54 protein-coding genes, 1 tRNA gene and 1 pseudogene are annotated in these 56,181 nt (G+C 56.7%); 25 read left to right on the top strand and 31 right to left on the bottom strand.

Going from position 1 to position 56,181, the window contains the following annotated elements; all coding sequences use genetic code 11:
• The 4 genes and pseudogenes from GYRE_RS10580 to GYRE_RS10595 form a co-directional block, all read left to right on the top strand.
• Positions 1 to 620 (top strand): annotated as a pseudogene (locus tag GYRE_RS10580) (FUSC family protein); the annotation flags it as partial.
• Positions 621 to 623: 3 nt separating this feature from the next.
• The gene (locus GYRE_RS10585) at positions 624 to 2,087 is read left to right on the top strand and encodes an MdtP family multidrug efflux transporter outer membrane subunit (RefSeq protein ID WP_038255200.1); all 1,464 of its coding nucleotides are present in this window, start codon (positions 624 to 626) and stop codon (positions 2,085 to 2,087) included.
• Between the two features lie 75 nt (positions 2,088 to 2,162).
• Positions 2,163 to 2,399, top strand: coding sequence for a 4Fe-4S mono-cluster protein YjdI (gene yjdI, locus GYRE_RS10590; RefSeq protein WP_006817351.1), 237 nt, complete (start codon positions 2,163 to 2,165; stop codon positions 2,397 to 2,399).
• Positions 2,400 to 2,410: 11 nt separating this feature from the next.
• On the top strand, positions 2,411 to 2,683 hold the full coding sequence (locus tag GYRE_RS10595) for a GNAT family N-acetyltransferase (protein WP_006817350.1): 273 nt from the start codon (positions 2,411 to 2,413) through the stop codon (positions 2,681 to 2,683).
• A gap of 83 nt (positions 2,684 to 2,766) precedes the next feature.
• Here the strand turns inward: GYRE_RS10595 and GYRE_RS10600 are convergent, their stop codons facing one another.
• The 4 genes from GYRE_RS10600 to GYRE_RS10615 are packed head-to-tail and all read right to left on the bottom strand — an operon-like array spanning position 2,767 to position 7,142.
• A complete protein-coding gene (locus GYRE_RS10600) occupies positions 2,767 to 4,269 on the bottom strand; it encodes an MFS transporter (RefSeq protein WP_006817349.1) in 1,503 nt (500 codons plus the stop codon).
• Between the two features lie 9 nt (positions 4,270 to 4,278).
• On the bottom strand, positions 4,279 to 5,496 hold the full coding sequence (locus GYRE_RS10605) for a cytochrome P450 (protein WP_038255157.1): 1,218 nt from the start codon (positions 5,494 to 5,496) through the stop codon (positions 4,279 to 4,281).
• A complete protein-coding gene (locus tag GYRE_RS10610) occupies positions 5,493 to 6,149 on the bottom strand; it encodes an HAD family hydrolase (RefSeq protein ID WP_038255158.1) in 657 nt (218 codons plus the stop codon). The genes GYRE_RS10605 and GYRE_RS10610 overlap by 4 nt, the downstream gene beginning before the upstream one ends.
• Before the next feature lie 3 nt (positions 6,150 to 6,152).
• The gene (locus GYRE_RS10615) at positions 6,153 to 7,142 is read right to left on the bottom strand and encodes an AfsA-related hotdog domain-containing protein (RefSeq protein WP_006817346.1); all 990 of its coding nucleotides are present in this window, start codon (positions 7,140 to 7,142) and stop codon (positions 6,153 to 6,155) included.
• A 203-nt stretch (positions 7,143 to 7,345) separates the two neighbouring features.
• Here GYRE_RS10615 and GYRE_RS10620 point away from each other — a divergent pair, with 203 nt between their 5' ends.
• Positions 7,346 to 7,657, top strand: a complete 312-nt coding sequence (locus tag GYRE_RS10620) for an ArsR/SmtB family transcription factor (protein ID WP_006817345.1) — start codon at positions 7,346 to 7,348, stop codon at positions 7,655 to 7,657.
• Between the two features lie 233 nt (positions 7,658 to 7,890).
• Positions 7,891 to 8,523, top strand: a complete 633-nt coding sequence (locus GYRE_RS10625; protein WP_006817344.1) for a LysE family transporter — start codon at positions 7,891 to 7,893, stop codon at positions 8,521 to 8,523.
• Between the two features lie 27 nt (positions 8,524 to 8,550).
• On the opposite strand, the gene iolB is transcribed toward GYRE_RS10625, so the two are convergent.
• The 10 genes from iolB to GYRE_RS10675 all read right to left on the bottom strand — a co-directional run bounded on the left by iolB (position 8,551) and on the right by GYRE_RS10675 (position 21,615).
• Positions 8,551 to 9,363, bottom strand: a complete 813-nt coding sequence (gene iolB / locus GYRE_RS10630; RefSeq protein ID WP_038255160.1) for a 5-deoxy-glucuronate isomerase — start codon at positions 9,361 to 9,363, stop codon at positions 8,551 to 8,553.
• A 9-nt stretch (positions 9,364 to 9,372) separates the two neighbouring features.
• Positions 9,373 to 10,263, bottom strand: coding sequence for a myo-inosose-2 dehydratase (iolE, locus tag GYRE_RS10635; protein WP_038255161.1), 891 nt, complete (start codon positions 10,261 to 10,263; stop codon positions 9,373 to 9,375).
• 14 nt (positions 10,264 to 10,277) lie between these two features.
• Positions 10,278 to 12,182 carry a bifunctional 5-dehydro-2-deoxygluconokinase/5-dehydro-2-deoxyphosphogluconate aldolase gene (locus tag GYRE_RS10640; protein WP_038255163.1) on the bottom strand — a complete coding sequence of 635 codons (1,905 nt, stop codon included), beginning with the start codon at positions 12,180 to 12,182 and terminating at the stop codon, positions 10,278 to 10,280.
• 12 nt (positions 12,183 to 12,194) lie between these two features.
• Positions 12,195 to 13,328, bottom strand: coding sequence for a Gfo/Idh/MocA family protein (locus GYRE_RS10645; protein WP_006817340.1), 1,134 nt, complete (start codon positions 13,326 to 13,328; stop codon positions 12,195 to 12,197).
• An 11-nt stretch (positions 13,329 to 13,339) separates the two neighbouring features.
• Positions 13,340 to 14,368: an ABC transporter permease gene (locus tag GYRE_RS10650; protein ID WP_006817339.1), complete on the bottom strand. Its 1,029-nt coding sequence runs from the start codon at positions 14,366 to 14,368 to the stop codon at positions 13,340 to 13,342.
• An 11-nt stretch (positions 14,369 to 14,379) separates the two neighbouring features.
• On the bottom strand, positions 14,380 to 15,927 hold the full coding sequence (locus GYRE_RS10655) for a sugar ABC transporter ATP-binding protein (protein WP_038255165.1): 1,548 nt from the start codon (positions 15,925 to 15,927) through the stop codon (positions 14,380 to 14,382).
• A 54-nt stretch (positions 15,928 to 15,981) separates the two neighbouring features.
• Positions 15,982 to 16,911: a substrate-binding domain-containing protein gene (locus GYRE_RS10660; RefSeq protein ID WP_006817337.1), complete on the bottom strand. Its 930-nt coding sequence runs from the start codon at positions 16,909 to 16,911 to the stop codon at positions 15,982 to 15,984.
• A 41-nt stretch (positions 16,912 to 16,952) separates the two neighbouring features.
• The gene (gene iolG, locus GYRE_RS10665) at positions 16,953 to 17,939 is read right to left on the bottom strand and encodes an inositol 2-dehydrogenase (RefSeq protein ID WP_006817336.1); all 987 of its coding nucleotides are present in this window, start codon (positions 17,937 to 17,939) and stop codon (positions 16,953 to 16,955) included.
• A 233-nt stretch (positions 17,940 to 18,172) separates the two neighbouring features.
• Positions 18,173 to 20,098 carry a 3D-(3,5/4)-trihydroxycyclohexane-1,2-dione acylhydrolase (decyclizing) gene (gene iolD / locus GYRE_RS10670; RefSeq protein WP_038255166.1) on the bottom strand — a complete coding sequence of 642 codons (1,926 nt, stop codon included), beginning with the start codon at positions 20,096 to 20,098 and terminating at the stop codon, positions 18,173 to 18,175.
• Positions 20,099 to 20,109: 11 nt separating this feature from the next.
• Positions 20,110 to 21,615: a CoA-acylating methylmalonate-semialdehyde dehydrogenase gene (locus tag GYRE_RS10675; protein ID WP_006817334.1), complete on the bottom strand. Its 1,506-nt coding sequence runs from the start codon at positions 21,613 to 21,615 to the stop codon at positions 20,110 to 20,112.
• Positions 21,616 to 21,770: 155 nt separating this feature from the next.
• Here GYRE_RS10675 and GYRE_RS10680 point away from each other — a divergent pair, with 155 nt between their 5' ends.
• Both GYRE_RS10680 and tcp read left to right on the top strand, forming a co-directional pair.
• Positions 21,771 to 22,616 carry a MurR/RpiR family transcriptional regulator gene (locus tag GYRE_RS10680; RefSeq protein ID WP_006817333.1) on the top strand — a complete coding sequence of 282 codons (846 nt, stop codon included), beginning with the start codon at positions 21,771 to 21,773 and terminating at the stop codon, positions 22,614 to 22,616.
• A gap of 70 nt (positions 22,617 to 22,686) precedes the next feature.
• Positions 22,687 to 24,261 (top strand): methyl-accepting chemotaxis citrate transducer, encoded by a 1,575-nt coding sequence (gene tcp, locus GYRE_RS10685; RefSeq protein WP_006817332.1) that lies wholly within the window; start codon positions 22,687 to 22,689, stop codon positions 24,259 to 24,261.
• Between the two features lie 19 nt (positions 24,262 to 24,280).
• Here tcp and GYRE_RS10690 read toward each other — a convergent pair whose 3' ends face one another.
• The 7 genes from GYRE_RS10690 to GYRE_RS10720 form a co-directional block, all read right to left on the bottom strand.
• Positions 24,281 to 25,663 (bottom strand): amidohydrolase family protein, encoded by a 1,383-nt coding sequence (locus GYRE_RS10690; protein WP_006817331.1) that lies wholly within the window; start codon positions 25,661 to 25,663, stop codon positions 24,281 to 24,283.
• 23 nt (positions 25,664 to 25,686) lie between these two features.
• On the bottom strand, positions 25,687 to 26,637 hold the full coding sequence (locus tag GYRE_RS10695) for a carbamate kinase family protein (RefSeq protein ID WP_038255168.1): 951 nt from the start codon (positions 26,635 to 26,637) through the stop codon (positions 25,687 to 25,689).
• Positions 26,638 to 26,709: 72 nt separating this feature from the next.
• On the bottom strand, positions 26,710 to 28,257 hold the full coding sequence (locus GYRE_RS10700) for a hypothetical protein (protein ID WP_038255170.1): 1,548 nt from the start codon (positions 28,255 to 28,257) through the stop codon (positions 26,710 to 26,712).
• Positions 28,258 to 28,268: 11 nt separating this feature from the next.
• Positions 28,269 to 29,687, bottom strand: a complete 1,419-nt coding sequence (locus GYRE_RS10705; protein ID WP_006817328.1) for a YlbE family protein — start codon at positions 29,685 to 29,687, stop codon at positions 28,269 to 28,271.
• Positions 29,687 to 31,234, bottom strand: coding sequence for an acyl-CoA synthetase FdrA (gene fdrA, locus GYRE_RS10710; RefSeq protein WP_038255172.1), 1,548 nt, complete (start codon positions 31,232 to 31,234; stop codon positions 29,687 to 29,689). Before fdrA ends, GYRE_RS10705 begins: the two co-directional genes overlap by 1 nt.
• On the bottom strand, positions 31,212 to 32,114 hold the full coding sequence (locus tag GYRE_RS10715) for an oxamate carbamoyltransferase subunit AllH family protein (RefSeq protein ID WP_112471503.1): 903 nt from the start codon (positions 32,112 to 32,114) through the stop codon (positions 31,212 to 31,214). The genes fdrA and GYRE_RS10715 overlap by 23 nt, the downstream gene beginning before the upstream one ends.
• A 13-nt stretch (positions 32,115 to 32,127) precedes the next feature.
• Positions 32,128 to 32,733 carry an ankyrin repeat domain-containing protein gene (locus GYRE_RS10720; RefSeq protein WP_006817325.1) on the bottom strand — a complete coding sequence of 202 codons (606 nt, stop codon included), beginning with the start codon at positions 32,731 to 32,733 and terminating at the stop codon, positions 32,128 to 32,130.
• Between the two features lie 381 nt (positions 32,734 to 33,114).
• Here GYRE_RS10720 and GYRE_RS10725 point away from each other — a divergent pair, with 381 nt between their 5' ends.
• A complete protein-coding gene (locus GYRE_RS10725; RefSeq protein ID WP_038255174.1) occupies positions 33,115 to 34,053 on the top strand; it encodes a LysR substrate-binding domain-containing protein in 939 nt (312 codons plus the stop codon).
• 6 nt (positions 34,054 to 34,059) lie between these two features.
• Here GYRE_RS10725 and GYRE_RS23725 read toward each other — a convergent pair whose 3' ends face one another.
• On the bottom strand, positions 34,060 to 34,218 hold the full coding sequence (locus tag GYRE_RS23725) for a YqaE/Pmp3 family membrane protein (protein WP_006817323.1): 159 nt from the start codon (positions 34,216 to 34,218) through the stop codon (positions 34,060 to 34,062).
• A gap of 161 nt (positions 34,219 to 34,379) precedes the next feature.
• Here GYRE_RS23725 and GYRE_RS10735 point away from each other — a divergent pair, with 161 nt between their 5' ends.
• Positions 34,380 to 34,679, top strand: a complete 300-nt coding sequence (locus tag GYRE_RS10735; RefSeq protein WP_038255176.1) for an ArsR/SmtB family transcription factor — start codon at positions 34,380 to 34,382, stop codon at positions 34,677 to 34,679.
• Between the two features lie 10 nt (positions 34,680 to 34,689).
• Positions 34,690 to 35,211 carry a rhodanese family protein gene (locus GYRE_RS10740; protein ID WP_038255178.1) on the top strand — a complete coding sequence of 174 codons (522 nt, stop codon included), beginning with the start codon at positions 34,690 to 34,692 and terminating at the stop codon, positions 35,209 to 35,211.
• Positions 35,212 to 35,244: 33 nt separating this feature from the next.
• Here GYRE_RS10740 and stpA read toward each other — a convergent pair whose 3' ends face one another.
• Positions 35,245 to 35,646 (bottom strand): DNA-binding protein StpA, encoded by a 402-nt coding sequence (gene stpA, locus GYRE_RS10745; RefSeq protein WP_038255179.1) that lies wholly within the window; start codon positions 35,644 to 35,646, stop codon positions 35,245 to 35,247.
• 727 nt (positions 35,647 to 36,373) lie between these two features.
• On the opposite strand from stpA, the gene alaE reads away from it, so the two are divergent.
• Positions 36,374 to 36,823 (top strand): L-alanine exporter AlaE, encoded by a 450-nt coding sequence (alaE, locus tag GYRE_RS10750; protein ID WP_038255180.1) that lies wholly within the window; start codon positions 36,374 to 36,376, stop codon positions 36,821 to 36,823.
• A 33-nt stretch (positions 36,824 to 36,856) separates the two neighbouring features.
• Here alaE and GYRE_RS10755 read toward each other — a convergent pair whose 3' ends face one another.
• On the bottom strand, positions 36,857 to 37,204 hold the full coding sequence (locus GYRE_RS10755) for a DUF2002 family protein (protein WP_006817317.1): 348 nt from the start codon (positions 37,202 to 37,204) through the stop codon (positions 36,857 to 36,859).
• A 159-nt stretch (positions 37,205 to 37,363) separates the two neighbouring features.
• Between GYRE_RS10755 and GYRE_RS10760 the strand changes: the two genes are divergently transcribed.
• The gene (locus GYRE_RS10760; RefSeq protein WP_006817315.1) at positions 37,364 to 37,690 is read left to right on the top strand and encodes a DUF883 family protein; all 327 of its coding nucleotides are present in this window, start codon (positions 37,364 to 37,366) and stop codon (positions 37,688 to 37,690) included.
• 65 nt (positions 37,691 to 37,755) lie between these two features.
• On the opposite strand, the gene pdxR is transcribed toward GYRE_RS10760, so the two are convergent.
• On the bottom strand, positions 37,756 to 39,105 hold the full coding sequence (pdxR, locus tag GYRE_RS10765) for a MocR-like pyridoxine biosynthesis transcription factor PdxR (RefSeq protein ID WP_038255206.1): 1,350 nt from the start codon (positions 39,103 to 39,105) through the stop codon (positions 37,756 to 37,758).
• An 88-nt stretch (positions 39,106 to 39,193) separates the two neighbouring features.
• Between pdxR and GYRE_RS10770 the strand changes: the two genes are divergently transcribed.
• From GYRE_RS10770 to emrB, 12 genes are all read left to right on the top strand, one after another.
• On the top strand, positions 39,194 to 39,625 hold the full coding sequence (locus tag GYRE_RS10770) for a carboxymuconolactone decarboxylase family protein (protein ID WP_038255182.1): 432 nt from the start codon (positions 39,194 to 39,196) through the stop codon (positions 39,623 to 39,625).
• A gap of 167 nt (positions 39,626 to 39,792) precedes the next feature.
• On the top strand, positions 39,793 to 40,053 hold the full coding sequence (nrdH, locus tag GYRE_RS10775) for a glutaredoxin-like protein NrdH (protein WP_006817312.1): 261 nt from the start codon (positions 39,793 to 39,795) through the stop codon (positions 40,051 to 40,053).
• Complete coding sequence (gene nrdI / locus GYRE_RS10780) at positions 40,050 to 40,460, top strand: class Ib ribonucleoside-diphosphate reductase assembly flavoprotein NrdI (protein ID WP_006817311.1); 411 nt, start codon at positions 40,050 to 40,052, stop codon at positions 40,458 to 40,460. The genes nrdH and nrdI overlap by 4 nt, the downstream gene beginning before the upstream one ends.
• Entirely contained in the window at positions 40,433 to 42,577 is a 2,145-nt protein-coding gene (gene nrdE, locus GYRE_RS10785) for a class 1b ribonucleoside-diphosphate reductase subunit alpha (RefSeq protein WP_038255185.1), read from the top strand. The genes nrdI and nrdE overlap by 28 nt, the downstream gene beginning before the upstream one ends.
• Positions 42,578 to 42,587: 10 nt before the next feature.
• Positions 42,588 to 43,550 carry a class 1b ribonucleoside-diphosphate reductase subunit beta gene (gene nrdF, locus GYRE_RS10790; RefSeq protein ID WP_006817309.1) on the top strand — a complete coding sequence of 321 codons (963 nt, stop codon included), beginning with the start codon at positions 42,588 to 42,590 and terminating at the stop codon, positions 43,548 to 43,550.
• A gap of 353 nt (positions 43,551 to 43,903) precedes the next feature.
• Positions 43,904 to 45,106 (top strand): glycine betaine/L-proline ABC transporter ATP-binding protein ProV, encoded by a 1,203-nt coding sequence (gene proV / locus GYRE_RS10795; RefSeq protein ID WP_038255187.1) that lies wholly within the window; start codon positions 43,904 to 43,906, stop codon positions 45,104 to 45,106.
• A complete protein-coding gene (gene proW, locus GYRE_RS10800; protein ID WP_006817307.1) occupies positions 45,099 to 46,163 on the top strand; it encodes a glycine betaine/L-proline ABC transporter permease ProW in 1,065 nt (354 codons plus the stop codon). The genes proV and proW overlap by 8 nt, the downstream gene beginning before the upstream one ends.
• 16 nt (positions 46,164 to 46,179) lie before the next feature.
• Positions 46,180 to 47,175, top strand: coding sequence for a glycine betaine/L-proline ABC transporter substrate-binding protein ProX (gene proX / locus GYRE_RS10805; RefSeq protein WP_006817306.1), 996 nt, complete (start codon positions 46,180 to 46,182; stop codon positions 47,173 to 47,175).
• A gap of 154 nt (positions 47,176 to 47,329) precedes the next feature.
• Positions 47,330 to 48,514 carry an MFS transporter gene (locus tag GYRE_RS10810; protein ID WP_038255189.1) on the top strand — a complete coding sequence of 395 codons (1,185 nt, stop codon included), beginning with the start codon at positions 47,330 to 47,332 and terminating at the stop codon, positions 48,512 to 48,514.
• Between the two features lie 125 nt (positions 48,515 to 48,639).
• Positions 48,640 to 49,170: a transcriptional repressor MprA gene (gene mprA / locus GYRE_RS10815; protein ID WP_006817304.1), complete on the top strand. Its 531-nt coding sequence runs from the start codon at positions 48,640 to 48,642 to the stop codon at positions 49,168 to 49,170.
• 126 nt (positions 49,171 to 49,296) lie between these two features.
• Positions 49,297 to 50,469 carry a multidrug efflux MFS transporter periplasmic adaptor subunit EmrA gene (gene emrA / locus GYRE_RS10820; protein ID WP_038255191.1) on the top strand — a complete coding sequence of 391 codons (1,173 nt, stop codon included), beginning with the start codon at positions 49,297 to 49,299 and terminating at the stop codon, positions 50,467 to 50,469.
• Positions 50,470 to 50,484: 15 nt separating this feature from the next.
• A complete protein-coding gene (gene emrB, locus GYRE_RS10825) occupies positions 50,485 to 52,023 on the top strand; it encodes a multidrug efflux MFS transporter permease subunit EmrB (protein ID WP_006817302.1) in 1,539 nt (512 codons plus the stop codon).
• 55 nt (positions 52,024 to 52,078) lie between these two features.
• Here the strand turns inward: emrB and luxS are convergent, their stop codons facing one another.
• From luxS to GYRE_RS10855, 6 genes are all read right to left on the bottom strand, one after another.
• A complete protein-coding gene (luxS, locus tag GYRE_RS10830; RefSeq protein ID WP_072009063.1) occupies positions 52,079 to 52,594 on the bottom strand; it encodes an S-ribosylhomocysteine lyase in 516 nt (171 codons plus the stop codon).
• Between the two features lie 152 nt (positions 52,595 to 52,746).
• The gene (gene gshA / locus GYRE_RS10835) at positions 52,747 to 54,303 is read right to left on the bottom strand and encodes a glutamate--cysteine ligase (protein WP_038255196.1); all 1,557 of its coding nucleotides are present in this window, start codon (positions 54,301 to 54,303) and stop codon (positions 52,747 to 52,749) included.
• Positions 54,304 to 54,367: 64 nt separating this feature from the next.
• Positions 54,368 to 54,796 carry a YqaA family protein gene (locus GYRE_RS10840; RefSeq protein ID WP_006817299.1) on the bottom strand — a complete coding sequence of 143 codons (429 nt, stop codon included), beginning with the start codon at positions 54,794 to 54,796 and terminating at the stop codon, positions 54,368 to 54,370.
• A complete protein-coding gene (gene yqaB, locus GYRE_RS10845) occupies positions 54,793 to 55,359 on the bottom strand; it encodes a fructose-1-phosphate/6-phosphogluconate phosphatase (RefSeq protein WP_038255198.1) in 567 nt (188 codons plus the stop codon). The genes GYRE_RS10840 and yqaB overlap by 4 nt, the downstream gene beginning before the upstream one ends.
• A 118-nt stretch (positions 55,360 to 55,477) precedes the next feature.
• The gene (locus GYRE_RS10850; protein WP_006817297.1) at positions 55,478 to 55,792 is read right to left on the bottom strand and encodes a BON domain-containing protein; all 315 of its coding nucleotides are present in this window, start codon (positions 55,790 to 55,792) and stop codon (positions 55,478 to 55,480) included.
• Positions 55,793 to 56,054: 262 nt separating this feature from the next.
• Positions 56,055 to 56,131: transfer RNA gene (locus tag GYRE_RS10855), tRNA-Arg, on the bottom strand.
• Positions 56,132 to 56,181 lie beyond the last annotated feature (50 nt).

Consider the following 56,181-nt stretch of genomic DNA (forward strand, 5'->3'; position numbering starts at 1 on the left):
CCGGGATCCAGATTGGCTTTACCTTTTCGCTGGCGTTTTTAAGCTGGTTTGGCCCGCTGTACAACCTGACGGAGCTGCGCGATCGCGTTATCGGTATTCTGCTCGGCGTGCTGGTCTCGTCGGTCGTCCACCTTTACCTGTGGCCGGACAGCGAGGCCCCGCAGCTAAAGGCGAGCCTCGCCAGCCTCTACCGCCGGGTGGCGGGCTATCTCTCGGTGCGTAAAGAGGAAGCCGAAGTGGTGCCGCTGTTCCAGGCGCTCACCAACAGCGAATCACTGATGCACCGGGTTGCCGCCGAGCCGCTCAACACGTATGCCCACCCGCACCCGGAGGCGAAAACGTGGCCAGTGCAACAGGCCTGGCGTCAGGCGCAGGAGGTCGTGCGCTTAAGCGAAGGCTACCGAATGTATGCCGCCCCGGAGGACACCTTTTTACGCCAGTGCGCCACGCAGCTGCAGGCGTACGCCGGGTATATCGAACAACCGCAGGATGCCCCACCGCACAGCGAACCGGTGGTTCCGGATGCCCGCAATCCGTTTGGCCCTCCCCTGCAGAAGGCGCTGGCAGCGCTTCCCCACTGGCCGCCCGCCCCTTCCGACATTCAGCGACAGGCAGAGTAAGTGATGAAGAAAATGGACACCACCGCGCGCTTTTTACGTTTTTCGCCGCTGGCCTTTGTGCTGCTTGGCGGCTGTGCGCTGATTCAGGACGATCCCGGTCAGGTACGAATGACCGATCCGCAGCAGGCGGAGCTGGCGCAGGTTATCCACCTCGCTCACAGCGGCTGGCCGTCGGCGCGCTGGTGGGAAAACTACCACGATGCCCAGCTTAATATGCTGGTCAACCGGGCGCTGCAAAACTCCCCGACCATGCAGGGCGCGCGTCTGCGCATCAGCCAGTCGCAGTCCACCGTTGAGCTGGCGCAGTCCTCCATCGGCATTCAGGCCACCGGCGTGGCGGCACAGAACTATCTGCGCGTAACCAATCAGGAGCTGACCTGGCCCTACTCGTTCTCACTGCCGAAGGACCGCAACGGCCCGTGGTATACGCTGAATACCGTCGGGGTCGGCGCATCGCTGAATATTGACCTCTGGGGAGCCGATCGCGCTCAGGTGGCGGCGGCAATGGGCGAGAAAAACGCCCGCATCGCCGAGACCGCCGGTATCGAACTGGATATCGCCAGCAGCGTTGCCCAGCTCTACTTCGCCATGCAGACCAGCTTCCAGAAGGTGGCGCTGCTGCAGGAGCTGGAAGCTATCTCTCAGCTGTCTCTGAAGGCTCATGAGCACCGCAGCGGGCGCGGGGTAGAAACCCGCGTTGACGTCGCCAATGCCCGCGCCGAGATGCTTGCCGCCCAGCAGCAGGTGATCCAGGAGCGCGGCATGCAGACCCGCTATCGGGAAACCCTGCGGGCGCTAATCGGTGCCGATGCGCACAGCATGCCGGAGATCCACCCGGTGCCGCTCCCGGCGTTGCAGCAAACGCTGCCGGATATCCTCTCATTCGAGCTGCTGGCGCGCCGCCCGGATCTGCAGGCCCTGCGCGGCTACGTTACCGCCTCGTTAAGCCGGGTTGATGCGGCCAAAGCGGCGTTTTATCCGCACTTTGATATCAAAGCATTCTGGGGCTATAACGCACTGAACGTCGGCGATCTGTTCAAATATTCGTTCCAGCAGATCAACATCCTGCCGGGCCTGTACCTGCCGCTGTTTGACGGCGGTCGTTTGAATGCGGCGCTGAAGTCGGTACGTACCGGCAGCAACATACTGATCAAGCAGTACAACCAGGCGGTGCTCGACGCGGTGCGCGACGTGGCCATCAGCTCAAGCCAGCTCAACGACCTTAATCAGCAGGTGGCGTTACAGCAGGAGAAAGTGACGGCGGCACTGGCAACGACCAACAGCGCAGCGGCGCACTTCCAGCGCGGGCTGGTGAGCTATTATGCTTCTCAGGAGGCACGTCGTCCGGCGCTCGCCCAGCAGCTGCTGTTGCTCGACATGCAGTCACAGCAGCTCAGCACCGACATTACGCTGATTAAAGCCCTCGGCGGTGACTACCGTGGGCAGGATGTGCCTTCTCAACCCTGAGCGGCATACATTCCCGGGCGTTGGCGCTATGCTAAGACGTGCAACGATAATAAAAGCAATGTCAGAGGCAATGTCATGAGTACGGATAAAGCATTACTGGAAGCGGGTTACCGCCAGTACAGCGGCGAGAAAATCGACGTGTACTTTAATACCGACATCTGCCAGCACTCGGGAAACTGCGTGCGCGGCAGCCATCAGCTGTTTGATTTGAAACGCAAGCCGTGGATCATGCCCGATGAAGTAGACGTGGCGACGGTGGTGAAAGTCATCGATACCTGCCCGAGCGGTGCGCTGAAATATCGACATAAATAAGCGAGAGAGCGATGGAAATTCTGGAAGGCCATAACAAGTTTTACGTTAACGATGCCAGTGGAAACCAGGTCGCGGAGATTGTGTTCGTGCCGACCGGTGAGCACCTGAGCATTATTGAGCACACCGACGTTGACCCGAGCCTGAAGGGCCAGGGCGTCGGTAAAAAGCTGGTTGCCCGCGTGGTGGCGAAAATGCGCGAAGAGCACCGCAAGGTGATCCCGCTGTGCCCGTTCGCCAAACATGAGTTTGATACCACCCCGGAATACAACGACATCCGCGCATAAAAAAAAACGCACCGGCTCTCACCGGTGCGTAAACCCTCCATGGTTTTACGACTTCCTTTTTCGTCCCCACAACACACACAGAGTCAGGCACTCACCTTCTTATTGCGCATCATCAGCACAACAGAGAGTGAAATTACAATCGAGATAACCAGCAGCACCAGTACGGTATGGCTGAAGGCCTCGGTATAGACACTCTCAAGCCAGCTCGCCTGTTCGGCGCTTGCCTGAGCGAAAGCATTTCCGGAAACCACATCCGCCAGATACTGATTCGCAGTCGTCCCTTCCGGCACCGGCTTCGAGGCCAGCGCGTGGAAAATCCCGGTCGACATCAGCGAGCCATAAATGGCGACGGCGATGGCTTCACTACCCAGACGGAAGGTATTGAGGATCCCCGCCGCGCGTCCGACCTCATGGGCGGACACCACGCTCAGCGCGATCCCATCCACCAGCCCAGCAGAAAGCCCCATCCCGGCACCCACCAGCAGCAGGCTCAGCAGAATTTGCCCCATCGACATGCTGCCCTGGTTGAAGATCCACAGCAGCAGCAGACCACCAACAAACAGCACCAGGCTAATCACCAGCAGTAAATTAGCGGAAACGCCGCGCGTCACCAGCTTGCCTGCGACAATCGGTAGCACCAGCACCGGCGAGGTCAGCGCCAGCATCACCAGCCCGGATTCAAGCGGCGAGAGGCTCTTCATGGCAATCAGCCAGGTCGGGAACCAGGTCAGCAGCGTCACGAAGCAGAAGCTCGCGACCACCGGGATAAGGATCATCGACAGGAAATAGTGGTTACCGAGCAGCGCAAAGTTGACCATCGGATTCGGCGAACGTTTTTCTACCGCCACGAAGCACAGCAGCAGAACCAGGCCAGAACCCAGCAGACTCAGGGTGAAGTTATCGCTCCAGCCAAGTTCGGCGCCCTGGGTGATGCCAGTCATCAGCAGGAACAGCGAGACGATAAAGAGCAGGATCCCGGCGATATCGAGCGACGGCTTCTCGGCCTTCTTCACCGCTGCCGGAATGGTGACGGTCAGGATCAGCACCACGAACAGCGCAATGGCGTGGACGACGAAAATATCGCGCCAGCCCGCCACGTTCAGCAGCCAGCCGGAGATGGTGGGACCAAAGGTGATACCCAGCCCGGCGGTGGTGCCAAACAGCGCAAACGCACGGGTACGCTGAGCGCCGCTGAAAGTTTGAATGAGGATGGCGCTACCGCAGGAGAAAATCGCCGCACCGCCGATGCCCGCCAGCGCACGCGCCGCGTCAAGCACATAGATATTCCCGGCGCTCCACGAAAGCACGGAGGCAAGGAAATAGAGCCCGGCACCGGCAATAAACGAGCGCTTACTGCCAAACACGTCCGCAAGCCCTCCCCAGGCCAGGGTAAAGCTGGCGAAGGTCAGGTTAAAGGCGTTGACCACCCACTGCAGCGAGGCGGTTTGCGAGTGGAGATCGGCGCTTATTGCCGGGAGGGCTATCGCCGTCCCGGAAATAGACGTCGGTACCACGAACACTGCAATCAGAATGCAGAGCAGGATCATGGTTTGCGATGACTTTGCTTCAACAACTTGTGTTTCCATTATTTAACCTTATTTACGGATAGTACAAACCGGGAGCTGTGCAGGTCTCCTGAGAATAATTCCTTCATTCCAGATAAAGTTTTCCGGTAATACGTGGTCTGATAACCGTAAATCAGGGGCGAGTCGGGCTATTGTTTTTATTGCCGTACAGATTTCCAGTTTTGCCAGTTCCTGCCCCATGCAGTGATGCATGCCATAGCCAAACTGCAGGTGGCGTGGGCCGTTGCGGAACGGGTCAATCGTTAAGGGAGAGGCGTACACCGACGGGTCACGGTTAGCGAGAAACACGTCCGGGAAAATCGTTGCCCCGGCCGGGATAGTGACGCCGGAAAGCTCGATGGCTTCGCTACAGATGCGCGGAAACGCCGAGGCGGTGCCGAGGTTGGTCAGACGAATCAGTTCATCCGCCACCTGCTCCGTGGTTTCCGGGAAGTCCACCACCTGCTGCCACAGCGTTTCAGTGCACAGCAGCGCGTAGAAAATCTTGGTCATCACCGTCAGGGTATTCTGGTCACCCCCCAGCAGCGAGCCGAGCAGAATGGCGGTAATCTCTTCGTCGTTTAGCGGCGGCGTGGCGCTTTCACGCATCGCGACAAAGCGGGCAATCAGGCCATCGTCCGCGTGCTGCCGCACGCCGGTAACGTGCTCGAACAGGTACTGATAGAGCGCGGTAAACTTCTCAATGAGATCTTCCACCTGCTGCGGGTCGGCTTTTTGCACCGTCACGCTGAGCACGCGGAAGTACTCTTTCTCCACCAGAGGAATGCCGAGCAGCAGGCAGTTAATCTGCACCGCCAGCGGGTCGAGCACGTCCTGATACAGATCAAACGCCTCACCGGCACGGGCGGCCTGCATCAGCGTTTCAATCGCGTCGACCATGTGCGGCGCAAGCCACGCCAGGCCGCTGGCGCTGTAGTCTTTCGCCACGAAGCGCTTCATCCGCGCATGGTGCGGAAAGTCGAGGTTCAGCAGTAAATCCTTCGGCGTCAGCGTCGGTAAAATGCTGGGCCCGTTCGGCTCGTTCGACGGCCCGCGCAGGCAGGTATTGCTGGTCAGCACTTTTTTGACGTCGTGATAGTTGATCACGTGCCAGGCCTCGTGGCCGCTCAGCAGTTTGATTTTGCCTGCCCGCTGGTAGCTGGCGGGCTCCAGCACCTCATAGCCCGGCGTGCAGTCGTAATGCGGAATGGTGGCAACGGATGGCCACGCAAAAGCGGTGGTATTCACAGGAAAACCTCCTGTCGTTGCAGCACGGCGATAACCTCTGCCACCGTGCTGGAGCTGTCTTTGAAATGCACGCTCTTCCAGCCGTACTGCTCGGCCGCCATGCAGTTCTCCAGAACATCATCGATCAGCAGGTTCTCGTGCGGGCGCACACCAGCGCGCTCGGTGGCGATGGCGAAGATCTCCGCCTCCGGTTTACGGCAACCCACTTTGCAGGAATCGACGATGACATCGGCCTCTTCGCTGATGCCAATCACCCGCTTCCAGTGGTCTTCCCACTCCACCACGTTGTTGGTGAGGATCCCCACCTTCAGCCCCGTGGCTTTGACTTTGCGGAACAGGTCGATCATCAACTGGTTAGGCAGAATGCCGTCGAACCACTGCTCGCCAAACTCCTCGAGCCGGGCCCGGGAGAGATCCAGCTCCGGGACAGATTGAGACAGCTTCTGGCGAATTCCCGCCCCCCATTCGCGCTCGGTAATAATCGCCTTTTCAATAGGCGTCAGTACGCCCATATTCAAATCGTCGGCAACCTCTTTCATTGCCCGCTGTAGTACTGCCGGGGGGATACCGGTCTTCAGATAATAAGAGGTAAAAAGATCCGGAATAGACGGCGACAGTACGCCACCAAAATCAAACCATATTATTTTCATCATTTTTTACTTAAACGTAATAGTCAGTTCGGCCCCAGAGACCAGCTTCTCGTCCTGAGAAATCGTCATGGGAATGACGGTGCTTTTTTTGTCATCGGTGAGATAAATATCACCCAGCCGCGCATGGCAATAAACGGGCTTATGGAATTCACAAAACCGTGTGAAATTCACGTTGTAGCGGCTAATCACCAGGTCAAAACTCTGCGTTCCCAGACGGCTACGCATCGCGAGCAGCGCGGTCTGACGATAGGCTTCCATCAGCAGCATGCCCGGCACGTGATCCAGCGGGTGGTCGAAAATTGACGGATGATCCTGGTCGACAATCACCGTGGTGGTCACCCCGCCGTCGTGCATATCCGCATTGCCCACCACCACGTTTTGCGGCAGCTGGCGGCCCACTTCGTGGGTGGCGGCGGCGAAAACGGAGGTGGTGTCGTGGCACTCCAGCGGACGCTGGCTGCGCAGACGGTGCCATTTGCGGTCGTCCATCCATGAAATATTCATGATTTTCTGCGCGCAGCAGTAGCCGTCGACGTAGATATCCATACGGAAAATCAGCCCGGTCAGCTCGGATTTGCGAAACTTCCGCTCGATAATATCGACTTCAACAATGACGTTAGAGCACTCGGTTTTGTACGGGATGTCACTGTCAAATAAGGTAAAATCGGCGTCATCAAAAACAAATTTGGCGCTGTATGGGACGGCAAAGAAATTATGCGTCACGTAGATTGACGTTTGTCGGCAAATTTCCAACAATAAAATGGCGTCGTACACTCGATCGCTCGATTTCCGGTACGGGAGATCGTTAAAGTAAATATGCGATTTTGGTAAATAACCTGCGGTGATGTATTTATTATCGTGGATCTTTCTGATATCTGTTAAAAAGACTTCCCCCACCGCCGCACGATGAACACATGATTTTGGTATGGTGTTCTGATAATTATATGAGCCGGTCCTGATTATGAATTCTGATTCAACATCTTCGATAAAAGACATGTTAACCCCATTAAATCAATCATTAACCTCAGGATTAGGGTTATCTCACTCACTCGTAGTAAGATAACCGTTAATCGTTCGCCTCACATCGTACGTATCACCCCACACGTACGTTCGATGATCATCGAACACCTATTAAAATTCAGGATTCCTGGACTTTTGTCAAGAATCTGTTAAGAGAAATCTGTAAATCAGGAGAAAGAATGGAAGAAAAGGTCGCCGAAGAGGCAGTTCCCTTTGATATGGTTAAGGTTTTCAAAGCTCTTGCCGACCCAGTGAGGCTAACGATTGTGCGTGGATTGCTGGCTGACAAGCCTGGAGCCGAACGACATTGTTCCACTTTTGGGCTCACCGTCACACGAGCGACTCGCTCCCATCACTTCAAAGTGCTACGTGAAGCCGGTCTGATCCGTGTGGTCGACAAGGGCAATATGGCCGTCGCCGTGTTACGTTGGGACGAGATTGAGAACGACCTTCCGGGCCTGGTGAAGCTCATTCGCCACACGGATAAATAACCAAAAATAGTGCTATGAAGTACCGAAATATATACGCCTGAAGACCTGTTAAAATAGTAATAATAACGTTTTCAGTGGTATAAACTTCCGGCTGTTCCGCTTAGTTCAGCCGGAAGTTCCTTCCTTATTTTTCATTTTTTTGCGCCGTGAGAATAATACGCGATAGCCCTCACACCCTTTCACATTAGTTACTATTATGATTTGATAGAATAATTCGCGCAGAGAGAAAGCTGATGGATCCTTTCCACGCCATAGTGCTGACCGTTGGACTGTTTGTTTTGACCTTTTTTAACCCCGGCGCCAATCTGTTTGTGGTGGTACAAACCAGCCTCGCTTCCGGACGACGGGCGGGGGTCATCACCGGGCTCGGCGTCGCGCTCGGCGATGCGCTCTATTCCGGATTAGGCCTGTTTGGCATGGCAACGCTCATCACCCAGTGTGAAAGCCTGTTTTCCGCTATCAAGATTGTCGGCGGCGCGTATCTGCTGTGGTTTGCGTGGAAAAGCCTGCGTCGCCAGCCTACGCCGATGTCCTCCGCCCTGCTGCAGCCCATTGTGGCACCATGGCATGTGTTCTTTCGCACCGGAGCGATCACCTGCCTCTCCAATCCGCAGACGGTGCTGTTTTTCATCAGTATTTTCTCGGTGACCTTAAGCGCGCAGACGCCCACCTGGGCAAAACTGCTGGCGTGGTGTGGGATAGTCCTGAGCTCGGTAATCTGGCGGGTATTCCTGAGCCAGGCGTTTTCGCTGCCGGCGGTACGCCGTGGCTATGCGCGGACGCAGAAAGTCGCCAGCCGGGTGATTGGGGTGGTGATCGGCGCGTTTGCCGTGAAGCTCATCTGGGAAGGGGTAATGCGTAAGTAGCCGATCCTTCCGTGGATCGGCGCTTCTTCAGGCAGGGTAATCGCGGTTGATCCAGGCGTGATCCTCTTCCCAGGTGAACATCCATTGGCGCACCGGACCTGCCATCACGTTGAGATAGTAGCTGTCATACCCCGCCATCGTCGCCACCGGATGATAGCCTTTTGGCACCATCACCACGTCACGATCGTACACCGCCATACACTCGTCCAGCTCCCGGTCGTCGGTATATACCCGCTGCATACAAAAACCCTGCGGCGGGTTGAGACGGTGATAATAGGTCTCTTCGAGGTACGTTTCCTGCGGCGGGTTATCGGTGTCGTGCTTGTGGCTTGGATAAGAGCTGGTGCAGCCTTCGTTGGTCCACACTTCCACCACCAGCAGGCTGTCGGCGGGTTTATCTTCCGGCAGAATGTTGTGCACGTAGCGCTGATTATGCCCCTTGCCGCGCGCTTCGCCGTCGATATCCTGCGGCGCAATCAGGCGCGTTGGCCAGTTGCCTTTGCCCGGCGCGGCGCACACCGCCAGCTCGAGTTTCGTCAGCGCCTGCACCTGAATGCTTTCGTCCGGCGTCACGTACACCGCCCAGGGTTTGATGCGCTCGAACGGACTCATGCGCTCGCCGATGTCGGAAAACTGCGCCGTTGGGGTACCGATGGAGGCGCGGCCTGCAACCAGCACCAGACAGCGCTCCTCGCTGACCGCGGGCAGCGTCAGCCGCTGTCCCTCTTCCAGTTGGTATGCTTCAAACCCCACATAGCCCCAGCCCGCACGAGCGGGTGTCACCGCCTGGGTGCGGCCACTGACATCCGGTTTTTGCCAGCGTGAGAGTAAACGCGACATGTTTCCTCCTCAGATTAGCCCGGCATCACGGGCGAAGCGGCTCAGGTTGTTGTAGCCCAGACGCGCGTAGGTCAGCGGATGGGCGATAGCCGGATCCTGCTCGGCCTCCACCACCAGCCAGCCCTGATAATGGTTAGCTTTAAGCAGTGCCATAATCGGCGGGTAGTTCACGCTGCCGTCGCCCGGTACGGTAAACACGCCGCTCAGCACCGCGTCGAGGAAGCTGGTTTTGCGGTTCTTCACGTCCGCCAGCACGTCGGCACGTACGTCTTTGCAGTGAACGTGGTTAATACGTGAAGCCCAGCGCTGCGCTACCGCCAGCGGATCTGCCCCGGCAAAGGTCAGGTGCCCGGTATCCAGCAGCAGACCCACCTCTTCCCCAGTATGTTTCATCAGATTATCCACATCTTCGGCGGATTCAATCACCGTCCCCATATGGTGATGATAGGCAATCTGCACGCCCTGCTGTTGGGTATAGCGGGCAAACTCGCTGAGCTTTTTGCCATATTCGGCCCAGCGTTCCTGCGGGAAGCGCGGGCGTAAATGCACCGGCGTTTGCTGCTCGCCGTGAATGCAGTGGGTCACTTCGGCAAATACCATGACCTTCGCCCCCAGCTCGCGCAGCAGAGTCAGATGCGGCTGCACGGCGGCAATCTCTTCTTCGACGCTGCGCTCCAGCAGGCGCCCGGAGTACCAGCCGGACACCAGCGCCAGGGAATGACGCTGGAGAACAGGGCCCAGCAGGCGGGCTTCGCGCGGGAACTTGTTCCCCAGTTCAAAGCCGGCAAAACCAGCCTCTTTACCTTCGCTGAGACAGGTTTCCAGCGACGTTTCAGCGCCGAGTGACGGGAGGTCATCGTTGGTCCAGGTCAGCGGATTAATACCCAATTGTACGGTCATCGTATTCTCCTGAATTATGCGTTCCCGCGCTCGCGCCACCAGGCGATAAGCTGCAGGTAGTTGTCCCGAATGCGCGCCACCAGCTGCGCGTCGTCAATATCGTGTTTCAGCCAGGCGCGGGACGCATCACCAAACAGCGTCCGCCCCACGGCAAACCCTTTCACCAGCGCATGACCGGAAGCGGCCTTGAAGCCAGCACGCAGCTGCTCTGCCGGTGCATCCAGCCCCAGAATGACCACCCCGCGGCAGTGCGGATCCCGGCGCTCGATAATCTCGCCAAGCTGCGCCCAGCCCCCGGAGGAGAGCGGCGGCAGCTTCCACCAGTCCGGGTAGATACCGATGTTGTAAAAGCGCGATACCGCCCGCAGGTACAGCTCGTCGCTGCGCGGCATGTCGGCGGGGAGGATCACCTCCAGCAGCAGCTCATGACCGGACTGACAGCAAGCGTGGTACACCTCGGCGACCTTTTGCTCCTGCTCCAGACGCAGACCATGGGCATCTTCCGGGTGGAAAAAGACCAGGCACTTCACCACATGCTCCTGCGGCCAGCTAATGAGCTGCGTGCCGATGTTGCCGCGCTCCATCTCCAGCGGGCGAGAACCGGGCAGTTCTACCGGGCGGCCAATCCACCAGCCTTCGCCGGTGATGGCGTTGAGCGCGTCCTGGCCGAAGGTGCCGTCACACAGCAGCCCGGCTTTACCTTCCAGCCCCGCACGATCTGCTGCCTCCCGGCTTGCCTGCAGGATCAGCGTTTTTAATTGAGGAATGCGTTTGAAATCAGCCCCGCACTGCAGCGCCATCTCTTCCAGCTGGCTGCGGTGATCGAAGGCCATCACGCACAGTTCTGGCCACTCGCGGCGACGAGTGGTGACCCGGTGCAGATGGTTCAGACGAGCGTCAAGATCCGGGCGCGGTACTTCTGCCTCGCGGGAGAGATAGTCGTCCAGCTCCACTTTGCTCGGCATCGCCGGGGCGCAGCCGTGGCGTGACACCACCAGCGCCCCGCAGGCGTTGGCGTAGCGGCAGGCCTGCTCCCAGCCTTCATCGTTAAGATAGCCGCGCAGCAGGCCGGACATAAACGCATCTCCGGCCCCCAGCACGTTCAGCACTTCGACACGCACGCCGGTGACGTTAAGGGCGCCGTCGAGGTGCGATGGGATCGGCCCTTCGTACACCGAGCAGCCCCGCGCCCCGCGCTTGCAGACGAGCGTTGCCCCGCTCACTTCACGCACGTGCTGCAGCGCCGTTAAGGTGTCGGTGCTGCCGCCGGCGATGTGAAACTCCTCTTCGGTGCCAACAATCACATCAAAGAGACTCAGCACCGCCTGTAGCTCGCGGGTAACCTGTTCGGCGGCGATAAAGCGCGTTTCGCCATCGCCAGGTGAGGTGAGCCCCCACAGCACCGGACGGTAGTCGATATCGAGCAGCGTGCGCACGCCGTGGCGTCGGGCATAGCCAAGCGCCGTCAGCACCGCCTCGCGGGTTTGTGGATGAGAAAGGTGGGTCCCGGTGATGGCCAGACTTCGTGAAGCGGCGATGTACTGTTCGTCGACGTCGGCGGCGGTAATCGCCATGTCGGCACAGTTATCGCGATAAAAAATCAGTGGGAAGGTGTCCCGGTCTTTAATGCCGAGTAGCACCAGCGCCGTGAGGCGCGATTTATCGGTTATCAGATGGCTGGTATCACAACCAACCTGGTTAAGTTCTTCGCGCAGAAAGCGCCCCATATGCTCGTCGCCAACCCGCGCCAGCATTGACGAACGCAGCCCCTGGCGCGCCGTGCCGTAGGCGACGTTGCCGGACGAGCCGCCGAGGTATTTGGCAAAGCTCGACGCATCTTCCAGACGCGCGCCAATCTGCTGACTGTAGAGATCAACCGCCACGCGGCCCATGCAAATCACATCAAACTGCTTTTCCACGTTGACTCCTCATCAGACAATGTCGTTCACGTTCAGCCAGCGGCCCTGCTGGTGCGAAAGCGCCATGGCGTCCAGCACGCGTGAGACTTTCCATCCTTCGGCGAAATCCGGCCACAGCGGTGCGTCGGCGGCAATGCCGTCCACCAGATCGCGCACTTCCACGGTTTTCTGGTCGTTAAAGCCAATGCCGTGCCCCGCCCCCATGCAAAATGCCCCATATTCCGGGTGCGCGGGCCCGACCAGCAGCGTGCGGAATCCCTGGCGGTTCACCGGGTCGTCGTGCAGGTAAAGCTTGAGTTCAGCCATCCGCTCCTGAGTGAAGCTTATCGTGCCTTTGGTGCCGGTAATGACGTACGACAGCCCCATTTTGCGGCCGCAGGCCACGCGGGAGGTTTCAATCACCCCCTGAGCGCCGTTGGCAAAACGCACCATCGCGTGAGCCTGATCCTCGTTCTCGACCGCCACCATCTGGCTTGCTCCCGCCTGTACCGGGCGCATCGGCACCACGATTTTCATGTCGCCGCACACCTGCGCTATGTCACCGACCAGGTAGTGCGCCATGTTGACGATGTGCGCCGCCAGGTCGCCAAGCGCCCCGAGGCCCGCGGTCTCTTTGAAGCAGTGCCAGTGGATAGGCGCCAGCGGGTCAGCCATATAGTCTTCGTTATGGGTGCCGTAGAAGTGGATAACCTCACCGATTTCACCGCGGGCGATAATCTCTTTCGCCAGTTTCGCCGTCGGGTTTTTCATGTAGTTAAAGCCCACCAGGGTCTTCACCCCGGCCTTTTCGGCGGCTTCCACCATCTCCCGGGCATCGTGGGCATTCAGCGCCAGCGGTTTTTCGGAATAGACGTGTTTACCGTGGCGGATAGCCGCCAGCGCCATCTCTTTGTGCAGATGGTTCGGCGAACAGATATCCACTACATCAATGTTTGGATCCGCCACCAGCTCGCGCCAGTCGCCGGTGGAGCGGCGAAAACCGAACGCCTCGGCCCGCTCGGCGGCGAGCTCCGGCGTCACTTCTGCCACCATTTCGCGCACCAGCTTGCCGCGCAGGTTAAATACCGTCGGGGCCTGGGCATAGGCAATGGCGTGCGCCTTGCCAATGTAGCCGGTCCCAATAAGTCCTACTCGCACCTCTTTCATCTACACACTCCTTACAGTGCACCGCGACGGCTCTTGGCGTAGGTATCAAACGCCACGGCCAGAACGATAATTAATCCGGTAATAATCTGCTGGTAGTAGGCGGAGACGTTCATCAGCACCAGGCCGTTAATCAGAATGCCCATGATGATGGAGCCGATGATGGTGCCGCCAATGCGTCCATAGCCGCCCATTAGCGAGGTTCCGCCGATCACCACCGAGGCAATCACGCGCAGCTCAAAGGAGATCCCCGCTACCGCTTCGGCGCTGCCGAGACGGGCGCTGAGGATGAAGCCCGCCAGCCCGGCGAGACAGCCAATCAATACGTAGACGCTCACCAGTACTCTTTTGACGTTTACCCCGGCCAGGCGCGCGGCCTCCGGGTTACCGCCGATGGCGTAGACAAAGCGTCCCCAGCGGGTTTTATGCAGCGCCAGGTAGCCGCCGAGGGCGACGATGGCAAAAATCCAGATAGGAATGGAGATGCCGAGCAGTTCGCCACGGCCCCACCAGCGGTAGCCCGCATCAAAGCCCGCAATCGGGGCGCCGTCGTTAATCACCAGCGTCAGGCCGCGCCAGATGGTCATGCCACCCAGGGTGACGATGAACGGCGGCAGGCGCAGACGGGTAACGCCGAGGCCGTGCAGGAAGCCGATCGCGGTGCCCATCGCCATGCAAATGCCGATACCAATCAGCCAGCTCATGCCGCCCCAGGCGTTGGGATCGACGGTAGTAAAGTTATCGCCCTTGATCACATAGGCGGCGGTCATGGCACAGACCGCAAGAATCGAGCCTACCGACAGATCTATCCCGGCGGTCAGAATGACAAAGGTCATCCCCACGGCCATGATCCCGTAGATCGACACTTCGGTCAGGATGTTGAAAATATTACGTTCTGACAGGAAATTGCTGTTCTGCAGCTGGAAGAAGATCAGCAGCAGGATCATGAAAATCAGCACCCCGAAGCGCTCGAAGAAAGCGATCAGGTCGGTACGTCCGTTGCGTTTAGTCGCGGTCGGCGTTTTTGAAATCATCTGCGTCATTGGAGACTCCGTTAGGCCGCGTTCAGGGCGTTGTGGTTGATGGCCATCATCATCATCAGCTTTTCTTCTGTGGCGTCGTCACCGTGAATCTCACCGGTCACCCGGCCTTCACTCAGGGTGATAATGCGGTCAGACACCGCCATCACTTCCGGCAGGTCGGAGGAAATCACGATCACCGCCACGCCGGTTTTTGCCATATCGAACAACACCTGATGCACTTCGGATTTGGTACCCACGTCGATACCGCGCGTTGGCTCATCCACAATTAACACCCGTGGGTTCAGCGCCATGCAGCGCGCGAGGATCACCTTCTGCTGGTTGCCGCCGGAGAGCTTGCGCACCTCCTGCTCGCTGTTGACCATCTTGATTTGCAGCGCCTGGCGATAAGATTCGATCAGCGCATCTTCTTTGCGGGTGTTGACGAAAAAGCGCCAGCGCAGCAGCGAAGAAAGGCTTGAAAGCGAAAGGTTGTCGCGAATCGACAGCCCCAGCACCGCGCCCTCTTTTTTGCGGTCTTCCGGCACCAGCGCGATGCCCTTGTCGAGGGCAAACAGCGGGTCGCGCGGCTGATACGGCACGCCGTCAAGCTCAAACGCACCACGGGTAAAACCGTCAGCACCAAACAGGCAGCGCGCCACTTCGGTGCGCCCGGCCCCCACCAGCCCGGCAATGCCTAACACTTCCCCGGTATGTACCTGGAAACTGATGTCATGCAGCGCGATACCGTGCGGATCCAGCGGCGGTTTCTCCCGGCACAGCCCTTCCACCTTCAGGCGGACCGGCTTGTCTTCATGGTGGGTTTCACTCGCCGGACGGCGGTCGAAGACCACATCACGCCCCACCATCAGGCGGATCAGCTGTTCCACATGGGTTTCCGCCACCGTGCCGCTGCCGGTGTAACGGCCATCCTGGAAGACGGTGAAGCGGTCGCAGAGCTGGAACACTTCGTGAAGGCGGTGCGTCACGTAGATAATGCTCACACCACGACTTTTCAGCTCGCGCACCACCCGGTGCAGGCTCTCCACTTCGCTGTCGCTGAGCGCAGCGGAGGGTTCATCCATGATGATCAGTTTGGCGTTCAACGTCAGCGCGCGGGCAATTTCCACCATCTGCTGCTGGGCGACGCTCAGGCGCGCCACGGCGGTGGTGGGTGCCACGTTGAGCTGCAGGTAATCGAGGATCACCTTCGCCTCCTGATTCACCGCTTTTTCATCGACGATCAGGTTGCGTTTACGCGGTTCGCGGCCAAGAAACATGTTCTCCGCCACGGTCATGTTAGGCAGGAGGTTGAACTCCTGATAGATGGTGATAATGCCTTTGTTCTGCCGCTCGACCGGTGAATCGTCCACCGGCAGCGTTTCACCATTGAACCAGATATCACCCCGCGTCTGCGGCTGTGCGCCCGCCAGCGCCTTCAGCAGGGTCGATTTTCCCGCACCGTTCTCGCCAAGCAGGGCGTGGATCTCGCCCTCCCCGACGGTGAGCTGGGCGCTGCTGAGCGCCCAGACGCCGGAGAAGCTCTTGGCCAGATCGGTAACTTTCAGTAAAGGTTGCGACATCAGTCTGCTCCTTCGTCACGTTGGGCCGCCGCCAGGGCGGCGGCTCGGGGCGAATCAGTTACCGGCTTCGCCGATACGCTCAGCCTGTTGCAGGGTGTCTTTGGTGATAAGGGTCGGTGGATAGTCTGCGCCGACGATCGGCTTCTTCTCACGCACGTTTGCCACCAGTTGGGTCATCGCCGTTTGCACCGCAAAACCCGGACGCTGATCGGCGGTCACCGCCAGCCAGCCGTCGCGAACCCGCGCCAGTGCTTCCGGCACCGCATCAAAACCGGTGACCAGCACTTCGCCCGGCTTCAGACCCTGGCTCTGCAGCGCTTCAATGGCACCGAGCGCCATATCGTCGTTCGCGGAGAGGATCACCTGCGGACGTTTTGGCAGTGACGGCAGTACGCTTTCTACAATGCGCATACCTTCAGAACGCATCCAGTTACCGGTCTGATCGGCGACGATCTTGTACTTATCGCCACCAGCCTTCAGGCTGTCGCGGATCCCTTTGGTACGTTCAATGTTGGAAGAGGAGCCCGGCTGGCCGGTCAGCAGGATTATCTCAGCACCGTCAGGGAATTTTGCTTTCACAAAATCACCGATCGCCTGGCCGCCCTTGTAGTTGTTGGCGCCAAAGTGCGGCACTTTTTTCTGGCTGTCGACCGAACGGTCGAGGGTCACCACCGGCAGTTTGGCGTCCTGAATTTCATCCACGGCGCTGGAAACGGCGTTAACGTCGTTTGGCGAAACGATAAAGCCCTGCGCCCCGCGGGTGATGGCGTTTTCGAGGTCAGCCACCTGTTTCGGTGAACTGCCCTGGCCGTCCAGCACCTGCAGATTAACCCCCATCTCTTTCGCGGCTTTCACCGCCGTGCGCTGCATGTGGACTTCAAACGGCATCGCCAGGTTCGGCGTGCTGAATACAATTTGCTCGTTCTCGGCAATGGCCGCCCCGGATGTCACTGCGATGAGGGCGGCTAAAATCAGCTTTTTCATTGTTATGTCTCTCTGTGTAGGGTGTGTTGTTGTCAGGTAAATCAGAGGAAGACTTCACGATTATTTTTTAACGATTCCAGCGCTTTATCCGCCAGATACAGCGCGCGTTCGCCGTCATCGCCGCTGCACTCAGGCGCTGCATCACCGCGCAGAACCGCCACGAAATGCTCCCATTCCAGGGCGTAAGCGGCGTGGTAACGCTGGAGGAAGAAGTGCTCCGGCAGCGCGCCGGTACAGCCCTCTTTCCCGTAATGCTGAACCTGGTTTTCCAGAATGTTGCCCGCCGTCAGCAGCCCTTCGGAGCCGTGCAGCTCCAGACGCTGGTCGTAGCCGTAGGCCGAGCGACGGCTGTTAACGATGGTCGCCAGCGCACCAGAGGCGTATTTGAGTACGATAAAAGCGGTATCGATATCGCCCGCCGCGCCAATCGCCGGATCCACCAGGTTACTGCCCTGGGCATAGACCGACACCGGCTCTTCGCCCATCACGAAACGCGCCATGTCGAAATCGTGGATGGTCATATCGCGGAACATCCCGCCGGAGACGCGAACGTACTCCGCCGGCGGCGGTGACGGATCGCGGGAGATGATGAGCAGGGATTCTGGTTTGCCGATGCGGCCATTTTCCGCGTCGGTTTTCACCCGGCGGAACTGGGGATCGAAACGGCGGTTAAAACCGATAAACAGCGGTACGTCGTACTCCTTCACCACTTTCAGGCAGTCGCGGACGCGAGCCAGATCGAGATGAACCGGTTTTTCACAGAAAATGGCTTTGCCGTGCCGGGCGGCGAGTTCGATTAAATCGGCGTGTGTATCCGTGGCAGAGGCGATAAGTACGCCGTGCACGTTTGGATCGGTCATGGCCTCGTCGATCGTTTGCAGACGTGCCTGATATTTCGTGGCGAGGCGGGTGGCGAACTCCTGGTTCGGATCGACCACCGACCACAGCGTGGTCTCTTTGTGAGTGGCGATGTTAGCTGCATGTACCTGGCCAATTCGACCAGCTCCCAGTAAAGCGATGTTAAACATAACGGCTCCCGGTGTTGATGAATGCGATAAACTAACGACACAGCAAATAAAACATTTATTTCATTTTTATAAAATTTGAAAATTATGTTTTTGAGTGTGAGTTAACACTTTTGTTAATGGATGGATAAATTTTGTTATCACTATCACAACATCAGGGGAATCGGGTTACTGCGATGGGTTGCCCTCACCCGCCCGGTGAGGGGTTGAGGTGAGGGCAAAAACGAAGGGAAAAACTAGTACTGACGTGCGCGTTTCAGCTGCGCCTGAGTGGCTTCTGCCGCCTGCTGTACCGCCGGAGAGTGCGCCACCTGGGCATCGCCGGTACGCCACCATGCGGCATAGTCGTGGGTCATGGTTTTCGGCAGCACTTTGATATCGAGCAATGCCGGCCCCGGACAGGTGCGAACCTCCGCCAGCGCGGCCAGCAGGCTTGCTTCATCATGTACCCGCCAGGCGCGACAGCCGTAGCTCTCGGCGTTCTGCGCGAAATCCACCTTCACCAACGGGCCGTCAAGCCTGCCGCTGCGCGGATTACGCTTGCGGTTTTCGGTGCCAAAACTGCCCATTCCGTGGCCCATCTGCAGGTTATTGATACAGCCGAAACCGGCGTTATCGAACAGCAGTACGGTGACTTTAATTCCCTCCTGCACCGCCGTCTGTAGCTCGGAGTGCAGCATCATATACGAGCCGTCGCCCACCATGGCGTACACCGGCTGCTCGGGCATCGCGAGGCGTGCGCCGATAGCGGCGGCAATCTCGTAGCCCATGCAGGAGTATCCGTACTCGAGGTGATAGCTGTCCGGGGTGTGGACCTGCCACAGGCGCTGCAGATCGCCGGGCAGCGAGCCTGCGGCCCCCACCACGATCGCGTCATCTTCAATATGCTGGTTAATAAGCCCCAGCACCCGGGTCTGGGTGAGGCGGGTATTGAGCGTTTCACCGTATTCCGCAAGCGCGGCATCAAGATGCCCCGCGACTTCCGGTACGTCATCCGGCTGCCAGTCGCGCTGCCACAGCCGCTGCAGTTCATCATTCCATTCGGCTTTCGCCTGCGGGATCTCTGCCTGCCAGTCGCTGCGATAATCGGTCAGCGCCCCGCTGAGCGCCTTCAGGCCACAGCGGGCGTCGGCGATGAGCGGCGTAGCGTCGAGCTTCAGAGCATCAAACTCCGCCACGTTCAGCAGTAAAAACTCAACGTCCGGATGTGCGAACAGCGCTTTCGAACCGGTGGTGAAATCGGTAAGGCGGGTGCCCACGCCAATCACCAGATCCGCCTGCGGCGCAATCAGGTTCGCCGCCAGCCCCCCAGTCACCCCCAGCCCGCCGAGGTTGAGCGGGTGATCGCTCACCAGCGCCCCCTTCCCGGCCTGGGTTTCGGCAAATGGTAGATGGTATTTTTCAACAAACTGCTGCAGCGCCTGATGCGCGCCGGAGTAGCGAACCCCACCGCCGCAGACCACCAGCGGACGGCGCTTGCGGGCAATCAGCGCGCGCGCCTGCTCAAGCCTTGTCGCATCCGGCGGACGGCGTTCAATGTGATGCACCCGGCGGGCAAAGAAGCTCAGCGGATAGTCCCAGGCTTCGCCCTGCACGTCCTGCGGCAGGCAAATGGTCACCGCCCCGCAGTCCGCCGGGTCGGTCAGTACCCGCATGGCGCTCAGCATCGCGCTCATCAGCTGTTCCGGGCGATTGATGCGATCCCAGTAGCGGGAGACCGGGCGGAAGCAGTCGTTGGTGCTGATGCTCAGGTCGTGATACTGCTCAATCTGCTGCAGCACCGGGTCCGGCTGGCGGCTGGCGTAGATGTCGCCCGGCAGCAGCAGGAGCGGAATGCGGTTGGCTGTGGCGGTGGCAGCGGCGGTCACCATGTTTGCCGCCCCCGGCCCGACCGACGAGGTCACCGCGATCACCCGCTGGCGGCGATGCTGTTTGGCAAAGCCGGTGGCGATATGCGCGATCCCCTGTTCGTTGCAACCCTGGTACACCTTCAGATGCCCCGGATCCTGCTCCAGCGCCTGTCCCAGCCCCAGCACGTTGCCGTGACCGAAGATAGTCATGACGCCCTCCACGAAGGGCGTCTCCTGACCGTCTACCGACACATACTGCTGATTCAGAAAGCGGACCAGGGCCTGAGCCATGGTCATGCGTTCGGTTTTCATAATCCCTCCTGTCAGCCCAGCGTCGGCATGGAGAATGCCGCCCCCTGATCTTGCTGCATTTCAGGCCAGCGGGCGGTGATGGTTTTCATACGGGTGTAGAAGCGCACGCCGTCGTGACCGTGGACGTTAAGCGGCCCGAAAATCGAGCGCTTCCAGCCGCCAAAGCTGTGGAACGCCATCGGTACCGGGATCGGTACGTTCACCCCGACCATCCCGGCCTGCACCTCTTCGCAGAAGCGCCGCGCGCAGCCACCGTCGCGGGTAAAAATCGCCGAACCATTACCATATTCGTGGCGGTTAATCAGATCCACCGCGCTCGCATAATCTGCAACGCGCACCACACAAAGTACCGGGCCGAAAATCTCTTCCTGATAAATCGTCATCTGTGGAGTGACGTTATCAAACAGCGTCGGGCCAACGAAGAAGCCCTGCTCGTGCCCCTTCACCTTCAGCCCACGACCGTCAACGCGAAGCACTGCGCCCTGCGCTTCGCCGCTGTCAATGTAGCCAAGCACTTTGCTGCGATGCGCCGCCGAAATCAGCGGCCCCATTTCGTTTTCCGGGGTCTGGTCGAGCCCTGGCCCCACGCGCAGGGTCGCAATTTGTTCTTCCAGACGTGCGCAAAGGTCGTTTGCGGTCTCTTCTCCTACCGCCAGCACCACCGACAGCGCCATGCAGCGCTCTCCCGCCGCACCGTAGGCCGCGCCCATGATCGCGCTGGTCGCCATTTTCATGTCTGCATCCGGCATCAGCACGCAGTGGTTTTTCGCCCCACCCAGCGCCTGACAGCGTTTGCCGTGGGCCGATGCGGTCTGGTAAATGTATTCCGCAATTGGCGTTGAACCGACGAAGCTCACCGCCTGCACGCGCGGGTCGGTCAGCAGCACGTCCACCGCTTCTTTGTCGCCCTGCACGACGTTGAACACGCCGTCCGGCAGGCCGGCCTCTTTCAGCAACTGTGCCAGCGCCAGCGCCAGAGACGGATCTTTCTCTGAAGGCTTCAGGACAAAGGTGTTGCCGGTGGCAAGGGCTATCGGGAACATCCACATCGGCACCATCGCCGGGAAGTTAAACGGGGTAATGCCCGCGCAGACGCCGAGCGGCTGCATCAGCGAGTGGCTGTCGACGCCGGTACCGACGTTAGCGGAGTGTTCGCCTTTTTGCAGATGCGGAATACCGCAGGCAAACTCCACCACCTCCAGTCCACGGGTCAGTTCGCCTACCGCGTCGGAATAGACTTTGCCGTGCTCTTCGCTAATGATGCGGGCCAGGCGCGGCATGTGCGCTTCGAGCAGGGCTTTAAAACGGAACATCACGCGTGCGCGCTTAAGCGGCGACTGCCGTGACCAGCCAGCAAACGCCTGCTGGGCGGCGGTGACCGCCTGCGCGGTTTCCTGGGCGCTACTCATGACCACCTGGCGAATGGGCTCGCCGCTGGCCGGGTTGAAGATCGTCTGAACGCGCTGGCCTGAACCGGTGACACATTCGCCGTGAATAAAATTCGCTACCGTCTCCATCCTGAACCCTCTCGCTGTTGTTAGGTGATTGTGACCAGAACACTGTATATGAAATAAACGTTCTATTTTAAGTTGAAATAAAACAAATATTGATTATTGTGATCAGCAATGGATTTTTATGTTGTAGAATGGACGGACGACCAAGAGAGGGAAAAATGACCACAGCATCCAGCCTGAGTGAACTGCAGCAGCAGATCCGCGACCGCTATGACAGCCTGAGCAAACGCCTGCAGCAGGTATCCCGCTACGTACTGGATAACACCAACAGCGTGGCGTTCGACACCGTCGCGGTGATTGCCGAACGCGCGGACGTACCGCCCTCAACGCTCATCCGTTTCGCCAACGCCTTCGACTTCACCGGCTTCAACGAGATGAAACAGTTGTTTCGCATGAATCTGGTCGAAGAGACCGCCAGCTACAGCGACCGTGCGCGTCTGTTTCGCGAGATGGAAAGCGAGGCGGTTCCGGAGACGCCGCTCGATATTCTGCAGGAGTTTGCCCGCTCTAACGCCCAGTCATTACAGCAGCTGGCGGCCCGCACCGAACCGCAGATGCTGCAACGCGCGGTCAACCTGCTGGGGCAGGCAGAAACCATCTACGTGGTTGGTCTGCGCCGCTCGTTCAGCGTTGCCACCTATCTGACCTACGCCCTGAGCCATCTTGAGTGCCGCCCGGTCCTGCTCGACGGCATGGGCGGAATGCTGCGTGAACAGGTCGGACGCATTAAAGCGCAGGATATTGTGGTTTCGGTGAGTTTTTCACCCTACGCCGAAGAGACGCTGATGGTCAGCGAAATGGCCGCTAAAGCCGGTGCCCGACAGATTGTTATCACCGACAGCCAGCTTAGCCCGCTCGCCACCTTCAGCGATTTGTGCTTTGTGGTGAAAGAGGCGCAGGTAGACGCCTTCCGCTCTCAGTCGGCAACGCTGTGTCTGGTACAGTCGCTGGTCGTGGCGCTGGCTTATCAGCAGGGGAACCTGAAGAGCGAGATACCGCGCTAAATTTAAGTTTCCACCCGTCACGCCGATAGTCATTTATTGAGCGCTTCTGCTTAACAAATGGACTGTCGTCATGCTGAAAAATGTACGCGTTATTACCGGAATCGTTATCGCCCTTGGCATTTTTTGTCTGCTGCAGGCGGTCACCGGAGGCCTGTTTTACTCTGCGGTCAACAGCGATCGCCTGAACTTCCAGAGTTCAGGCGTGCTGAACGCCCAGCAGGAGAACCTGAGCGAGAGCGTGAATACGCTTATTAAAACCCGAGTGACCGTTACCCGCGTGGCGATCCGCTTTCTCAAGAATCAGCGCGATCCGGCTTCGCTTGCGGCGATCGACAAACTGCTGAACACCGCCAACACCTCGCTGGCGAAGGCCGAGAGCGACTACAAAATCTGGCAGAGCCTGCCGCCGGTGGCAGGGCAAAATCCGGAACAGGCCGCAGCGATGGCGAAATCGTGGCAACAAATGCACGACGTACTGCGCCAGTCGATTGATTTCCTGAAAGCCGATAACTATCAGGCCTATGGCGATCTCGATGCCCAGCAGGCGCAGGATGACGCCGAAGCCGCCTACAGTCAGTGGCGCAGCACCAATAACACGCTGCTGAAAGCCGCCGCCGACACCAACCAGAACAACTTCACCCGTATGCTATGGACGCTCGGCAGTATTCTGCTGGCGGTGGTGGCAGTACTGGTGGTTATCTGGCTTGGGCTGCAGCATCTGCTGCTGAAACCGCTTAACAGCATCATGAATCATATCCGCACCATCACTCACGGTGATTTGACGCACACCATCACCATCGACAGCCGCAACGAGATGGGCCAGCTGGCAAGCGGTCTGCACGAGATGCAGCAGTCGCTGGTGACCACCGTCAGCGCCGTGCGTAGCAGCACCGATTCCATCTACACCGGCGCAGGTGAAATCGCCGCCGGGAGCAATGACCTCTCTTCACGCACCGAACAGCAGGCCGCTTCACTGGAAGAAACCGCCGCCAGCATGGAACAGCTGACCGCAACGGTAAAACAGAACACCGACAACGCGCGTCAGGCAACGCTGCTGGCAAAAACGGCTTCAGAAACCGCGGCCCGCGGTGGACGGGTGGTCGATCACGTTGTTCACACCATGAACGATATCTCCGACAGTTCGCAGCAGATTGCGCACATTACCGGCGTAATTGACGGTATTGCCTTCCAGACCAATATTCTGGCTCTCAACGCTGCGGTGGAAGCCGCGCGCGCCGGGGAACAGGGCCGGGGCTTTGCGGTAGTGGCCGGAGAGGTGCGAACGCTGGCCAGCCGCAGCGCCCAGGCGGCAAAAGAGATTAAGGGGCTTATCGAGAACTCAGTTAACCGGGTGAATACCGGTACCAGCCAGGTGGCTGAAGCCGGGGATACGATGAAAGAAATCGTCGCCGCCGTCGCGCACGTGACGAACATCATGAGTGAAATTGCCTCCGCCTCTGATGAGCAGAGCCGGGGCATTGAACAGGTGAGCCTCGCGGTGTCGCAGATGGATAGCGTAACCCAGCAGAACGCCTCGCTGGTGCAGGAATCAGCCGCGGCTGCCGCCGCGCTGGAAGATCAGGCCGAACAGCTGCGCCAGGCGGTGGCGGCATTTCGTCTGAACGCACAGGCGACCCTCTCCTGACGGAGAGGGTCATTTCGCCTCAGACGTTAACGCTGCCCCATACCATCTTCCCTTTGTGGAAGGTGGCGGTGCGCGGCGAAATACGGGCAACGGCTTCGGCAGAGCAAGAGGCGTCCACCAGCACAAAGCTGGCGTCATCCTGCGCTTTCGGCCAGACGCGCTCGCCTTTATCGTTCAGCGGCAGCACGTCGCCCGTCGCGATAGCGAGCGAGCGGGAGAGGTTTTGCTCGTTCGGGTGGATGTAGAGCTGGGCGTAGAGGTTCGCTTTCTCCAGCATGTCGCCCAGACCAAACGGTGACCAGTGATCAATCACACTGTCGGTGCCGGTCATCACGAAAACGCCCTTCTCACGCAGCTGCTGCAGCGGCATGTGCAGGGTGCCAATCGGCACCGTCGAGGCTATCGTAATTTGCTGCGCCGCCATGCGGGTGGCCAGCGTATCAACCTGCTGCTCGTTGAGCGTCGCCAGCGCGAAAGCGTGGCTGATGGTCAGTTTACCCTTCAGTTCCGGCGTTTTCTCGACGGTTTCCACCATGTAGTTTACGGCGGCAACGCCTGCCGGGCTGGTCTCGTGGAGGTGGATATCCACCCCTTTGTTGTAATCCAGCGCGATGCGGAACATGGTATCGAGCGATTTTTCCATCGCCCCGTCGACGTTGGTCGGATCCAGGCCGCCGACGTAGTGTGCCCCGGCCTGCATCGCGTCACGCATCAGCGGCTCTGATTTTGACAGCAACAGCCCGTGCTGAGGGAAGGCCACGATTTCACAGTCGAACCCTGCCTGACGACGCGCCAGCACCGCCTGCAGGTTTTCCAGATTTTTAAGACCGGAAACCGGTTCGATGTTGCAGTGGCTGCGCGCAACGGTCGAGCCTTTCGACTGGATAAGATCGATGAGCTTTTCTGCCCGTTCCTGGGTGTAGGGCTGCAGCTGCGGCAGCATCTTCTGCTCCAGTTTGATCATATCCTGAATCGTGGTACCCGCTGGGCGGTTCAGCGAGCGCCACGGCCCGCCGTAAAAGGTTTTGTCGAGGTGGATATGCATGTCGCGCATCGCCGGTAGCATCAGCTTGCCGCCGGCATCGTAGCTCGGAAGCGTCGCGTCAGGGTGGCTCTTGTTATCGCGCAGGGCAACAATTTTGCCGTTCTCAATTTCAACCGTCTGCAGTTCAGTCCGGGTATGAGCTGCGCTGCCGTTCTCGTAGTCAAATCCGGTTTCGAGACGGACGTTGTCCAGGTAGTAATGGGTATCGTCGAGAGTCATGGTTCCTTTCACTTCACAGTTTGCCACGCCAGGAGTGGCAGCATACGCCACCTGGGAGGTGGCGCCAAACAGCGCGGCGGCGGTGACCATTTTGCCGCTCTGGCTGAGAAATTCACGGCGGCTTTTATTTTCGCTCATTATCTTCTTCCTTTTATCGCGTTTCAGGCATGCACAATATGGGTTCCGGTTTCCCCGCGCAGAGCGGCAGGTAAGCACTCCGGAGTGGTGATAATCACGCGTTTGCCACCGTGGTGGAGGAACGCCAGGCTGGCGACAATTTTTGGCAGCATGCTGCCCGGTGGGAAGTGTCCTTCTTCCATATAACGGGTCATGTCGGCGATGTTGACCACGTCCAGCGCCCGCTGCTGCGGTTTGCCGAAGTGAACGCACACCTTCTCAACGCCGGTGGTGATAACCAGGATATCGGCACGGATCTCGCGCGCCAGCAGCGCGGTGGAGAGATCTTTATCGATCACCGCATCAACGCTGTGATAATCACCTTCCGGGCTGCGCACCACCGGGATCCCGCCGCCACCGGCGCCAATCACCACGAATCCCTGCGCGGTCAGGGTTTTAATCGCCTCCGCCTCGACAATGCATTTCGGCTCTGGTGAAGCCACGACCCGGCGATAACCGCGCCCGGAGTCTTCAACAAAGCGCCAGTCCGGGTGCTGCTCCTGCAGGACGTCACGCTGGGCTTCGCTCAGGAACGCGCCAATGGGTTTCGCCGGATGTGCGAAGCCAGGATCCTGCGGGTCTACTTCAACCTGAGTGACCACCGTGACGGCTTTCTGCTCTCCCCGCCGCGCCAGGCGATTATTCAACGCCTGTTGAATAAGATAGCCAATTCCGCCCTGAGTGTCCGCGACGCAGTTGGCGAGCGGCGTCAGCGGTAATCCTTCCTGCTCGTGGGCAATTTCCGCACGCCGCAGGTCGAGCCCCACCTGCGGGCCGTTACCGTGGGTTAGCACAATGTTGTAATCCGAGGCCAGCATCTCCAGCACCGTATCTGCCACCGCTTTGACCGCTTCCGCCTGATGTTCAATCGACTGACGGGCGTTATCTTTAATAATGCTGTTGCCACCGATGGCAACCACCACGAGTTCTTTCATCTGTTTTCCTTTGGATGGTGCGCTCTGCTCCCCTCGCCACAACCCTCTCCCGGGGGAGAGGGAGGGCGAAAGTCAGGCTTCAGATACCGATGCCGTTCCCGCACGCGCCGCCTCACGGCTGTCGAGAACATGTTTGAGGACAAACATGCCGCTCATCATCAGGTAGGCCAGCACGAAGGTCAGAGAGCTGCCCTCTGCAAAGCCCACCACCGGCGCGTGAATGATGCCAAACAGCGCCAGCAGTGCCCCACCGGCGGCGGCGATCGCACCGCGCATCGGCTGGCTGTTGATAGCGAAGATAGCGATACATCCCCACAGCATGCTGGCAAGCGGCGCACCGTTGCCCAGATGCATCAGGCCGTCGTAGAAAATACCTTTGCTGTGCAGCGCCGCGGCACCAATTTCTGCGGCCGAGGTGCCCGCCGCCCCCATCAGACCGTTCATCATGGTCAGCGCCCAGTTGGCTATCCACGGGAACAGACAGATGAAGATAACCGGCACTTCCGGCTTCGGCGTTTCACGCACCACCTGGTTGGCGGTCACTACGCCGATAAACACCAGAATTGGCACAATCGCGGTCATCGGAATAATGGCAAGCATGAAGGCGCCAAGGCCGAACAACGGCACGAGGAACATGGTGAGCCCGGAGGCCAGGCTGTAGCCCATCCCTGCCCCCATCGCTTTCCAGCCAGGGTGACCCACATACACCGTCACCGGGAACGGGTTACCCATCAGGCAGCCCAGCATCGACGACAACCCGTTCGCCAGCATGACTTTTCGGGTGTTGTATTCATCACCCGCCGCGTGGGCGCTCTCAATGTTTTCCAGGTCAAAGATGTAGTTCGCAAGCCCCAGCGGCACCGCGGATGCCAGGTACGGCAGCGCGTGCGGCAGCCCCTGCAGGAAACTATTCACCTGCACCTGCGGCGGGTTAAAGCCGAAGGAAGACATCGAGGCTTTAATCGCTTCCGGGCTTTGCAGACCGGAGACCCACGCCAGCCCCGCACCGGCAACCAGCAACAGCAGGCCGGTTGGAATACGGGCAAACATCGGCTTTTTACCAAACCAGTTAATGAAGATAAGCAACAGCACGATGAACGATACCGTCGGCGCTTCAAACGCCTGCAGCATCGGGTTCATGGCCAGCAGCAGCAGGCCAAGCCCCGAGAGACAGGAGAGCAGTACGGTACGCGGGATCATCTTACGAATGGTCTCGCCGAGGAAAGAGCCGCCCGCCAGGATCATCGCTTCAACAAAACACCAGACGAGGCCAATCTGAATGGCAAACTCCGCGTCTTTGGTTTGCTGATATACCGGCATCAACACCAGGAAGGTGACGGTAAAGATTGACGGCGCGCTGGGGCCGGACGGCAGCGCCGTCACGTCCTTGCGCCCGGTCTGCCGCGCCATCTGCATGGCAAACCAGGTATAAAAAATACTCGCCGCCAGTACCGCCAGCCCGAAGGCTGGCGCAATACGACCATAAACAATCTCTTGCGGGATACCGACCACGAAGATGAGCATGCCCATCATGGTCAGCAGGTTCGTCAGGTTGTTCGTCATCAACCCGAAGTAAGCCGCCCAGTCACCTCTTTTCCACTCCAGATTCATGTTTTTCATGGATGCCTACCTTATAAGCAGTAGCGATCGCGGAACGTTAACAGTGCTTTCTCAAAGCAGCGGAACGGCGGATGCACGATCCCGGCACCAATCATCCCGACGCCGGCATCCTTGTGCGCAATCGCCGTGTTGATAACCGGCAGAATGCCGCTGCTGCCCACGCGAGTGATATCGATAGCGGTAGGGATCCCCATGAAGCCCAGCAGCGGGATCGTGACGTTCGGGTTCTCGCCGAGGGTGATTTCCCGCATCTGCCGCGAGAAATCGACCGCCTCTTCCACGGTGCCGCCCACCAGCGCCACAATCGCCGGGGCCGTCGCCATCGCAAAGCCGCCGATGCCGTAGGTTTCCGTGATGGCGCTGTCACCGATATCAAGCCCGGAGTCTTCCGGCTTATAGCCCGCAAACATCGGCCCGATAACCTGCTGCGACGGGCCGGTAAACCACTGGCCCGGCAGACCGCTGACCCGCAGGCCGAACTCCACGCCGTTACGCGCCATGGTGGTCACCACGGTGCTGTATTCAATGCCGTGCGCTGCGTCCATTGCCGCTTTACACATCGCCATCCACGTCGGGCCGGAGAAGTAGTCGCTGCTGGCGACGAACTCAAACACTTCACGCTGCTGCTCAACCGGATATCCGGCCTGGATAATGCCCGGTGTTAACGCCTGGATCAGCAAGGTCGTGCCTGCGTTATTACGGTTATGGCATTCGTCGCCCATGTGCAGCGCCTGGGCCAGCATCAGCCGCAGATCGATTTCGCCGATGATTTTCATCGCATCGCGCAGCATAGGACCCTGAACGTCACGCATCCAGATGAGGCGATCGACAACGCTCCGATCGTTCGCGCCCATGCGCAGGATCTTCGCCATCTGCTCGCTCATGTTGGTGTAAGCGCGGTTGCCGTAGGTTTTGTTTTCCACAATATGCATAAACATGGAGGCGGAAGTGACCCCGGCCATGGAGCCCACGCAGTCGTGCTCGTGGCACGGCGAGAAGATGATTTCGCCGGAAGCCGCAAGCCCGGCTGCCTCGTCGAGATCTTTCGCCAGCCCTTCAAACACCAGCGCTCCGGTCACGGCACCTTTCATTGCGCCACACATTTTCTCCCAGCGCACCGGCGGGCCGGCGTGGAGAATGGTGTTGCGGGTCATCCCCGGCACCACGTTGATAGCCTGGTCGTAACCCACCAGCACCGGATGCGACTGGATAATGCGCTCCAGCGCCTGCTGGTTAGCCGCCGCAATTTTCTCTGCCAGTGGGGATTCGGCGATGGTGTCGAGGGCAGCGACAACCTGCATGTTGCCCTGCCCCGGCGGCGTCCAGTCGAGGTGAGTCACGGCGACGTGCTGTTTTTTCAGGTCGTCGCTGAACATGGCGATACCGACGTTGATAACGTTCAGCGGTTGAGTAAATAGTGACTGGCTCATCAGGCTTCCTCCCCTTTAACCACAAATTCACGTGCCAGCAGCCCGGTATTGGTGCTGCTGCTTGCCCAGATAACCCCGGCATCGGTCAGCATCTGGCACTGTTTTTCAAGCGATGGAGTATCGAGATCGGTACCCAGCACATAGCCCAGGATCTCAAGCGGTCTGCTCTCTGCGGCAGCAATGGCTTTGGCTTCTTTGATGGCATCGAGCATCACGCCGACCGGATCTTCGTGTGAGCCGAAGCCGAGCACGAAATCCATCACGATAACGCCGACCTCAGGATCGCGCGCTTCCTGCAGCAGACGGCTGATGCGGTTGGTGGGGTCAATCATCGGGTGCGGTTTGCCGTTAGTGAAATCGTCATCGCCGAAGTCAAGGAAGGTGTGTCCTGTGCTTCGGTTGATATCCGCCAGGCGGAATGCCGGATTGGGGTGAATATTGCTGTAAACGTCGGCGTGCTTTTCCATCGCCGCAAACATCGCTTCGTCACACAGCGTACCGCCGCAGAACAGGCCACGAATGTATTTCTGCTCGGGAGTCAGACGGGCACGAACCTCTTTGATGAGCGGCCAGTTCAGCGGGTGAAGATCCAGACTCTCCTCTTTGATGCCTGTCAGCAGTACCGCCTTCAGCGCGGCGGCCTTGGTGGCGCTGGCGAACTGCAGACCAGATTCGTCGGCAGGCGCGGCATCACGTCCGAGGAAGCACACCACCACAGGTTTTTTACAGGCGCGAGCCCGCTTGAGAATTTTCTCTGCCACCGCCGGTGCCGGTGGCTTGGAGACCAGCACAATCACCTCAGTATCTTCAGAGGCTTCGAGCATGGCGATGGCATCGAGCATCATCAGACCACCGATTTTTTCACTGAGATCGCGGCCACCGGTACCAATAAGCTGCGAAATTCCGCCGCCAAACTCGTGGATCCGCACGCTCAGCTCCTGGCTGCCGGTGCCGGATGCGCCAACGATGCCGATGTTGCCGCGGCGTACAGCGTTGCCAAAGCACAGCGCAGCGCCGTTAATGATGGCGGTGCCGCAGTCTGGCCCCATCATCAATAGCCCCTTCTCGTGTGCCAGCTGTTTGAGCGCCAGCTCGTCGTCGAGCGAGACGTTGTCGGAGAACAACATTACGTGGAGGTTATTGTTCAACGCCTGACGCGCTTCGCGGGCGGCGAACAGGCCGTTCACCGAAATCACCGCCAGATTACTCTCCGGCAGATGTTTTTTGGCGCTGACGAGGGTGGCGTAGCGCGCTTCATGCTGGCCGCTTTCGGCTTTATGGGTGAAGAGTTCCTCAATCGCTGCCAGGTTCTCTTCGTTTGCCTCGTCGCTCGCCCCTTTGATAACGATCATCAGGTCGCCGCTTTTGGCCGCTTCCAGCTCAGGGGTCAGCATGCCTAAATTGTTCAGTACCCCTTTGTTCATCTCAGTCGCCATGGCGACAAATGCCTGTTCCACGCCGTCTAATTTATTTGCGCGGGTCGAGATAGACATCAGCGAAACCGAATCAAAGTAGGTATTCTTTTTAATGACAATCCTGGTTGACATAATTCTCTCCGGACAGATAGCTCAGCGCGCAGGCGTCCGCCATGCCATACAGCATGTCGCAGCCAGAACTTGAGCCGATATTTTTAATAGCAGAAAATGTTTTTTCCGTTGCCGTTTGCTTTCCGGCCATTATTTCGGCGGTTAGCCGACCAATATTTTCCCGATAGCGTTGTGCAAACGCTGCCTCTAAGGTAATAGCACTTAATAGCGTGGTATTATTTCTGCCAGCCTGTAACGCTGATAAAAAAACCTCACGATATTTCTCCAGCGGATGCCCGGATATAAATAAGATTATCGCCAGCCCCACCAGATAATCATCTCCCGACGGCGTCAGGCCAATACCTAACCCCATTAACGAGGTAACCGCCGGTGAAATATTTTCTCCTTGCTGAATGGCGCGAAATAGATCTTTTCTTCGCTGCTGTAATTGGCAGGCTATCTCCCGGTAAAAGAAATGCTCGCCACGGTAACAAAATAAGGTGTCATTCTCGTCAAGCTGCTGGCGAAGGTTGCGGAACCAGCCTCGCCAGGGGATTTCAGCAAACCGCTCGGTGGTGAGTACCCACTTCTCCGGCTGCCAGCGCTGGCAGCCGCGGGTCGTTATCCCTTTATCCTGCGCTATCGTAATGCCTGTATTGCTAAAGATAATCTGCTCACCGGGGCGGAACAGCGTGTCACAGTGAGTAAGCGCCAACCGACAGCTGTTGGGCGCGTTGTCGCAGCCTTCGCTTAGCAGCGTGAACAGCCGCTGCTGTTCAGGGATAAACAGGTTCACCGCATGGCGAAAAACCTGTTCTACCCGGCCGCTCCCCCGCAGGGAGAGAAACCCTTCATCTGCCGTGAGCGCCTGTACCCACTGCCGTTGCGGCGTGGTATTCATGGCGCTCCTTTAGTTATGCGCCGGCCTGTTTCAGCAGCGCGGCGATGGCGTGATAGCCTTTTTCCTGCGCCAGTTCCAGCGGCGTTTTCCCGTACTTATCGGTCATGTGCGGGTTAGCGCCGTGCTCCAGCAGCAGGCTGACAATTTGCTGCTGCTTTTCGCCGCCGTCGTTCAGGACGATGGCCTCAAGCAGCGGCGTCCAGCCGACAAAGTTGGTGTGATTAACGTTGATGTCAGTGTGCGCTAACAATTCGCGGACAATCTCAACGTGGCCTTTCTCGCTGGCCGGGGTAATACCCACACCGCCAAAGCGCGTCAGACGGTCGAGATCGGGTTTTGCCGGTAATACCAGGCGGAGTAATTGCAGATCGTTATTCAGGCAGCTCAGCAGGAAAGGGTTAAAGCAGGTTTGATCCTGTTTATTAATATCGGCGCCTGCATTAATCAGTAATGTTACGCAGTCGTAATGCTTGTTCAGACTGGCAATAATAATCGCCGTGCGACCCTGGCGGTTAGTGGCATTAATATCTACGCGTTTTTCCAGGCATGCTTTTAATCCAGCAGCGTTGCCCTGCTCCGCTGCCTCAAGGAATTCACTGATGAGGGTATTATCTGACATTATCTTTCTCCTCGATTTTTTTTGTTTATTCATTTTGTTTATCTGAGAATAGCAACAGCGTACGGATAAAAACATCCGCTTAAATTTCATTCATCGTAACCGCATTGATTATTGAGTAACATTCAATAATCAGAGCAAAAATGTGCAGCAGTGCAATCTTTCTCTTATGTCTACGCGCATTTTACCCGCAGCGAGTATCTGCTACCCACTCCCCGCCATGCCCCACAGAATGCGGGATATAACAAATTTCCAGAAGTGTGATAGCCCTCAAATCAAATGTAATCGCAGTGTTAAATTTCGTTCAAAACTGATTGCCCGCGATAAGAAATGCAAATACATTCAACAATGGCGATTACGCAAATGATGACAGGAGCGGGTGTAATGAATTCTATTTTTACCGAGGAGAATCTGCTGGCATTTACCACTGCTGCGCGTTTCAGTAGTTTTAGTAAGGCGGCAGAAGAGCTTGGGCTCACCACCTCGGCCATCAGCTACACCATCAAGCGAATGGAAACCGGGCTGGATGTGGTGCTATTTACCCGCAGCACCCGCAGCATTGAACTGACCGAATCTGGTTTCTACTTCTTTCGCAAAGCCACCGATCTATTGAATGATTTTCACGCCATCAAGCGCAGCATCGACACCATTGCACAGGGCATTGAGGCCCGGGTACGAATTTGTATTAATCAGCTGCTGTACACCCCCCGCCATACGGCCCGCCTGCTGCAGGTGCTGAAACGACAGTTCCCGACCTGCCAGATAACGGTGACCACCGAGGTTTACAACGGGGTGTGGGATTCCATTATCAATAACCAGGTCAATATCGCGATTGGAGCACCGGATACCCTGCTCGACGGTGGCGGCATTGATTACACCGAAATTGGCGCCGTGCGCTGGGCCTTCGCCATCGCTCCCGATCATCCACTGGCTTTTGTGCAGGAGCCTATCGCCGAAAGCCAGCTGCGTCTGTATCCAAACATCATGGTCGAAGACACTGCGCATACGATTAATAAAAAGGTGGGCTGGTTGTTACACGGGCAGGAGGCCATTCTGGTGCCTGATTTCAACACCAAATGTCAGTGCCAGATCCTGGGGGATGGGATCGGTTTTTTGCCTGATTACATGGTGCGTGAAGCGATGGAAGATAACCTGCTGATAACCCGCCGAATCCATAACCCGCGTCAGGATTCCCGTATGCTGCTCGCCACGCAGCACGCCGCCACGGGCCAGGTGACGCAGTGGATCAAGAAAGCGTTTCGGCCTGGAGGAGTGCTGACCGGGATCTATGAAGATCTGCTGCATCGGGAAGATGCAGCATGACAGGTACTACTCTTTGGTCTGTACCCAGAACGCATGGATCAGGCCCGGGAAGTAGCCAAACAGCGTCAGAAGAATGTTAATAATGAACGCCCAGCCAAAGCCTTTGCCCAGCAGGACACCCAGCGGTGGAATAAGGATAGTAAATACGATGCGCCAAAAACCCATAACGACTCCATGCAGATGAAATTATTGTCTGTTTAAGCGTAGCATTGTAGCGTCTCCCTCTCTGCGCTCCGCACGTTTTTACCCGCCTTTACGTTTTCTGTACTCGCTTTTCATTGGTCTTTATTTTAGTATTAACTAAATTTAGAAAACACTAAAATACCATGACTGAACTTGAACAGCTGCAACAAAGTGCCGGTGAGGCCGCCGCACTACTTAAGGCTATGAGCCACCCCAGCAGACTGATGATTCTGTGCACCTTGTGCGGTGCACCGGATACCACCGCCGGCGAGCTAGCTCAGGTCACCGGGCTCAGCCCTTCGGCCACGTCACAACACCTGGCGAAAATGCGCGAGGAGGGCCTCATTGACTGCGAGCGCCGCGCTCAACGCCAGCACTATTCCATCAAAAACCCAGCGGTAAATCAGATTATCAGTACGCTGAAAGCTATCTGGTGCCCATAAGGAGAACGCCATGAGTGTTGAAACCATTACTGCCCGCGAGGCTGAAGCCCGCCTGCGCGCTGGCACCAGGCTTGTCGATATGCGCGAGGCGGATGAATACGCCAGAGAACATATCGCCGAAGCACAACTGCTGCCCCTGAGCGCGATAGAACAAGGTGCCCGCCTGAACCTTAGCGCAGATGATAGCGTGATTTTTCACTGTCAGTCCGGCAAACGCTCGTCTGGTAATGCGGTAAAGCTGCTCGGCGCAGCGGCCCCCGGAAAGGTGTATTTACTGGAAGGCGGCATTGATGCGTGGAAGCAGGCCGGGCTGCCGGTGATAAAAGATGCAAGTCAGCCGCTGCCGCTAATGCGTCAGGTGCAGATTGCCGCCGGCGTGTTGATTCTGTGCGGGGTTTTGCTTGGCTATACGCTGTCTAGCGCATTTTTCCTGCTGAGCGCTTTTGTCGGGGCGGGATTAACCCTCGCAGGGGTGACCGGTTTTTGTGGCATGGCGCGTTTGCTGGCCGTCATGCCATGGAACCGACGCTAACAGAGCGGTGAGGTTACGCTCACCGCCAGCGGATTAGATGAGGAAATCGTCCAGCGTTTTACCGTTCGCCAGTGCAGTCGCAATAGGTTTCGGCGTTCTGCCCTGACCGGTCCAGGTTTGCACAAGACCGCTGGCATCCGTAAAACGATATTTCGCCGGACGCGCTTTACGTTTTGCGGAACCTTCGATAACTGCCGCTTTACCACCCAGCAGTTCTTCCGGCGTCACGCCGTCGGCTTTCATCAGCTCAAGCCAGGCGTTAATTTTTTCCTGCTGCTCAATATTTTCCTGACGCAATGACAGTTCCTCATTGCGTCTTTCTTCAGTCACGATCCTGAATTTTTCCAGCATCTCTTCAAGAACGTCAATGGAGAATTCTCGCGCCATAGCACGCAGTGAACGGATATTATTAAACTTTTGTAACATTACAGACATAAAATATTCTAAACCCTTTATATAAGACACTATTCCAACTATCGCGGGCAGTTTATGATAATTACCCAGTCAATTCCACCCTTCATTATCCATGAATGAATATATACCTGATGCTATGGCAACGCTCATCATTATATTGCTATATATAGTATAAAATTAAATTAATAACATTTAACTAAAATTTGGTGAATAAAAAAACTGACGGTTAATTTAGTTACTAAATTCATTCACCAAACCACTCCAGTATTTTCAGTTTGTTAACATCCACAGTAGATTCAGGCCATTCCCATCGCGTGGTTCACAACATGAGTATCTATGCAGTTAAGAAGCATAACCTTAGAATAGTGAGTGCAGAATGTTTTGCTATATATTCGGCGGTTTTACGATAAAAAACACCAAACGTGATGCGCATCACTAAAACCGTGGTTTTTACTTCTCTTTCAAAGCCTGAGACCGTACCAGCACGGGCGGCCACCCAGACATCCATAAATCATAATTAACTGATAAATAAAATAATTTACCGCTTAGCCAGCAAAAATAGCAAAACCGGGGATATTCCTGCTCAACCAGAGCATTTTATTGACAAAAGCGCCATAAATAAAAATTTAACACTAGTTGTTACTTTCGATGCAGATGGATAATCTATACGCATAAAAACAGGCCGCCAAAAACGCTGCATTAACGCTCGTTTTTTGGTGTTTACGACTTGATTCTGAGGAGCAAATCGATGTTCTCTGCGCAGTCCCGTCTGCGTCATGCGGTAGCAGACACTTTCGCTATGGTGGTCTACTGTTCCGTCGTGAACATGTTGATTGAAGTTTTTCTCTCTGGAATGACGTTTGAACAGTCACTTTCATCACGCCTGGTCGCTATCCCGGTCAACATTATTATTGCCTGGCCGTACGGTATTTACCGCGATGCTTTTATGCGTATGACGCAGCGCATCAGTCCAAAGGGGTGGGTGAGGAATTTTACCGATGTGCTGGCTTATGTGACCTTCCAGTCACCGGTTTATACCGTGATCCTGCTGGCCGTCGGCGCTGACTGGCATCAGATTGCCGCCGCGGTAAGCTCGAACATTGTGGTCTCTATGCTGATGGGCGCGGTCTACGGCTATTTCCTGGACTATTGCCGCCGTTTGTTCCGGGTCGAGAATTACCGCCGGGCGAAAGCCTGATATTTCGCGACTGGCTTCACGCCAGTCGCTTCATTAATTCACGGCCTCACCAAAAAGCCCGTGCAGAAAGCGCTCCAGGGCAATACGTGAACTGAATCCATGCGCAATACCGTAATGCTGTTCAACATTTCCGGCTAAATAGAGTGGAAACTGCTGATAGTGATCGCAGGTTTTGATATCGGTAGCGGGTTCCGCCAGCGAAAAACTACGCTCTTTTAATGCCGGATGAATAATTAACGCGGTGCGCCCCATGCGCGCTTCACGGTTAACATAAACATAATTTTCACCCCGGCGATATCCGTAGGCTTTTTGGGTCACGACATCCATGGTAAATCCCACTTTTTCAAGAACGCGCGCCACCTCATCGGGTCGTAAATACATCGTCTTTCCTCATTATTTCACTACCCCGCCACCTTACCGTATTCCCCGTTCACCTCGCTTTCAGATAATTCCATAAACGCACTAATTAACCCGGATTTCCGTCCTGGCATAAAAATCTGTTCTACACTTTCTCTCACCACATAAACGACGGAGGTTTTCATGTTTAACCGGATAAACAGAAATGATGTTGATGATGGTGTACAGGATATTCAGAATGACGTCAGCCAGTTAGCTGACTCGCTGGAAGAAGTACTGAAATCCTGGGGAAGTGACGCCAAAGAAGAGGCTGATGCCGCACGACGTAAGGCGCAGTCCCTGCTGCGGGATACCCGGGCGAGAATGAACGGTCACAGCCGCGTTCAGCAAACCGCTCGTGATGTGGCAGACTCGGCGGACACCTGGGTACGCGATCGTCCGTGGCAGAGCGTGGGCGCGGCGGCCGCTGTCGGGATCTTTATTGGCGCTTTACTCAGTTTGCGTCGATAATTATCAACGTAGTGATGAAAATAAATACGCGTCTCACCCCTGCCTGCTTCGGCCCGCAGGGGTTTTTACGTTATGGCTTCCCGCAGCCGCCTGGCAAGCGCCGTGGCCTGCTCCATGGATGAAATGTTGGTGAAGCTCATGAGTAACCCGCCCTCCCCCTGACCGCCAAGCCGCCAGTCGCCCAAAGCCTGTACCGCCAGACCCAACTCTCTGGCGCGGAAGGCGAGGCGCCTGTCGTCTTCTGCAACCGACATCACCAGCTGAATACCGCCGAGTTGTGGTACCACGTGGAACCCCTCCACGGCTAAAGCTGCCTCCAGCCATTGACGACGCTCAGCATAGCTGTGACGCATTTTTTTCAGGTGCCGCCAGAAGTGGCCATCGCGGATGAAATCAGCGAGCGTTTGCTGCCAGAGCACCGGCACCGTACAGGGCATCATTCGTGCCTGCTGACGAAACGTCTCCACCAGCGGCGGTGGCACCACCAGCCAGGCCGTGCGCAATGCCGGGAATAACGATTTGCTGAACGTCCCGGCATAAATCACCCGCTGCGGGGCATCCAGGCTTTTCAGCGGCGGCAGCGGCTTACCCTGATAACGAAACTCGCTGTCGTAGTCATCTTCAATAATCCAGCCATCATGCTGTGTCGCCCACTCCAGCAGTTGTCGTCGGCGCGGTAATGACAGTGCACAGCCTAGCGGACTCTGGTGCGCCGGAGTTAACAGCGCAAAGCGCGCCGTCGGGTACTGCTGGATGCCTGCGCCGACGTTCATGCCATCTTCATCAACCGGTACCGGATGCAGTATCACCTGATGCTGAGTTACCACCGGGCGGATCAGCGGGAAACCGGGGTCCTCAACCCACATTCCGTCGCCGGGACGGGAAAGCGCACGCAGCAGCGTCGCCATCGATGCCGCAAATCCGGAGGTGATAAAAACCTGTTCCGGCTGACAATCAATGCTGCGCGAGTAGCGCAGGTAGTCGACAATCGCCTGACGCAAAACCTGCTCGCCGCAAACATCGCCCAGCGCGAGGTCAAACCGGGTCTGGGTGCGCAACCTTCGGCCCATTACCCTTGCCCACAGCGCTCGGGGGAAAAGATCCAGCGCCGGAAGCCCCATCTGAAACGGTTGCGGCTGCGGCTGCTCGTCGGCAAACCACAGCGCCTCCTCTTCAGGCTGCTGCGTACTGAGCGCAACGCTTACGAAAGTACCGGACTGGCCGTGCCGTTCAAGCCAGCCTTGCGCCACCAGCTCGGCATACGCGCTCTCGACGGTAGCTCTGGATACGCCAAGCTCCTCTGCATACACCCGGCTGGAAGGCAGGCGTTTTCCCGGCACGAGCTCGCCCTGCTCTATTGCTGATTTAATTTGTCGGGCAATTTGCTGGTACCTGGGGCTGCTTTTCACATCCATCATGGTCTGGTTTTTACTTAAAAATATGGTCATGTTGTACAGACCATTATAGTGCTACTTTGGCGGCAACTACACGAGGAGAACGACCATGACCACACTTCGCCAGCCTTACTATGAACTGAGCCCAGAGGTTTACAATGCTTTTGTCCACGCGAGCAAAGCCCTCGAAAAGTGCTCGCTGGAGTCGACGCTGATTGAGCTAGTGTATTTGCGCATTTCGCAGATCAACGGCTGCGCGTTTTGCCTGGAGATGCACAGCAAAGCGCTGCGTAAAAGCGGCGTTGAGCAGACCAAACTTGACGCGCTTGCCGGCTGGCGTGTCAGCCATCACTTCAGTGAGCGCGAATGCGCTGCGCTGGCATGGGCGGAGGACGTCACGCTGATTGCCGACACCCGTGCGGAAGATGCCGTTTATGAGCCGTTACTGGCGCATTTTAGCGCCGTTGAGATAAGCGACCTGACCTTAGCTGTCGCGCTGATGAACGCCTTTAACCGCCTCGCGGTCAGCATGCGCATGTAATTTTGGCTGTCAAAAGCCCGTCCCCCGTCGTGCTCATCGATGGGGCAAATCAACCCAAAAGATCTATATATTGTATGGTTGAACTTTAATTCAACTACATCTAGTATTCCATTTGAAGTCACCACACGATAACCGACGCTCATCATGGCGCCGTCCTGTTATTTTAAATGGAAATACGAATCATGCGCATTACTATTTACACTCGAAATGACTGTGTTCAGTGCCACGCCACGAAACGGGCGATGGAAACTCGCGGGTTTACGTTTGAAATGGTTAACGTCGACCAGGTTCCAGAGGCCGCCGATACCCTGCGTGCACAGGGCTTCCGCCAGCTTCCGGTCGTGGTGGCGGGCGAAACCAGCTGGTCAGGTTTTCGTCCGGACATGATTAATCGTCTGCGCCCTGATGCAATGACGGCAAGCCTATGAGTCATCTTGTCTATTTCTCCAGCAGTTCCGAAAACACACTCCGCTTTATCGAGCGTCTGGGGCTGCCTGCGGTACGCATTCCCCTTAACGAGCGGGAGCGCATTCAGGTGGATGAGCCGTACATACTGGTGGTGCCAAGCTACGGCGGCGGTGGGCTGGCCGGTGCCGTTCCCCGCCAGGTGATCCGCTTTTTAAACGATCCCCACAACCGGGCGCTTATCCGCGGTGTCATCGCCTCGGGGAACCGCAATTTTGGCGAAGCCTATGCCCTCGCCGGGGATGTGATTGCGAAAAAGTGCCAGGTGCCCTTTCTGTGGCGCTTTGAACTGATGGGTACCCAACACGATATCGACAGCGTTCGAAAAGGAGTGAGCGAATTTTGGCAACGACAACCGCAGAGCGCGTGATGCAAAGCACGCCGGACTACCATGCCCTCAACGCCATGCTGAATCTGTATGACGCCAACGGGCAGATACAGTTCGACAAAGACAGGGAGGCGGTGGCGGCATTCATGAGCAGCCACGTCCAGCCCAATAGCGTGGCGTTCGACTCGCAGGAGGCTCGTCTGGCGTGGCTCACGGCTGAAGGCTACTACGATGACAGCGTGCTGAGCCGCTACTCCCGCGCTTTTGTGGTTGAGCTGTTTGCCTACGCCCACAACAGCGGGTTCCAGTTCCAGACGTTTCTCGGCGCATGGAAGTACTACACCAGCTACACGCTGAAAACCTTCGACGGCAAACGCTATCTGGAGCACTTCCCGGATCGCGTCGTGATGGTGGCGCTGGCGCTGGCGCAGGGCAGTGAAACCCTCGCCCGTCAGTTGACCGACGAGATCCTCTCCGGGCGCTTTCAGCCCGCGACGCCGACCTTCCTCAACGGCGGCAAGCAGCAGCGCGGCGAGCTGGTCTCCTGCTTCCTGCTGCGTATTGAAGATAATATGGAGTCGATTGGTCGGGCGGTAAACTCGGCGCTGCAGTTGTCAAAACGCGGCGGTGGGGTGGCGTTCCTGCTCTCTAACCTGCGTGAAGCCGGGGCGCCGATTAAGCGTATTGAAAACCAGTCCTCCGGCGTCATTCCGGTGATGAAAATGCTGGAAGACGCATTCTCTTATGCCAATCAGCTGGGCGCGCGTCAGGGGGCCGGGGCAGTATACCTGCACGCGCATCATCCTGACATTTTGCGTTTTCTTGATACCAAGCGCGAAAACGCCGACGAGAAAATCCGCATCAAAACGCTCTCCCTCGGCGTGGTTATCCCGGACATCACCTTCCAGCTTGCGAAGGAGAACGCGCAGATGGCGCTGTTCTCGCCCTACGACATTGAGCGCCTGTACGGCAAAGCCTTCGGGGATATCGCCATAAGCGAGATGTACCCGACGCTGGTCGCCGACGAGCGAGTGCGTAAAAGCTGGATCTCCGCTCGCGACCTGTTCCAGACCCTGGCGGAAATTCAGTTTGAATCCGGCTATCCGTACATCATGTATGAGGATACGGTAAACCGCGCCAATCCGATTGCCGGACGCATCAACATGAGTAACCTGTGCTCAGAGATCCTGCAGGTCAACAGCGCGTCGACCTTCGATGAAAATCTCGACTACAGCCATGTCGGTAAAGATATTTCCTGCAATCTGGGCTCGCTGAATATCGCCCACACCATGGATTCACCCGATTTTGCGCTCACGGTGGAAACCGCGGTTCGTGGTCTTTCTGCCGTTTCAGACATGAGCCACATTCGCTCGGTGCCGTCGGTTGAAGCGGGTAACGCCGCCTCTCACGCCATTGGTCTTGGCCAGATGAACCTGCACGGTTATCTCGCCCGCGAAGGTATTGCCTATGGCAGCGAGGAGGGACTGGATTTCACCAACTTCTATTTTTACACCGTCACCTGGCATGCGCTGCATACCTCGATGAAGCTCGCACGCGAGCGTGGTCAACGTTTTGCCGGGTTTGCTGAATCGCGCTACGCCAGCGGGGAATACTTCAGCCAGTATCTGGACGGTGACTGGCAGCCAAAAACCGAAAAAGTGAGAACGCTGTTCAGCCGCGCAGGCATCACCCTGCCGACGCGGGAGATGTGGCAACAGCTTTGCGACGATGTGATGCAGTACGGTATTTACAACCAGAACCTGCAGGCGGTACCGCCGACCGGTTCTATCTCGTACATCAATCACGCCACCTCCAGCATCCACCCTATCGTCTCGAAGGTGGAAATTCGTAAGGAAGGGAAAACCGGCCGCGTGTACTACCCCGCGCCGTTTATGACCAACGACAATCTGGCGCTGTACCAGGATGCTTACGAAATTGGTCCGGAGAAAATCATCAATACCTACGCCGAAGCCACTCGCCATGTGGATCAGGGCCTGTCGCTGACGCTGTTTTTCCCCGATACCGCCACCACCCGCGATATTAATCGGGCGCAGATTTACGCCTGGAAGAAAGGGATCAAAACCCTGTACTACATTCGCCTGCGCCAGCTAGCGCTGGAAGGCACCGAAATTGAAGGCTGCGTATCCTGCGCCCTGTAAGGAGATAAGGATGAACCGTTTATCACGCGTCAGCGCCGTTAACTGGAACAAGATTCAGGATGATAAAGACCTGGAGGTCTGGAACCGTCTGACAAGTAACTTCTGGCTGCCGGAAAAGGTGCCGCTGTCGAACGATATTCCGGCCTGGCAGGCCCTGACACCGGAGGAGCAACAGCTCACTATCCGCGTATTTACCGGGCTAACGCTGCTAGACACGATTCAGAACACCGTTGGCGCACCATCGCTGATGGTGGACTCGCTAACGCCGCATGAGGAGGCGGTGCTGTCGAACATCTGCTTTATGGAAGCGGTTCATGCCCGCTCATATAGCTCGATTTTCTCGACCCTGTGTCAGACCAAAGATGTGGATGCGGCCTATCAATGGAGCGAGGACAACGCGCCGCTGCAGAGTAAAGCGCATCTGATGCTGGCCCACTACGCCGCAGACGATCCGCTGAAGAAAAAAATCGCGAGCGTGTTTCTGGAGTCTTTCCTCTTTTATTCCGGCTTCTGGCTACCGATGTATTTCTCGAGCCGCGGTAAGCTCACCAACACCGCCGACCTTATCCGCCTCATTATTCGTGACGAAGCGGTTCACGGTTATTACATCGGCTATAAGTACCAGAAAGGGCTGGAGAAAGTCAGCACGGAAGAGCGCGAGATGCTGAAGGATTTCGCCCTGGAACTGTTGATGGCGCTGTACGATAACGAACTCGCCTACACCGATGAACTGTACGCCGGAACCGGCTGGGAAGAAGATGTTAAAGCTTTCCTTTGTTACAACGCCAACAAGGCGCTGATGAACCTCGGCTACGAGGCGCTGTTCCCGACGGAAATGGCGGCGGTAAACCCGGCGATCCTGGCTGCCCTGTCGCCAAACGCCGATGAGAACCACGATTTCTTCTCGGGTTCGGGTTCGTCATATGTGATGGGAAAAGCAATAGAAACTGAAGACGAAGACTGGGATTTCTGAGGCTTATTTTCGGGTAAGTCATTTACGCCGCTTTACGGAAAATATTCCCTTATCATTCAATTTTTATCCGCAAATATCCCACACCAACTACACTGTCATCATAATGCCATATTCGCCTGAATCATCACGATTCAGGCGGAATTATACTACGCGTTGACAAAAAATCTCACAAAAACTTCACCTGTGCTCAGCCCTTATCTCATGGGAAATCACACCGATTCGCGCCTGGCAATTTCCGTGCCATGTCAGCAGCAAGGGTTGTCTCAGATTCTGAGTATGTTAGGGTATAGCCAGACAATTATTTCCATTAGGTAATACATAGCGCAAATAAATAAAAGGAAATCTTCTATTGCATGGCAATTAAATTAGAAATTAAGAATCTCTATAAAATATTTGGCGAGCACCCACAGCGGGCTTTCAAATATATTGAAAAAGGATATTCAAAAGAGCAAATTCTGGAAAAAACGGGATTATCGCTTGGCGTTAAAGACGCCAGTCTGGCCATTGAAGAAGGCGAGATCTTTGTCATCATGGGGTTATCCGGCTCCGGTAAATCCACCATGGTACGCCTTCTCAATCGCCTGATTGAACCTACCCGCGGACAAGTCCTGATAGACGGCGTCGACATCGCCAGAATATCAGACAGTGAACTCCGTGAGGTCCGCAGAAAGAAAATTGCGATGGTCTTCCAGTCATTTGCCCTGATGCCACACATGACCGTAGTGGATAATACCGCCTTCGGTATGGAACTTGCTGGAATATCTCCACAGGAGCGTCAGGAAAAAGCACTTGATGCATTACGACAGGTCGGGCTCGAAAATTATGCCCATGCCTATCCTGATGAATTATCCGGCGGGATGCGCCAGCGCGTCGGCCTGGCCCGTGCATTAGCCATTAACCCTGACATATTATTAATGGATGAGGCCTTCTCGGCGCTCGATCCCTTAATTCGTACCGAAATGCAGGATGAACTGGTGAAATTGCAGGGCAAACATCAGCGTACCGTGGTATTTATTTCCCACGATCTTGATGAGGCTATGCGAATTGGTGACCGAATTGCCATTATGCAAAATGGTGAGGTGGTGCAGGTGGGTACACCGGATGAAATTCTCAATAATCCGGCCAACGACTATGTACGCACCTTCTTCCGCGGCGTAGATATCAGCCAGGTGTTTAGCGCCAAAGATATCGCCCGCCGCTCCCCGGTGGGTCTTATTCGCCGCACGCCAGGCTTTGGCCCGCGCTCGGCGCTGAAGCTGCTGCAGGATGATGACCGCGAGTTTGGCTACGTCATTGAACGTGGCAATAAATTTGTCGGGATTGTCTCTATCGACTCTCTGAAAGCCGCCCTCAGTGAAGGTCTGGGGATTGACGCTGCGCTGCTCGAATCACCGCAGGCCGTTGATGCCAGCACCCCACTCAGTGATTTGCTCTCCCACGTTGGGCAGGCGCGCTGCGCCGTGCCGGTGGTGGACGAGGAACAACAATACGTCGGCATTATTTCCAAAGGCGTACTGCTGCAGGCTTTAGATCGCGAGGGGGCAAACAATGGCTGATCAATCTAACCCGTGGGAAACCGCACCGGCAGCCGACAGTGCTGCCTCATCCGCTGATGCCTGGGGTAACCCGGCTCCGGCACCGACCGATGGCGCTGGCGCCGACTGGCTGCACAGCGCCCCGGCGCCGCAGGCGGAACACTTCAACATCCTGGATCCGTTTCATAAAACGCTGATCCCACTCGACAGCTGGGTCACCCACGGTATTGACTGGGTGGTCATGCACTTCCGTCCGCTGTTCCAGGGCATTCGCGTGCCGGTGGACTACATCCTGAGCGCCTTCCAGCAGCTGTTGCTGGGAATGCCGGCACCGGTCGCCATCATTCTGTTTGCGCTGATCGCCTGGCAGATTTCGAGCTTCGGCATGGGGGTTGCTACCCTGATCTCGCTGGTCGCCATTGGCGCGATTGGCGCCTGGTCCCAGGCGATGATTACGCTGGCGCTGGTACTGACCGCCCTGCTGTTCTGTATGATTTTAGGGTTGCCGTTAGGTATCTGGCTGGCTCGCAGCCCGCGGGCAGCAAAAATTATCCGCCCACTGCTCGATGCGATGCAGACGACGCCAGCGTTCGTTTATCTGGTGCCTATCGTCATGCTGTTTGGTATCGGCAACGTGCCGGGCGTGGTGGTGACGATTATCTTTGCCCTGCCGCCTATCGTGCGTCTGACCATCCTCGGTATCAACCAGGTGCCGGCAGATCTGATTGAGGCGTCACGTTCGTTCGGTGCCAGCCCGCGTCAGATGCTGTTTAAGGTTCAGCTTCCGCTGGCGATGCCTACCATCATGGCAGGTGTTAACCAGACCCTGATGCTGGCGCTGTCGATGGTGGTCATTGCCTCAATGATTGCCGTAGGCGGTCTTGGCCAGATGGTACTGCGTGGTATTGGCCGTCTCGATATGGGGCTTGCCACCGTCGGCGGCGTGGGGATTGTTATCCTCGCCATCATTCTTGACCGTCTGACCCAGGCCGTCGGCCGCGACTCGCGCAGCCGGGGTAACCGTCGCTGGTACACCAGTGGCCCACTTGGTCTGATTACTCGTCCCTTCACCAAATAACAATTAAGGAAGAACGATGCGACATAAGATACTTATAGCCACCGCGTTCGCCACGCTTGTCTCTACGAGCGCCTGGGCCGCTGAACTGCCCGGCAAAGGCATTACCGTGCAGCCAATCCAGAGCACCATCACGGAAGAAACCTTCCAGACCCTGCTGGTTAGCCGTGCGCTGGAAAAACTGGGCTACACCGTGAATAAACCAAGCGAAGTCGACTACAACGTCGCCTACACCTCGCTTGCCGCGGGTGATGCCACCTTCACCGCCGTCAACTGGCAGCCGCTGCACGATGACATGTATGCCGCCGCGGGTGGCGACAAAAAATTCTACCGCGAGGGCGTGCTGGTCAACGGTGCCGCCCAGGGTTATCTGATTGACCGCAAAACGGCGGAGCAGTATCAGATTAAGAACATCGAACAGCTGAAGGATCCGAAGATCGCCAAACTGTTTGATACGAACGGCGACGGGAAAGCCGACATGACCGGCTGTAACCCGGGCTGGGGCTGCGAGGCGGTCATTAACCACCAGATTGCGGCTTACGGACTTAGCAAGACCGTGGAGCACAATCAGGGGAATTACGCCGCAATGATGGCCGATACCATCACTCGCTTTAAAGAAGGGAAACCGATTCTTTACTATACCTGGACACCGTACTGGGTGAGCGACGTGCTGAAGCCAGGTAAAGACGTGGTCTGGCTGCAGGTGCCGTTCACCGCAATGCCCGGCGAGCAGAAGAATGTCGATACCAAACTTGCCAACGGCGCCAACTACGGCTTCCCGGTGAGCACCATGCACATTGTCGCCAACAAAGTCTGGGCTGAGAAAAACCCGGCGGCGGCGAAGCTGTTCTCCCTGATGAAACTGCCTCTGGCGGATATCAACGCCCAGAACGCCATGATGCATGAAGGCAAAGCGTCAGAAGCGGATATTCAGGGCCACGTAGACGGCTGGATCAAAGCCCATCAGCAGCTGTTCGACGGCTGGATCAAAGAAGCGCTGGCCGCGCAGAAGTAATCTTTACCACGCCCCTGCCTGCAGGGGCTTTTTTTTTGCCCAACCCCGCATTCCCCCTGCAATGGCACTATCCGACACCTGACTTCCCGGCAAAATTTTTATCGTTCTATATTATCAAAGCATCCAAACGCTTATTCACAGATGACTGTTATTCATGACTAAAACCTCCCATGTGCTTAGTCCGGCGCTGATTGCGCTGATGTCGGTGGCGACCGGTCTGGCCGTTGCCAGCAACTACTACGCACAGCCCCTGCTCGACACCATCGCGCACGCATTTTCCCTCACCGCCGGACAGGCCGGGTTTATTGTTACGGCCGCTCAGTTGGGTTATGCCGCCGGTCTGCTTTTCCTGGTGCCGCTTGGCGACATGTTCGAACGGCGTGGGCTGATTGTCGTCATGACGCTACTGGCAGCCGGGGGCATGCTCATCACCGCCAGCAGTACCTCGCTGGGGTTGATGATCCTTGGCACTGCGCTTACCGGGCTGTTCTCCGTTGTCGCCCAGATCCTGGTCCCGCTGGCAGCCACGCTTGCGGAGCCGAGCAAACGCGGAAAAGTGGTTGGTACTATCATGAGCGGGCTGCTGCTCGGCATTCTGCTGGCACGGACCGTAGCAGGCCTGCTGGCAAGCCTGGGCGGCTGGCGCACGGTCTATTGGGTCGCTAGCGTACTGATGGCGCTCATGGCGCTAGCGCTGTGGCGTGGGCTGCCGAAAGTGAAGCACGAGAACCATCTCAACTATCCGCAGCTGCTGGGTTCCATCTTCCGGCTGTTCAGCGGGAATAAGCTGCTGCGCACGCGCGCCCTGCTGGGCTGTCTGACCTTCGCCAACTTCAGCATCCTGTGGACGTCGATGGCCTTCCTGCTGGCAAGCCCACCGTTTAACTACTCTGAAGGTATGATAGGCCTGTTCGGCCTTGCCGGAGCGGCAGGCGCACTGGGTGCACGCCCGGTGGGAGGACTTGCGGACAAAGGCAAATCGCACCTGACCACCAGTGCCAGCCTCGTGCTGCTATTGCTTTCCTGGGCAGCCATCTGGGCCGGGCACGGCTCGGTACTGGCCCTTATCGTTGGCATCCTGGTGCTTGATCTCACCGTTCAGGGCGTTCACATCACCAACCAGACCGTGATTTATCGTGTGCAACCCGACGCCCGTAACCGTCTGACCGCAGGCTACATGACCTGCTATTTTGTCGGTGGTGCAGCAGGATCGTTAATATCAGCTTCAGCATGGCAGCACTTCGGATGGGCGGGCGTGTGCCTCGCCGGAGCGGGTATCGCGGCCCTGAATTTACTGGTCTGGTGGCGTGGTTATCATCGCCAGGCGGCGGAAGTGTGATCGGTATGGCGTGAATGATTTTCCTCATTTCATAAATAATTAGAATGAATTAAGGTCAATAATTCATTTACTTTATTTGTCACCATCGTTACTATATCGGCTGCAATTAATGAGGTCATGCCCAAATGGATAGTTCGTTCACGCCCATTGAACAAATGCTCAAATTTCGTGCCAGCCGTCACGAAGATTTCCCGTATCAAGAGATCCTTCTGACCCGCCTGTGCATGCACATGCAGGGTAAACTGCTGGAAAACCGTAATAAGATGCTGAAGGCTCAGGGGATTAACGAGACGCTGTTTATGGCGTTAATCACCCTTGAATCTCAGGAAAATCATAGTATTCAGCCTTCAGAGCTGAGCTGTGCGCTGGGGTCTTCTCGGACCAACGCGACCCGTATCGCCGATGAACTGGAAAAGCGTGGCTGGATAGAACGCCGCGAAAGCGATAACGACAGACGTTGCCTGCACCTGCAGCTGACGGATAAAGGTCACCAGTTCCTGCGTGAGGTACTGCCTCCGCAGCATCATTGTCTACATCAACTTTGGTCCTCACTGAACGCAACAGAACGCGATCAGCTTGAGAACATCACCCGAAAACTTCTCACCCGTCTTGACCAGATGGATGAGGATGGCGCTGTTCTTGAGGCTCTTCGGTAAGCCCAGGCTCGCGCTAACTTCCAGATTGAAAAAAGAAAAACTGACAGGCCAGCAGCCAGCAACTGCTGGCCTTTCTGACGAATTGTCGGCCAGGCCGATGTGAAAAATAAGATCGTGGAGAAAATCATGAGCGCGAATGCGGAGATGCAAACCCCGCAGCAACCAGCCAGTAAGAAAGGTAAACGCAAGGGCGCCCTTCTTCTGCTGACTTTGCTCTTTGTCATTATTGCCGTGGCATACGGCATTTATTGGTTTTTGGTACTGCGTCATTATGAAGAAACCGATGACGCATACGTGGCAGGGAACCAGGTTCAAATCATGGCGCAGGTGTCCGGCAGCGTGACGAAAGTCTGGGCTGACAACACCGATTTTGTGCAGAAAGGCGATGTGCTGGTTACGCTTGATCCGACCGACGCACAGCAGGCTTTCGAAAAGGCCAAAACGCAGCTGGCTTCCAGCGTGCGTCAGACGCGCCAGCAGATGATTAACAGTAAGCAGTTGCAGGCGAACATCGAGGTGAAAAAAACCGCGCTGTCGCAGGCACAAACTGACCTGAATCGTCGTATCCCGCTAGGCAGCGCCAACCTGATTGGTCGCGAAGAACTGCAGCACGCTCGTGACGCCGTTGCCAGCGCGCAGGCAGAACTGGATGTGGCAATTCAACAGTACAACGCAAACCAGGCCGTGGTGCTGAACACCCGTCTGGAAGAGCAACCGGCGGTTCAACAGGCAGCGACAGAAGTCCGTAACGCCTGGCTGGCGCTGGAACGTACCAAAATTGTCAGCCCGATGACCGGCTACGTCTCACGTCGTTCCGTGCAGCCTGGCGCGCAGATTAGCCCGACTACGCCGTTAATGGCGGTGGTTCCGGCTAACAATCTGTGGGTCGATGCTAACTTTAAAGAGACCCAGCTGGCGCACATGCGTATTGGCCAGCCTGCCACCGTCATTAGCGACATCTACGGCGATGACGTGAAATACACCGGTAAAGTGGTCGGCCTCGACATGGGCACCGGTAGCGCCTTCTCGCTGCTACCAGCACAGAACGCCACCGGGAACTGGATCAAAGTGGTTCAGCGTCTGCCGGTACGTATTGAGCTGGATGCAAAGCAGCTTGCGGAACATCCGTTGCGTATCGGTCTGTCGACCCTGGTTGAGGTGAATACCACCGACCGTGAAGGGCAGATCCTCGCAAGCCAGGTACGCAGCTCTCCGGCTTACGAAAGTAACGCGCGCGAAATCAGCCTTGATCCGGTCAACCAGCAAATTAACGCCATTGTCCAGGCGAACGCTAACTAATCCGGGGTACGCGTAATGCAACAGCAAAAACCGCTGGAGGGCGCCCAGCTGGTCATTATGACCATCGCGCTCTCTCTGGCGACTTTCATGCAGGTGCTGGACTCCACCATCGCGAACGTGGCAATCCCCACGATCGCCGGGAACCTTGGCTCTTCGCTGAGCCAGGGGACCTGGGTCATTACCTCTTTCGGCGTGGCCAACGCTATCTCCATTCCGATTACCGGGTGGCTGGCAAAACGCGTGGGCGAAGTGAAGCTGTTCCTCTGGTCGACGGTTGCCTTCGTACTCGCCTCCTGGGCGTGCGGCGTGTCAAACAGCCTGACCATGCTCATCTTCTTCCGCGTCATTCAGGGGATTGTGGCCGGGCCGCTGATCCCTCTGTCGCAGAGTTTGCTGTTAAGTAACTACCCGCCGGCCAAACGCTCGATTGCGCTGGCGCTGTGGTCGATGACCGTTATCGTGGCGCCCATCTGTGGCCCGATCCTCGGGGGTTATATCAGTGATAACTATCACTGGGGCTGGATCTTCTTCATCAACGTGCCAATCGGTGCGGTGGTGGTACTGATGACCCTGCAATCCCTGCGCGGACGCGAGACCCGCACCGAGCAACGGCGTATCGACGGTATTGGTCTTGCGCTGCTGGTGCTTGGCATCGGTAGTCTGCAGATCATGCTCGACCGGGGTAAAGAGCTCGACTGGTTCAACTCGACGGAAGTGGTGGTACTGGCGATTGTCGCCGTGGTGGCGATAAGTTTCCTCGTGGTCTGGGAGCTGACGGACGACAACCCGATAGTCGATCTTTCGTTGTTTAAATCGCGAAACTTCACCATTGGCTGCCTCTGTATCAGCCTCGCCTACATGCTCTACTTCGGCGCTATCGTACTGCTGCCGCAGCTGCTGCAGGAGGTATATGGCTACACCGCCACCTGGGCGGGGCTGGCGTCTGCGCCGGTGGGGGTAATACCGGTGCTGCTGTCGCCAATTATTGGCCGTTTCGCGCATAAGCTCGACATGCGGCGTTTGGTGACGTTCAGCTTCATTATGTATGCGGTGTGCTTCTACTGGCGCGCTTATACCTTCGAACCGGGAATGGACTTTGGTGCCTCTGCGTGGCCGCAGTTTATTCAGGGCTTTGCCGTCGCCTGCTTCTTTATGCCGCTGACGACCATTACCCTGTCGGGCCTCCCACCGGAGCGACTGGCCGCAGCGTCGAGCTTGTCGAACTTTACCCGAACGCTTGCCGGTTCTATCGGTACCTCGATTACCACCACCATGTGGACGAACCGTGAAGCGTTGCATCATGCGCAGCTGACGGAATCCGTTTCACCGTTTAACCCGAACGCCCAGCAAATGTATGCCGATCTCCAGAATCTTGGATTGACGCAACAGCAGGCATCCGGCTGGATAGCACAGCAGATAACCAGCCAGGGGCTGATTATTTCCGCCAACGAAATCTTCTGGGTCTCGGCGGGGATATTTATCATCCTGCTGGGGCTGGTGTGGTTTGCTCGCCCACCGTTTAGTGCCGGTGGCGGCGGAGGCGGTGCGCACTAACAAAAAAGCCAGTTCATGATGAACTGGCTTTTTTTTATGGCCCGAAGCGCGAAAACTAGATGTGCAGTTCCTGCAGCTTCTCTTTCGGCAGCGCCAGCTCTTCGTTGCTGTTGACGCGAACATCACGCTCGATGATGTGGCGCGCAATCTCCTGCGCTTCCGCCAGGGAGTGCATAGTGTAAGTGCCGCACTGGTAAACGTTCAGCTCCGGGATCTGGTTCTGATCTTTCACTTTCAGCACATCGGCCATTGCCGCTTTCCAGGCATCCGCCACGCGCTGCTCGTCCGGAGTACCAATCAGGCTCATGTAGAAGCCGGTACGGCAGCCCATCGGCGAGATATCGATAATCTCAACACCGTTGCCGTTGAGGTGATCGCGCATAAAGCCCGCGAACAGGTGCTCCAGCGTGTGGATCCCTCTCTCTGGCAAAATTTCCTGGTTTGGTACACAGAAACGCAGATCGAATACGGTGATTTCATCCCCGTGCGGCGTTTTCATGTTCTTCGCAACGCGGACTGCAGGGGCTTCCATTCGGGTATGGTCGACAGTGAAACTATCTAGTAATGGCATTCGTCACCTCCGACAGTGATTTTTTTTAAAAATAAAATGAACTCTTTGAATCGCTGCGAGTCTGAGTATATGAAAGACGCGCATTTGTTATCATCATCCCTGTATTCAGAGATGAAAGTTTGGCCACAGTGATGTGGCCTTTTTCTTTTCTGTTACGCGTGCCGCGCGACCAGCGCTGAGAATGGCTCGCTGTCTGCCGCTTCAATTTCCTGCTGACGAACCACGGAAGCGTCACGCTCCGCGACAAAATCCGCCTCGCTCAGAATTTCATACGGCTCTTCCCGCAGCAAATTGCGGTAAGCATCGCCCAGCGCCTTGCCGGTGCCGCCAATGCCTTCATCAATCATAGAACGCAAAATACGTGCTGAGAACGTGAGTTCCGGATTATCGAAGCCAGCGACCAGTTCATCGCACACTTTTTGATATTCATTGCCGCCGTCGATGCCGTCCAGCGTTTGTGCAACACGCCGGAGATCGCTGAACAGGTCTTTGCCGACCTTCGCCAGCGGGAACTGTGCCGTTTCACAGCCGATACCCAGCGTCAGGCCCGGTTTGCGCCCTTCCAGAATCACCCGATTCCAGTTGGTGCGGGTACACAGCAGTTCGTCGCTGCTCATCTCTGGCGCATCCGCCAGCACGCACCAGACCATAAACAGATCGAGGAAGCGTACCTGCTGCTCATCAACGCCGATTGGCGAGAACGGGTTAATATCCAGCGAGCGGACTTCAATGTATTCAATGCCGCCACGCAGCAGCGCATCCGACGGCGTTTCACCGCTGCGGGTTACACGCTTAGGACGGATTGGCGCATACAGCTCGTTTTCAATCTGCAGAATATTACTGTTGATTTGCAGGTGTTTGCCGTCTTTCTGCAGACCAATCTTCGCGTATTCCTCAGAAGGCGTTTTAATCGCACGCTTCAATCCTGCCACATACTCATGCAGAGAGTTAAACGTAATTCCGAGATTGCTTTGCGATTTATTGGTATAGCCGAGATCGCTCAGGCGCAGCGAGGTGGCGTATGGCAGGTAGTACATGCCACCTGGCGTTTTCTCAAACGGCAGCGTGGTCGGTTTCCCCTGCAGGAACGATTCGCAGATTGCCGGTGATGCACCAAACAGATAGGGGATCACCCAGCCAAAACGATAGTAGTTACGGATAAGGCGGAAATAGCCGGCAGAAATCGCCTCTTTGCCGCTCTCAACGTCTTCCACGCCGCACTTCGCCTTCCAGAATGCCATCGGCAATGAGAAGTTGTAGTGCACACCGGAAATAGTCTGCATCAAAGCACCGTAGCGGTTCTTCAGCCCTTCACGGTACAGCGTTTTCAAGCGACCGACGTTAGAAGTGCCGTACTGTGCCAGCTCAATATCCTGACCCGGCGCAATGTAGCAGGGCATGCTGAGAGGCCACATGCGTTCTTCACCCATATGACGCGCCGTATAACGATGAACGTCACGCATGAAGGTCAACATGTGCTGGATATCGCCATCTACGGGGGTAATAAACTCCAGCAGTGCTTCGGCAAAGTCAGTGGTAATCCATTTATGCGCCAGCGCCGACCCTAAAGCTTCCGGGTGTCCGGTTGTTGCCAGCGTGCCGTCTGCGTTGACACGCAGCGTTTCGCGCTCAAGACCACGCTGGATCCCCTTCAGAGCCTGAGGATGGTTTTCCAGCCAGGCCAGCGCCTGTGATACGTCCGGGATCAAATTGACCTCCCGCCTGTCGAATTCATTTTATTAAGCATAATTGTCATAATTACTGACGATGCAATTAGTGCCACCACGTCATCCCCTGGAGCGTAGCCGCTGCTACCACAACGTAACGCAGCGCCTTTCCAAGGCATAAAAAAAAGAGTACCGGCCCCCAGGAGATGCGCATCCATCCCGCCAGCAGGCACAGCAAATCACCTATAACAGGCATCCAGCTCAACAGCAGCGTGGCCGCGCCATAGCGCTGTAACCATCCCACTGCTTTGTCCTGCCACCGCGAGGTTTTCCGTAACGGAAACAGGCGTCCAAGAATAACGTTAGTTGCCCCTCCAAGGCTATTACCCATTGTTGCTATTAACACCAGAAGCCAGGGCTTGCTGGCGCCGGAAAGCAACAGGGCAATGAGGACAACTTCAGAGTTGCCTGGCAGCAGCGTCGCGCTCAGGAAACTACTGGCGAAAAGCGAAAAAAGCGAGAGCCCGTCACTCACAGTAAGCGCACGTCCACCACGTCCATCCCCGCACTACGCGCTGCCTGCAGACCAAAATCAGCGTCTTCAAACACCACGCACTGATTCGCCGCGACGCCCATCAGTTCAGCACACAGCAGGAAGGTATCTGGCGCGGGTTTATGATGCTTAACGTGATCGGCAGCGACAACCGCAGTGAAGTACTCACGCAACCCCAGATGAGCCAACAGCGCTTCAGCGATAGCGCTCTCGCTGCCGGTGCCAACCGCCATTGGGCGACGGCCATGCCAGGCTTTCACAACATCAATCAACGGAAGCGGACGAACGGTATCCAGCAGCATCGCCTTCACCGCATCGGTTTTTTCGCGAGCCAGCTGGTGAGGGTCAAGCGTCGCCTGGTTGAGTTCGATTATGGACTGCGCAATTCTCCAGGTGGGTGAACCGTTCAGCGCGGTCATCGCCTGTTCATCAAAATACATTCCATAACGACCCAGTACGTCGTGCCACGCCTTGCAATGGGTGGGTTCGGTGTCGAGGATAGTGCCATCCATATCGAAAATCAGCCCAGCATAACGTTCGTACATCTTGCCCCCACAAACCGGATATCAGGACGTTACTTTATCGCAAAAGGCCTTTTTTGTCGCCGCTGATACCCTGACAAAAAAGGCACCCTAAGGTGCCTTCTTGCGAAAAATGAGAGGATTAACGGATCCGCAGGTCGTTTTCGACTACCCGCACACCCTGAACGCCACGTGCGGTTTCTACGGCACGTTTCGAATCAGCTTCCGAGTTCACAAAACCGCTCAACTGCACACGCCCTTTAAAGGTCTCAACGCCAATCTGCCCGGACTTGATGTCTTTGTTGCTAAACAGCGCGGATTTCACCTTAGTGGTGATAACGGTATCGTCGATGTAGCCACCGGTGCTTTCCTTCGTGGAAGAACCTGCGCATCCTGCCAGTGAAATTGCGACCAGAGACGCTGCGGCGAGTCCAGCTATCGCTTTGAACCATTTCATGGATTTCTCTCCTTGCTAACCTGCAAAACGTGTTGATTACATGTATAAATTAGCGGGAAAGACAGAAATTGCCAATAAGAGAAAGTGCGGTATTGATGTATTAACGAGGATATTTAGAAAGAGAAGAAGATGGTGCATCCGGGAGGATTACTCGGCTGCGCCTCGCCCTGCGGGCCGTTGCTTACGCAACGTTATCACCCCTGGTGCTGGCGATTATCTCGCAGACCATGAAGCAACAAATTAGCTGTTATCTCGGAGAAGATGGTGCATCCGGGAGGATTCGAACCTCCGACCGCTCGGTTCGTAGCCGAGTACTCTATCCAGCTGAGCTACGGATGCATCGGGAAATGCTTTGAGAACTATTAGATGGTGCATCCGGGAGGATTACT

Origin of the sequence: Yokenella regensburgei ATCC 49455, from assembly GCF_000735455.1 — a bacterium.
Lineage (GTDB): Bacteria > Pseudomonadota > Gammaproteobacteria > Enterobacterales > Enterobacteriaceae > Yokenella > Yokenella regensburgei.

Bases quoted from the DNA above. Each gene is read 5' to 3' on its own strand.
- proX (WP_006817306.1), top strand. From the start codon at position 46,180: ATGCGACATAAGATACTTATAGCCACCGCGTTCGCCACGCTTGTCTCT.
- iolG (WP_006817336.1), bottom strand. From the start codon at position 17,939: ATGTTTAACATCGCTTTACTGGGAGCTGGTCGAATTGGCCAGGTACAT.
- GYRE_RS10585 (WP_038255200.1), top strand. From the start codon at position 624: ATGAAGAAAATGGACACCACCGCGCGCTTTTTACGTTTTTCGCCGCTG.
- iolB (WP_038255160.1), bottom strand. From the start codon at position 9,363: ATGTCGCGTTTACTCTCACGCTGGCAAAAACCGGATGTCAGTGGCCGC.
- GYRE_RS10690 (WP_006817331.1), bottom strand. From the start codon at position 25,663: ATGAGCGAAAATAAAAGCCGCCGTGAATTTCTCAGCCAGAGCGGCAAA.
- yjdI (WP_006817351.1), top strand. From the start codon at position 2,163: ATGAGTACGGATAAAGCATTACTGGAAGCGGGTTACCGCCAGTACAGC.
- mprA (WP_006817304.1), top strand. From the start codon at position 48,640: ATGGATAGTTCGTTCACGCCCATTGAACAAATGCTCAAATTTCGTGCC.
- GYRE_RS10810 (WP_038255189.1), top strand. From the start codon at position 47,330: ATGACTAAAACCTCCCATGTGCTTAGTCCGGCGCTGATTGCGCTGATG.
- fdrA (WP_038255172.1), bottom strand. From the start codon at position 31,234: ATGTCAACCAGGATTGTCATTAAAAAGAATACCTACTTTGATTCGGTT.
- GYRE_RS23725 (WP_006817323.1), bottom strand. From the start codon at position 34,218: ATGGGTTTTTGGCGCATCGTATTTACTATCCTTATTCCACCGCTGGGT.
- tcp (WP_006817332.1), top strand. From the start codon at position 22,687: ATGCTGAAAAATGTACGCGTTATTACCGGAATCGTTATCGCCCTTGGC.
- alaE (WP_038255180.1), top strand. From the start codon at position 36,374: ATGTTCTCTGCGCAGTCCCGTCTGCGTCATGCGGTAGCAGACACTTTC.
- nrdF (WP_006817309.1), top strand. From the start codon at position 42,588: ATGAACCGTTTATCACGCGTCAGCGCCGTTAACTGGAACAAGATTCAG.
- GYRE_RS10595 (WP_006817350.1), top strand. From the start codon at position 2,411: ATGGAAATTCTGGAAGGCCATAACAAGTTTTACGTTAACGATGCCAGT.
- GYRE_RS10755 (WP_006817317.1), bottom strand. From the start codon at position 37,204: ATGTATTTACGACCCGATGAGGTGGCGCGCGTTCTTGAAAAAGTGGGA.
- GYRE_RS10725 (WP_038255174.1), top strand. From the start codon at position 33,115: ATGAATTCTATTTTTACCGAGGAGAATCTGCTGGCATTTACCACTGCT.
- GYRE_RS10615 (WP_006817346.1), bottom strand. From the start codon at position 7,142: ATGTCTTTTATCGAAGATGTTGAATCAGAATTCATAATCAGGACCGGC.
- GYRE_RS10700 (WP_038255170.1), bottom strand. From the start codon at position 28,257: ATGAAAAACATGAATCTGGAGTGGAAAAGAGGTGACTGGGCGGCTTAC.
- GYRE_RS10645 (WP_006817340.1), bottom strand. From the start codon at position 13,328: ATGAAAGAGGTGCGAGTAGGACTTATTGGGACCGGCTACATTGGCAAG.
- luxS (WP_072009063.1), bottom strand. From the start codon at position 52,594: ATGCCATTACTAGATAGTTTCACTGTCGACCATACCCGAATGGAAGCC.
- GYRE_RS10770 (WP_038255182.1), top strand. From the start codon at position 39,194: ATGACCACACTTCGCCAGCCTTACTATGAACTGAGCCCAGAGGTTTAC.
- GYRE_RS10610 (WP_038255158.1), bottom strand. From the start codon at position 6,149: ATGATGAAAATAATATGGTTTGATTTTGGTGGCGTACTGTCGCCGTCT.
- GYRE_RS10660 (WP_006817337.1), bottom strand. From the start codon at position 16,911: ATGAAAAAGCTGATTTTAGCCGCCCTCATCGCAGTGACATCCGGGGCG.
- yqaB (WP_038255198.1), bottom strand. From the start codon at position 55,359: ATGTACGAACGTTATGCTGGGCTGATTTTCGATATGGATGGCACTATC.
- nrdI (WP_006817311.1), top strand. From the start codon at position 40,050: ATGAGTCATCTTGTCTATTTCTCCAGCAGTTCCGAAAACACACTCCGC.
- proW (WP_006817307.1), top strand. From the start codon at position 45,099: ATGGCTGATCAATCTAACCCGTGGGAAACCGCACCGGCAGCCGACAGT.
- GYRE_RS10655 (WP_038255165.1), bottom strand. From the start codon at position 15,927: ATGTCGCAACCTTTACTGAAAGTTACCGATCTGGCCAAGAGCTTCTCC.
- GYRE_RS10620 (WP_006817345.1), top strand. From the start codon at position 7,346: ATGGAAGAAAAGGTCGCCGAAGAGGCAGTTCCCTTTGATATGGTTAAG.
- GYRE_RS10600 (WP_006817349.1), bottom strand. From the start codon at position 4,269: ATGGAAACACAAGTTGTTGAAGCAAAGTCATCGCAAACCATGATCCTG.
- GYRE_RS10735 (WP_038255176.1), top strand. From the start codon at position 34,380: ATGACTGAACTTGAACAGCTGCAACAAAGTGCCGGTGAGGCCGCCGCA.
- GYRE_RS10680 (WP_006817333.1), top strand. From the start codon at position 21,771: ATGACCACAGCATCCAGCCTGAGTGAACTGCAGCAGCAGATCCGCGAC.
- iolD (WP_038255166.1), bottom strand. From the start codon at position 20,098: ATGAAAACCGAACGCATGACCATGGCTCAGGCCCTGGTCCGCTTTCTG.
- emrA (WP_038255191.1), top strand. From the start codon at position 49,297: ATGAGCGCGAATGCGGAGATGCAAACCCCGCAGCAACCAGCCAGTAAG.
- GYRE_RS10740 (WP_038255178.1), top strand. From the start codon at position 34,690: ATGAGTGTTGAAACCATTACTGCCCGCGAGGCTGAAGCCCGCCTGCGC.
- GYRE_RS10850 (WP_006817297.1), bottom strand. From the start codon at position 55,792: ATGAAATGGTTCAAAGCGATAGCTGGACTCGCCGCAGCGTCTCTGGTC.
- iolE (WP_038255161.1), bottom strand. From the start codon at position 10,263: ATGACCGTACAATTGGGTATTAATCCGCTGACCTGGACCAACGATGAC.
- GYRE_RS10650 (WP_006817339.1), bottom strand. From the start codon at position 14,368: ATGACGCAGATGATTTCAAAAACGCCGACCGCGACTAAACGCAACGGA.
- nrdH (WP_006817312.1), top strand. From the start codon at position 39,793: ATGGAAATACGAATCATGCGCATTACTATTTACACTCGAAATGACTGT.
- GYRE_RS10675 (WP_006817334.1), bottom strand. From the start codon at position 21,615: ATGGAGACGGTAGCGAATTTTATTCACGGCGAATGTGTCACCGGTTCA.
- proV (WP_038255187.1), top strand. From the start codon at position 43,904: ATGGCAATTAAATTAGAAATTAAGAATCTCTATAAAATATTTGGCGAG.
- GYRE_RS10695 (WP_038255168.1), bottom strand. From the start codon at position 26,637: ATGAAAGAACTCGTGGTGGTTGCCATCGGTGGCAACAGCATTATTAAA.
- emrB (WP_006817302.1), top strand. From the start codon at position 50,485: ATGCAACAGCAAAAACCGCTGGAGGGCGCCCAGCTGGTCATTATGACC.
- GYRE_RS10625 (WP_006817344.1), top strand. From the start codon at position 7,891: ATGGATCCTTTCCACGCCATAGTGCTGACCGTTGGACTGTTTGTTTTG.
- GYRE_RS10760 (WP_006817315.1), top strand. From the start codon at position 37,364: ATGTTTAACCGGATAAACAGAAATGATGTTGATGATGGTGTACAGGAT.
- stpA (WP_038255179.1), bottom strand. From the start codon at position 35,646: ATGTCTGTAATGTTACAAAAGTTTAATAATATCCGTTCACTGCGTGCT.
- pdxR (WP_038255206.1), bottom strand. From the start codon at position 39,105: ATGGATGTGAAAAGCAGCCCCAGGTACCAGCAAATTGCCCGACAAATT.
- GYRE_RS10720 (WP_006817325.1), bottom strand. From the start codon at position 32,733: ATGTCAGATAATACCCTCATCAGTGAATTCCTTGAGGCAGCGGAGCAG.
- GYRE_RS10715 (WP_112471503.1), bottom strand. From the start codon at position 32,114: ATGAATACCACGCCGCAACGGCAGTGGGTACAGGCGCTCACGGCAGAT.
- GYRE_RS10705 (WP_006817328.1), bottom strand. From the start codon at position 29,687: ATGAGCCAGTCACTATTTACTCAACCGCTGAACGTTATCAACGTCGGT.